Annotated in this window: 53 protein-coding genes, 3 tRNA genes and 1 riboswitch (2 of these 57 running past the window's edge); of the genes, 37 read left to right on the top strand and 19 right to left on the bottom strand. The window is 71.1% G+C overall.

Features of this window, described 5'->3' with window-relative positions; all coding sequences use genetic code 11:
• From nuoL to recQ, 4 genes are all read left to right on the top strand, one after another.
• Window positions 1–1,226 carry the 3' portion of an NADH-quinone oxidoreductase subunit L gene (nuoL, locus tag AB0L75_RS22210; RefSeq protein ID WP_365183364.1) on the top strand. 670 nt of this gene lie to the left of the window's left edge, so only the last 1,226 of its 1,896 coding nucleotides appear in the window; its start codon lies off the left edge, out of view; it ends in the stop codon at window positions 1,224–1,226.
• Window positions 1,227–1,231: 5 nt separating this feature from the next.
• Entirely contained in the window at window positions 1,232–2,803 is a 1,572-nt protein-coding gene (locus tag AB0L75_RS22205) for an NADH-quinone oxidoreductase subunit M (protein WP_365183361.1), read from the top strand.
• A complete protein-coding gene (gene nuoN / locus AB0L75_RS22200; RefSeq protein WP_365183360.1) occupies window positions 2,800–4,449 on the top strand; it encodes an NADH-quinone oxidoreductase subunit NuoN in 1,650 nt (549 codons plus the stop codon). The genes AB0L75_RS22205 and nuoN overlap by 4 nt, the downstream gene beginning before the upstream one ends.
• 227 nt (window positions 4,450–4,676) lie before the next feature.
• The gene (gene recQ / locus AB0L75_RS22195) at window positions 4,677–6,659 is read left to right on the top strand and encodes a DNA helicase RecQ (RefSeq protein ID WP_365183357.1); all 1,983 of its coding nucleotides are present in this window, start codon (window positions 4,677–4,679) and stop codon (window positions 6,657–6,659) included.
• A gap of 171 nt (window positions 6,660–6,830) precedes the next feature.
• Here recQ and AB0L75_RS22190 read toward each other — a convergent pair whose 3' ends face one another.
• The 4 genes from AB0L75_RS22190 to fahA form a co-directional block, all read right to left on the bottom strand.
• A complete protein-coding gene (locus AB0L75_RS22190; RefSeq protein ID WP_365183355.1) occupies window positions 6,831–7,769 on the bottom strand; it encodes a M56 family metallopeptidase in 939 nt (312 codons plus the stop codon).
• A 204-nt stretch (window positions 7,770–7,973) separates the two neighbouring features.
• Window positions 7,974–8,360 carry a GntR family transcriptional regulator gene (locus AB0L75_RS22185; RefSeq protein WP_365183352.1) on the bottom strand — a complete coding sequence of 129 codons (387 nt, stop codon included), beginning with the start codon at window positions 8,358–8,360 and terminating at the stop codon, window positions 7,974–7,976.
• The gene (locus AB0L75_RS22180) at window positions 8,357–9,136 is read right to left on the bottom strand and encodes a hypothetical protein (protein WP_365183350.1); all 780 of its coding nucleotides are present in this window, start codon (window positions 9,134–9,136) and stop codon (window positions 8,357–8,359) included. Before AB0L75_RS22180 ends, AB0L75_RS22185 begins: the two co-directional genes overlap by 4 nt.
• A gap of 138 nt (window positions 9,137–9,274) precedes the next feature.
• Window positions 9,275–10,492, bottom strand: a complete 1,218-nt coding sequence (fahA, locus tag AB0L75_RS22175) for a fumarylacetoacetase (RefSeq protein WP_365183347.1) — start codon at window positions 10,490–10,492, stop codon at window positions 9,275–9,277.
• A 284-nt stretch (window positions 10,493–10,776) separates the two neighbouring features.
• Between fahA and AB0L75_RS22170 the strand changes: the two genes are divergently transcribed.
• The 4 genes from AB0L75_RS22170 (at window position 10,777) to AB0L75_RS22155 (ending at window position 14,781) form a co-directional block, all read left to right on the top strand.
• Window positions 10,777–12,039, top strand: a complete 1,263-nt coding sequence (locus AB0L75_RS22170) for an ATP-grasp domain-containing protein (protein ID WP_365183344.1) — start codon at window positions 10,777–10,779, stop codon at window positions 12,037–12,039.
• 46 nt (window positions 12,040–12,085) lie between these two features.
• On the top strand, window positions 12,086–13,288 hold the full coding sequence (locus tag AB0L75_RS22165; protein ID WP_365183342.1) for an FAD-dependent oxidoreductase: 1,203 nt from the start codon (window positions 12,086–12,088) through the stop codon (window positions 13,286–13,288).
• A gap of 153 nt (window positions 13,289–13,441) precedes the next feature.
• Complete coding sequence (locus AB0L75_RS22160) at window positions 13,442–13,903, top strand: carboxymuconolactone decarboxylase family protein (protein WP_365183339.1); 462 nt, start codon at window positions 13,442–13,444, stop codon at window positions 13,901–13,903.
• A 65-nt stretch (window positions 13,904–13,968) separates the two neighbouring features.
• A complete protein-coding gene (locus AB0L75_RS22155) occupies window positions 13,969–14,781 on the top strand; it encodes an HAD family hydrolase (RefSeq protein WP_365183337.1) in 813 nt (270 codons plus the stop codon).
• A 169-nt stretch (window positions 14,782–14,950) separates the two neighbouring features.
• On the opposite strand, the gene AB0L75_RS22150 is transcribed toward AB0L75_RS22155, so the two are convergent.
• Entirely contained in the window at window positions 14,951–15,442 is a 492-nt protein-coding gene (locus tag AB0L75_RS22150; RefSeq protein ID WP_365183334.1) for a transglycosylase SLT domain-containing protein, read from the bottom strand.
• A gap of 4 nt (window positions 15,443–15,446) precedes the next feature.
• A riboswitch (cyclic di-AMP (ydaO/yuaA leader) is annotated at window positions 15,447–15,626 on the bottom strand.
• A 552-nt stretch (window positions 15,627–16,178) separates the two neighbouring features.
• Between AB0L75_RS22150 and AB0L75_RS22145 the strand changes: the two genes are divergently transcribed.
• From AB0L75_RS22145 to AB0L75_RS22130, 4 genes are all read left to right on the top strand, one after another.
• Window positions 16,179–17,189 carry a polyprenyl synthetase family protein gene (locus AB0L75_RS22145; RefSeq protein WP_365183331.1) on the top strand — a complete coding sequence of 337 codons (1,011 nt, stop codon included), beginning with the start codon at window positions 16,179–16,181 and terminating at the stop codon, window positions 17,187–17,189.
• A gap of 481 nt (window positions 17,190–17,670) precedes the next feature.
• Complete coding sequence (locus tag AB0L75_RS22140) at window positions 17,671–18,882, top strand: DUF2092 domain-containing protein (protein WP_365183329.1); 1,212 nt, start codon at window positions 17,671–17,673, stop codon at window positions 18,880–18,882.
• Between the two features lie 134 nt (window positions 18,883–19,016).
• Complete coding sequence (locus AB0L75_RS22135) at window positions 19,017–20,084, top strand: ABC transporter ATP-binding protein (RefSeq protein WP_365183326.1); 1,068 nt, start codon at window positions 19,017–19,019, stop codon at window positions 20,082–20,084.
• On the top strand, window positions 20,071–21,024 hold the full coding sequence (locus tag AB0L75_RS22130) for an ABC transporter permease (protein WP_365183324.1): 954 nt from the start codon (window positions 20,071–20,073) through the stop codon (window positions 21,022–21,024). Before AB0L75_RS22135 ends, AB0L75_RS22130 begins: the two co-directional genes overlap by 14 nt.
• A gap of 77 nt (window positions 21,025–21,101) precedes the next feature.
• Here the strand turns inward: AB0L75_RS22130 and AB0L75_RS22125 are convergent, their stop codons facing one another.
• Entirely contained in the window at window positions 21,102–21,689 is a 588-nt protein-coding gene (locus AB0L75_RS22125; protein WP_365183321.1) for an NAD(P)H-dependent oxidoreductase, read from the bottom strand.
• Between the two features lie 197 nt (window positions 21,690–21,886).
• Between AB0L75_RS22125 and AB0L75_RS22120 the strand changes: the two genes are divergently transcribed.
• Complete coding sequence (locus AB0L75_RS22120) at window positions 21,887–23,107, top strand: hypothetical protein (RefSeq protein WP_365183319.1); 1,221 nt, start codon at window positions 21,887–21,889, stop codon at window positions 23,105–23,107.
• Between the two features lie 87 nt (window positions 23,108–23,194).
• Here AB0L75_RS22120 and AB0L75_RS22115 read toward each other — a convergent pair whose 3' ends face one another.
• From AB0L75_RS22115 to AB0L75_RS22105, 3 genes are all read right to left on the bottom strand, one after another.
• Window positions 23,195–23,674, bottom strand: coding sequence for a VOC family protein (locus tag AB0L75_RS22115; protein WP_365183315.1), 480 nt, complete (start codon window positions 23,672–23,674; stop codon window positions 23,195–23,197).
• 78 nt (window positions 23,675–23,752) lie between these two features.
• A complete protein-coding gene (gene rarD, locus AB0L75_RS22110; protein WP_365183312.1) occupies window positions 23,753–24,802 on the bottom strand; it encodes an EamA family transporter RarD in 1,050 nt (349 codons plus the stop codon).
• Window positions 24,803–24,933: 131 nt separating this feature from the next.
• On the bottom strand, window positions 24,934–25,788 hold the full coding sequence (locus tag AB0L75_RS22105) for an SDR family oxidoreductase (protein WP_365183309.1): 855 nt from the start codon (window positions 25,786–25,788) through the stop codon (window positions 24,934–24,936).
• A gap of 107 nt (window positions 25,789–25,895) precedes the next feature.
• Here AB0L75_RS22105 and AB0L75_RS22100 point away from each other — a divergent pair, with 107 nt between their 5' ends.
• Complete coding sequence (locus tag AB0L75_RS22100; protein WP_365183306.1) at window positions 25,896–26,330, top strand: helix-turn-helix domain-containing protein; 435 nt, start codon at window positions 25,896–25,898, stop codon at window positions 26,328–26,330.
• Window positions 26,331–26,359: 29 nt separating this feature from the next.
• Here the strand turns inward: AB0L75_RS22100 and AB0L75_RS22095 are convergent, their stop codons facing one another.
• From AB0L75_RS22095 to AB0L75_RS22075, 5 genes are all read right to left on the bottom strand, one after another.
• Window positions 26,360–27,421: a 2-oxoacid:ferredoxin oxidoreductase subunit beta gene (locus AB0L75_RS22095; RefSeq protein ID WP_365183303.1), complete on the bottom strand. Its 1,062-nt coding sequence runs from the start codon at window positions 27,419–27,421 to the stop codon at window positions 26,360–26,362.
• Window positions 27,414–29,342, bottom strand: a complete 1,929-nt coding sequence (locus AB0L75_RS22090; protein ID WP_365183300.1) for a 2-oxoacid:acceptor oxidoreductase subunit alpha — start codon at window positions 29,340–29,342, stop codon at window positions 27,414–27,416. Before AB0L75_RS22090 ends, AB0L75_RS22095 begins: the two co-directional genes overlap by 8 nt.
• Before the next feature lie 443 nt (window positions 29,343–29,785).
• Window positions 29,786–30,445 (bottom strand): response regulator transcription factor, encoded by a 660-nt coding sequence (locus AB0L75_RS22085; protein ID WP_365183721.1) that lies wholly within the window; start codon window positions 30,443–30,445, stop codon window positions 29,786–29,788.
• Window positions 30,446–30,726: 281 nt separating this feature from the next.
• Window positions 30,727–32,070, bottom strand: coding sequence for a sensor domain-containing protein (locus AB0L75_RS22080; protein ID WP_365183297.1), 1,344 nt, complete (start codon window positions 32,068–32,070; stop codon window positions 30,727–30,729).
• Window positions 32,071–32,341: 271 nt separating this feature from the next.
• Window positions 32,342–33,526, bottom strand: a complete 1,185-nt coding sequence (locus AB0L75_RS22075) for a sensor domain-containing protein (protein WP_365183294.1) — start codon at window positions 33,524–33,526, stop codon at window positions 32,342–32,344.
• 239 nt (window positions 33,527–33,765) lie between these two features.
• Between AB0L75_RS22075 and AB0L75_RS22070 the strand changes: the two genes are divergently transcribed.
• The 12 genes from AB0L75_RS22070 (at window position 33,766) to AB0L75_RS22015 (ending at window position 45,266) form a co-directional block, all read left to right on the top strand.
• Window positions 33,766–34,185 carry an NADH-quinone oxidoreductase subunit A gene (locus tag AB0L75_RS22070; protein WP_365183291.1) on the top strand — a complete coding sequence of 140 codons (420 nt, stop codon included), beginning with the start codon at window positions 33,766–33,768 and terminating at the stop codon, window positions 34,183–34,185.
• Window positions 34,176–34,796 (top strand): NADH-quinone oxidoreductase subunit B family protein, encoded by a 621-nt coding sequence (locus tag AB0L75_RS22065; RefSeq protein ID WP_365183288.1) that lies wholly within the window; start codon window positions 34,176–34,178, stop codon window positions 34,794–34,796. Before AB0L75_RS22070 ends, AB0L75_RS22065 begins: the two co-directional genes overlap by 10 nt.
• Window positions 34,793–36,157, top strand: coding sequence for an NADH-quinone oxidoreductase subunit C (locus AB0L75_RS22060; RefSeq protein ID WP_365183285.1), 1,365 nt, complete (start codon window positions 34,793–34,795; stop codon window positions 36,155–36,157). Before AB0L75_RS22065 ends, AB0L75_RS22060 begins: the two co-directional genes overlap by 4 nt.
• Window positions 36,154–37,122 carry a complex I subunit 1 family protein gene (locus AB0L75_RS22055; protein ID WP_365183283.1) on the top strand — a complete coding sequence of 323 codons (969 nt, stop codon included), beginning with the start codon at window positions 36,154–36,156 and terminating at the stop codon, window positions 37,120–37,122. Before AB0L75_RS22060 ends, AB0L75_RS22055 begins: the two co-directional genes overlap by 4 nt.
• Window positions 37,122–37,673, top strand: a complete 552-nt coding sequence (locus AB0L75_RS22050; RefSeq protein WP_365183281.1) for an NADH-quinone oxidoreductase subunit I — start codon at window positions 37,122–37,124, stop codon at window positions 37,671–37,673. Before AB0L75_RS22055 ends, AB0L75_RS22050 begins: the two co-directional genes overlap by 1 nt.
• Window positions 37,670–38,308: an NADH-quinone oxidoreductase subunit J gene (locus tag AB0L75_RS22045; RefSeq protein ID WP_365183278.1), complete on the top strand. Its 639-nt coding sequence runs from the start codon at window positions 37,670–37,672 to the stop codon at window positions 38,306–38,308. The genes AB0L75_RS22050 and AB0L75_RS22045 overlap by 4 nt, the downstream gene beginning before the upstream one ends.
• A complete protein-coding gene (gene nuoK / locus AB0L75_RS22040) occupies window positions 38,308–38,682 on the top strand; it encodes an NADH-quinone oxidoreductase subunit NuoK (protein WP_365183276.1) in 375 nt (124 codons plus the stop codon). The genes AB0L75_RS22045 and nuoK overlap by 1 nt, the downstream gene beginning before the upstream one ends.
• Window positions 38,679–40,694, top strand: coding sequence for an NADH-quinone oxidoreductase subunit L (locus AB0L75_RS22035; RefSeq protein WP_365183273.1), 2,016 nt, complete (start codon window positions 38,679–38,681; stop codon window positions 40,692–40,694). Before nuoK ends, AB0L75_RS22035 begins: the two co-directional genes overlap by 4 nt.
• Before the next feature lie 6 nt (window positions 40,695–40,700).
• Window positions 40,701–42,275, top strand: a complete 1,575-nt coding sequence (locus AB0L75_RS22030; protein ID WP_365183270.1) for an NADH-quinone oxidoreductase subunit M — start codon at window positions 40,701–40,703, stop codon at window positions 42,273–42,275.
• Window positions 42,272–43,789 carry an NADH-quinone oxidoreductase subunit N gene (locus tag AB0L75_RS22025; protein ID WP_365183269.1) on the top strand — a complete coding sequence of 506 codons (1,518 nt, stop codon included), beginning with the start codon at window positions 42,272–42,274 and terminating at the stop codon, window positions 43,787–43,789. Before AB0L75_RS22030 ends, AB0L75_RS22025 begins: the two co-directional genes overlap by 4 nt.
• A 224-nt stretch (window positions 43,790–44,013) precedes the next feature.
• The gene (gene htpX / locus AB0L75_RS22020; protein ID WP_365183267.1) at window positions 44,014–44,877 is read left to right on the top strand and encodes a zinc metalloprotease HtpX; all 864 of its coding nucleotides are present in this window, start codon (window positions 44,014–44,016) and stop codon (window positions 44,875–44,877) included.
• Window positions 44,874–45,266 (top strand): YccF domain-containing protein, encoded by a 393-nt coding sequence (locus tag AB0L75_RS22015; RefSeq protein WP_365183264.1) that lies wholly within the window; start codon window positions 44,874–44,876, stop codon window positions 45,264–45,266. Before htpX ends, AB0L75_RS22015 begins: the two co-directional genes overlap by 4 nt.
• A 60-nt stretch (window positions 45,267–45,326) precedes the next feature.
• On the opposite strand, the gene AB0L75_RS22010 is transcribed toward AB0L75_RS22015, so the two are convergent.
• Window positions 45,327–46,577 carry an APC family permease gene (locus AB0L75_RS22010; RefSeq protein ID WP_365183261.1) on the bottom strand — a complete coding sequence of 417 codons (1,251 nt, stop codon included), beginning with the start codon at window positions 46,575–46,577 and terminating at the stop codon, window positions 45,327–45,329.
• 154 nt (window positions 46,578–46,731) lie between these two features.
• Here AB0L75_RS22010 and AB0L75_RS22005 point away from each other — a divergent pair, with 154 nt between their 5' ends.
• A complete protein-coding gene (locus AB0L75_RS22005; RefSeq protein WP_365183259.1) occupies window positions 46,732–46,998 on the top strand; it encodes a GlsB/YeaQ/YmgE family stress response membrane protein in 267 nt (88 codons plus the stop codon).
• Window positions 46,999–47,081: 83 nt separating this feature from the next.
• On the opposite strand, the gene AB0L75_RS22000 is transcribed toward AB0L75_RS22005, so the two are convergent.
• The gene (locus tag AB0L75_RS22000) at window positions 47,082–47,570 is read right to left on the bottom strand and encodes a YajQ family cyclic di-GMP-binding protein (protein ID WP_030174428.1); all 489 of its coding nucleotides are present in this window, start codon (window positions 47,568–47,570) and stop codon (window positions 47,082–47,084) included.
• Window positions 47,571–47,795: 225 nt separating this feature from the next.
• Here AB0L75_RS22000 and AB0L75_RS21995 point away from each other — a divergent pair.
• A tRNA-Tyr gene (locus tag AB0L75_RS21995) sits at window positions 47,796–47,877 on the top strand.
• Window positions 47,878–47,987: 110 nt separating this feature from the next.
• Here AB0L75_RS21995 and AB0L75_RS21990 read toward each other — a convergent pair.
• A complete protein-coding gene (locus tag AB0L75_RS21990; RefSeq protein ID WP_365183256.1) occupies window positions 47,988–48,470 on the bottom strand; it encodes a carboxymuconolactone decarboxylase family protein in 483 nt (160 codons plus the stop codon).
• Between the two features lie 235 nt (window positions 48,471–48,705).
• Here AB0L75_RS21990 and AB0L75_RS21985 point away from each other — a divergent pair, with 235 nt between their 5' ends.
• Both AB0L75_RS21985 and AB0L75_RS21980 read left to right on the top strand, forming a co-directional pair.
• The gene (locus AB0L75_RS21985; protein ID WP_031167006.1) at window positions 48,706–48,930 is read left to right on the top strand and encodes a hypothetical protein; all 225 of its coding nucleotides are present in this window, start codon (window positions 48,706–48,708) and stop codon (window positions 48,928–48,930) included.
• Window positions 48,931–48,972: 42 nt separating this feature from the next.
• Window positions 48,973–49,185: a hypothetical protein gene (locus AB0L75_RS21980; protein WP_365183253.1), complete on the top strand. Its 213-nt coding sequence runs from the start codon at window positions 48,973–48,975 to the stop codon at window positions 49,183–49,185.
• Window positions 49,186–49,302: 117 nt separating this feature from the next.
• Here AB0L75_RS21980 and AB0L75_RS21975 read toward each other — a convergent pair whose 3' ends face one another.
• Window positions 49,303–49,959 (bottom strand): SDR family oxidoreductase, encoded by a 657-nt coding sequence (locus tag AB0L75_RS21975; RefSeq protein ID WP_365183251.1) that lies wholly within the window; start codon window positions 49,957–49,959, stop codon window positions 49,303–49,305.
• Between the two features lie 507 nt (window positions 49,960–50,466).
• On the bottom strand, window positions 50,467–51,744 hold the full coding sequence (locus AB0L75_RS21970; protein ID WP_365183248.1) for an amidohydrolase family protein: 1,278 nt from the start codon (window positions 51,742–51,744) through the stop codon (window positions 50,467–50,469).
• Window positions 51,745–52,366: 622 nt separating this feature from the next.
• Between AB0L75_RS21970 and AB0L75_RS21965 the strand changes: the two genes are divergently transcribed.
• From AB0L75_RS21965 to AB0L75_RS21935, 7 genes are all read left to right on the top strand, one after another.
• Window positions 52,367–52,439, top strand: a tRNA-Thr gene (locus AB0L75_RS21965).
• A 46-nt stretch (window positions 52,440–52,485) separates the two neighbouring features.
• Window positions 52,486–52,558, top strand: a tRNA-Met gene (locus tag AB0L75_RS21960).
• Between the two features lie 90 nt (window positions 52,559–52,648).
• A complete protein-coding gene (rpmG, locus tag AB0L75_RS21955; protein WP_003948671.1) occupies window positions 52,649–52,813 on the top strand; it encodes a 50S ribosomal protein L33 in 165 nt (54 codons plus the stop codon).
• Window positions 52,814–53,015: 202 nt separating this feature from the next.
• Window positions 53,016–53,468 (top strand): MaoC family dehydratase N-terminal domain-containing protein, encoded by a 453-nt coding sequence (locus AB0L75_RS21950; RefSeq protein WP_365183247.1) that lies wholly within the window; start codon window positions 53,016–53,018, stop codon window positions 53,466–53,468.
• A 4-nt stretch (window positions 53,469–53,472) separates the two neighbouring features.
• Window positions 53,473–53,904, top strand: coding sequence for a MaoC family dehydratase (locus AB0L75_RS21945; protein WP_365183245.1), 432 nt, complete (start codon window positions 53,473–53,475; stop codon window positions 53,902–53,904).
• A 184-nt stretch (window positions 53,905–54,088) separates the two neighbouring features.
• Complete coding sequence (locus AB0L75_RS21940; RefSeq protein ID WP_365183242.1) at window positions 54,089–54,658, top strand: helix-turn-helix domain-containing protein; 570 nt, start codon at window positions 54,089–54,091, stop codon at window positions 54,656–54,658.
• An 84-nt stretch (window positions 54,659–54,742) separates the two neighbouring features.
• Window positions 54,743–55,777 carry the 5' portion of an MFS transporter gene (locus tag AB0L75_RS21935; protein WP_365183240.1) on the top strand. Its footprint extends 549 nt past the window's final position, so 1,035 of the gene's 1,584 nt are visible here — the first part of the coding sequence; it begins with the start codon at window positions 54,743–54,745; the stop codon falls past the right edge of the window.

Below are 55,777 nucleotides of genomic sequence, written 5' to 3'. Positions count from 1 at the left end.
CCGCCTGCGGCAAGTCCGCCCAGGTGCCGCTGCAGTCCTGGCTCGGCGACGCCATGGAGGGCCCGACTCCGGTCTCGGCCCTGATCCACGCGGCGACCATGGTGACCGCGGGCGTGTACCTCATTGTCCGCTCCGGAGCGGTCTTCAACGCGGCCCCGGACGCCCAGCTCGCCGTCACGGTCGTCGGCGCGGTCACGCTCCTCTTCGGTGCGATCGTCGGTTGCGCCAAGGACGACATCAAGAAGGCGCTGGCCGGGTCGACCATGTCGCAGATCGGCTACATGGTGCTGGCCGCGGGCCTCGGCCCCATCGGCTACGTCTTCGCGATCATGCACCTGGTGACGCACGGCTTCTTCAAGGCCGGCCTGTTCCTCGGCGCCGGATCCGTCATGCACGGCATGAACGACGAGGTCGACATGCGCAAGTACGGCGGCCTGCGCACGTACATGCCGGTCACCTTCGTCACCTTCGGCCTCGGCTACCTCGCCATCATCGGCTTCCCGGGCCTGTCCGGCTTCTTCTCCAAGGACAAGATCATCGAGGCGGCCTTCGCCAAGGGCGGCACCGAGGGCTGGATCCTCGGCGGCGCGGCCCTGCTGGGCGCGGCCATCACCGCCTTCTACATGACGCGCGTGATGCTGATGACGTTCTTCGGCGAGAAGCGCTGGCAGCCCGACGAGAACGGCAATGAGCCGCACCCGCACGAGTCCCCGAGGGTCATGACGATCCCGATGATCGTGCTGGCCGTCGGATCGGTCCTCGCCGGTGGCTTCTTCAGCATCGGCGACCGCTTCCTGCACTGGCTGGAGCCGGTCACCGGACACAGCGAGGGCCACTCCCCGGTCAGCGCCTGGACGGTCACCGGCGCGACCATGGTGTGCCTGCTCATCGGTGTCGGCATCGCCTGGGCCCAGTACGGCCGCAAGGCGGTCCCCGTTGTCGCCCCGCGCGGCTCGCTGCTCACCCGCGCGGCCCGCCGCGACCTGCTCCAGGACGACTTCAATCATGTCGTCCTGGTGCGCGGCGGCGAACACCTGACGCGCTCCCTGGTGTACGTCGACCACACTCTGGTCGACGGTGTCGTCAACGGCACGGCGGCCGGCTTCGGCGGCCTGTCCGGGCGGCTCCGCCGGCTCCAGAACGGCTTCGCCCGCTCCTACGCGGTCTCGATGTTCGGCGGCGCGGCACTCCTGGTCGCCGCGACCCTGCTGATGAGGGCGGTCTGATACCGATGTCCTTTCCTCTGCTGACAGCGACAGCGGCGCTCCCGGCCGCAGGGGCCGTCGTCACGGCCGCCGTACCGGCCGCGCAGCGCACCGCCGCCAAGTGGCTGGCGCTGCTCGTCTCGCTCGCCACGCTCGCCCTGGCGATCACGATCCTGGTCCGCTTCACCCCGAACGGCGCCCGCTACCAGCTCACCGAATCCCACGCCTGGATCAAGGACTTCGGGGTGCGGTACGAGTTGGGTGTCGACGGCATCGCGGTGGCCCTGATCGCGCTGACCGCCGTACTGATCCCGTTCATCATCCTCGCCGGCTGGCATGACGCCGACCCGCTGGAGACCGGCAGCCGGCGCTGGCGGCCCACCCAGGGCTTCTTCGCGCTGATCCTGGCCGTCGAGGCGATGGTCCTGATCTCCTTCGAGGCCACCGACGTCTTCCTCTTCTACATCTTCTTCGAAGCCATGCTCATCCCGATGTACTTCCTCATCGGCGGCTTCGGAGACCGCGCCCACGCGCAGGGCGAGAAGGCGGCATCGACACAGCGGTCGTACGCGGCGGTGAAGTTCCTGCTCTACAACCTGGTCGGCGGCCTGATCATGCTGGCCGCCGTGATCGGCGTCTACGTAGTGGCTGGGAACTTCAGCCTCCAGGAGATCGCACAGGCCCGCGCCAACGGCTCGCTGCACATGGCGACGAGCACCGAACGCTGGCTGTTCCTCGGCTTCTTCTTCGCTTTCGCGGTGAAGGCGCCGCTGTGGCCGCTGCACACCTGGCTGCCCAACGCAATGCAGGAGTCCACCGCCCCGGTCGCCGTCCTCATCACCGCGGTCGTCGACAAGGTGGGCACCTTCGCGATGCTCCGCTTCTGCCTCCAGCTGTTCCCTCAGGCCAGCAAGTGGGCGACGCCCGTCATCCTCGTACTGGCGCTGATCAGCATTGTCTACGGCGCGCTGCTCGCCGTCGGCCAGCGGGACATCAAGCGCCTGGTGGCGTACGCGTCGATCTCCCACTTCGGCTTCATCGTCATGGGCATCTTCGCGATGACCAGCCAGGGCCAGTCCGGCGCGACGCTCTACATGGTCAACCACGGCATCTCCACGGCCGCGCTGATGCTGGTCGCCGGATTCCTGATCTCCCGGCGCGGCTCGCGGCTGATCGCCGACTACGGAGGCGTGCAGAAAGTCGCCCCGGTGCTCGCCGGCACCTTCCTGATCGGCGGCCTCGCCACCCTGTCCCTGCCCGGACTCGCCCCGTTCGTGAGCGAGTTCCTCGTCCTGGTCGGCACGTTCACGCGCTATCCGGTGATCGGCGTCATCGCCACCTTCGGCATCGTCCTCGCCGCGCTCTACACCCTCGTCCTGTACCAGCGGACGATGACGGGCCCGGTGAAGCCCGAGGTCTCGGCGATGCCCGACCTCCGCGCGCGTGAACTCGTGGTCGTCGCCCCGCTGATCGTGCTGCTGATCTTCCTGGGCGTCTACCCGAAGCCCGTCACGGACATCGTCAACCCGGCGGTCAAGCAGACGATGTCCGACGTACACAAGACCGATCCCAAGCCCTCGGTGGAGGCGGCCAAGTGAGCACAACAGCCGTCCACAGCCTGTGGACAACCGCGGCCGACCCGATCTCGAAGATCCCGGCACCGAAGATCGAATACGGGCAATTGTCGCCGACGCTGATCGTCGCCGGTGCCGCGCTGATCGGGGTGCTGATCGAGGCGTTCCTCCCGCGCAAGGCCCGTTACTACGCCCAGGTGTTCGTGTCCGTCGTCGCGTTGTGCGCCGCGTTCGCCGCGGTCGTCGCGCTCGCGTCCGACGGCTACGGCACCACGAAGGCGCACATCGCGGCGATGGGCGCGATCGCGGTCGACGGGCCGTCCTTGTTCCTCCAGGGCACGATCCTGCTGGCCGGTCTGGTCGGCCTGTTCACCTTCGCCGAGCGGCGCCTGGACCCGGCCGCGCACGGCAACCGCGTCGACTCCTTCGCCGCGCAGGCCGCCTCCGTACCGGGCAGCGACAGCGAGAAAGCGGCGGTCAAGGCCGGTTTCACCACGACAGAGGTCTTCCCCCTCCTCCTCTTCGCGATCGCCGGCATGCTGGTGTTTCCCTCGGCCAACGACCTGCTGACGCTGTTCGTGGCCCTGGAGGTCTTCTCCCTGCCGCTGTACCTGATGTGCGCGCTGGCCCGCCGCAAGCGGCTGATGTCGCAGGAAGCCGCGGTCAAGTACTTCCTGCTCGGCGCGTTCGCCTTGGCCTTCACACTGTTCGGCATCGCCCTGCTGTACGGCTACGCGGGCTCGGTGTCGTACGCGCGCATCGCCGAGGTCGTCGACGGCACGGTCACCAATGTCGACCCGGCGCTGGCCAACACCATGGGCAACGACGCACTGCTGCTGCTCGGCAGCGCCCTGATCGTGATGGGCCTGCTGTTCAAGGTGGGTGCGGTGCCGTTCCACATGTGGACGCCGGATGTCTACCAGGGCGCGCCGACACCCGTGACCGGCTTCATGGCGGCGGCGACGAAGGTGGCCGCGTTCGGCGCGCTGCTGCGCCTGCTGTACGTCGTCCTGCCCGGGATGCGCTGGGACTGGCGGCCGGTCATGTGGGCGGTGGCGATCATCACCATGCTCGGCGGTGCGATCGTCGCGATCACGCAGACCGACATCAAGCGGCTGCTGGCGTACTCGTCCATCGCGCACGCCGGATTCATCCTCGCGGGTGTCATCGCCACGTCGAAGGACGGCGTCTCGTCGGTCCTCTTCTACCTGGCCGGCTACTCCTTCGTGACGATCGGCGCCTTCGCGGTGGTCACGCTGGTGCGCGACGCGGGTGGCGAGGCGACCCACCTGTCGAAGTGGGCGGGTCTCGGCCGCCGCTCCCCACTGGTGGCCGCGGTCTTCGCCGTATTCCTCCTGGCCTTCGCGGGCATCCCCCTCACCTCAGGATTCGCGGGGAAGTTCGCCGTGTTCAAGGCGGCGGCGGACGGCGGTGCGGCCCCGCTGGTCGTGGTCGGTGTGATCTCCTCGGCGATCGCCGCGTTCTTCTACATCCGCGTGATCGTGCTGATGTTCTTCAGCGAGCCGAGCCCGGAGGGCCCGACCGTGGCCGTGCCGTCCCCGCTGACCATGGCGGCGATCGCCGTGGGCGTCGCGGTGACCCTGGTGCTCGGCGTGGCCCCGCAGTACTTCCTGAACCTGGCGAGCCAGGCGGGAGTCTTCGTGCGCTGACACCCCCTAGCGCATGCCGCTGCCCGGCACCCTCGGTCAGAAGACGGGTGCCGGGCAGCGGCATGTGCGGCCAAGCCGCGCCCCCCGGTCGGTTCCTTCAGGTAAGTGTCCGGTCACGCAGGAGAACGGGCCGGCCCATGGATAACTCCGTGGCTGTCGGTCCGTACCCCTATCGTGGATGCAGCGGTCGAGAGACGACACACGGGGGACCGACGGGGGACAGGACGATGGGTGCGACGGGCGGGATCAGTGAGATGCCACAGGTGACCGAGGGGCCGGGAGCGGCCGACAGCGAGGCGCTGGCCACGCTGCACCGGGTCTTCGGATACGACGTTTTCCGGGGCGAGCAGGAAGCGATCATCGAGCATGTGGTGACGGGCGGAGACGCCGTCGTCCTCATGCCGACCGGCGGCGGCAAGTCGCTGTGCTACCAGATCCCGGCCCTGGTCAGAGCCGGTACGGGCGTGGTGATCTCCCCGCTGATCGCCCTGATGCAGGACCAGGTGGACGCCCTGCGCGCCCTGGGCGTGCGGGCCGGTTTCATCAACTCCACGCAGGACTTCGACGAGCGGCGCATGGTCGAGGCCGAATTCCTGGCCGGCGAGCTGGACCTGTTGTACCTGGCACCCGAGCGGCTGCGCCTGGACACCACGCTCGACCTGCTCTCGCGCGGCAAGATCTCCGTCTTCGCGATCGACGAGGCGCACTGCGTGTCCCAGTGGGGCCACGATTTCCGCCCCGACTATCTCGCCCTGTCCCTCCTGGGCGAGCGCTGGCCCGATGTCCCGCGGATCGCCCTCACCGCCACGGCCACTGACGCCACGCACCAGGAGATCATCCAGCGGCTGAACCTGCCGGCGGCGCGCCACTTCGTCGCCAGCTTCGACCGGCCCAACATCCAGTACCGGATCGTTCCCAAGGCCGACCCCAAGAAGCAGCTGCTCGCCTTCCTCAGGGACGAGCACGCGGGTGACGCCGGCATCGTCTACTGCCTGTCGCGCAACTCGGTGGAGCGGACGGCGGAGTTCCTGACCGCCAACGGCATCGAGGCGGTGCCGTACCACGCGGGCCTGGACGGGGGCATGCGTGCCGCGCACCAGTCCCGGTTCCTGCGCGAGGAGGGCCTGGTCGTGGTGGCGACGATCGCCTTCGGCATGGGCATCGACAAGCCGGACGTGCGCTTCGTCGCCCACCTGGACCTGCCCAAGTCCATCGAGGGCTACTACCAGGAGACCGGCCGCGCGGGCCGCGACGGACTGCCGTCCACGGCCTGGATGGCGTACGGCCTGAACGACGTCATACAACAGCGCAAGCTGATCCAGTCCGGCGAGGGCGACGAGGCGTTCCGCCGCCGCGCCGCCGCCCACCTCGACGCCATGCTCGCGCTGTGCGAGACGGCCCAGTGCCGCCGCGGCCAGCTGCTCGCCTACTTCGGCCAGGACCCCGATGCCACGGGCTGCGGCAACTGCGACACCTGCCTCAACCCGCCGGAGACGTGGGACGGCACGGTCGCCGCGCAGAAGGTCCTGTCGACGGTGGTACGGCTGCAGCGGGAGCGCGGGCAGAAGTTCGGCGCCGTGCAGATCGTCGACATCCTGCTCGGCAAGCGCACCGGCAAGGTCATCCAGTTCGACCACGACCAGCTGTCCGTCTTCGGTATCGGAACGGACCTCGCCGAGGCCGAGTGGCGGGGCGTCGTCCGGCAGCTGCTGGCGCAGGGACTGCTCGCGGTGGAGGGGGAGTACGGCACCCTGGTGCTCACCGAGGCGAGCGGCTCCGTACTGCGGCGCGAGCGGGAGGTGCCGCTGCGCAAGGAGCCGAAGAAGCCGGCCGCCTCCCGGTCGCGCTCGACCGGCGCCTCCGGCGGGGACCGCAAGGCCAAGGCCGCCGTGACCGAGCTGCCCGAGGAACTGCTGCCCGCCTTCGAGGCACTGCGCGCCTGGCGTGCCGAGCAGGCCCGCGAGCAGGGCGTGCCCGCGTACGTCATCTTCCATGACGCCACCCTGCGGGAGATCGTCAGCCGTCGTCCCGGTTCGGTGCGCGAGCTGGGCACGGTGAGCGGTGTCGGCGAGAAGAAGCTGGTGACGTACGGGGAGGGCGTGCTCGCCGTGCTGGCCTCCCTGGACGGGCCCGCCCCGGCCGCCGGTGATGTGCAGGACAGCGACTGGCCGGAGCCGGACGTGGAGCCGGAGCCCGACGACTGGATATAGACGGCCGGCCATAGCGGTCCGGTCCGGGGCGATGCGGGGGATCGTCACAGTCCTGGAGACCGCGCCGCGTAGGCCCTGACGTCCGGGTCGGAGTCCGCCGCGGCGGCGACGGTGGTCGCGGCACCCTGACCGGTGTGGTCGTGGCGGGAAGGTCTGTCACCGGCGGGCCGGTCAGGACAGTGCCGTCAGCCCCGGAGCGAACGTGATCAGGAGCGGCAGCAGCGGCACCAGGGCGGCCACCGTCGTCGTCAGGGCCCGGTGCCGGCGCAGCAGCCGCGGTGGCGGCTCCAGCAGGCGGTCCACGCGTTCGCCGAGGAGGCGTCGGCTGGAGGCGCAGGACAGGACGCCCCGGTGCTGGTTCAGCTCGATCAGCGCGAGGGCCGTGGTGAGGTGTCCGCAGCGCCGGGACGCCGTGTCGTCCGCGGCCAGCTCGACCAGGCGGTGTGTCTGGTCGCAGAAGTGCGCGAACAGCGGCACGCGCGGGAAGCCCGTGGCGAGCGCGGTGGACAGATGCAGCAGCCAGTCGTGGTGGGCGCGCGCGTGCCCGCGCTCGTGGGTGAGGACGGCGTCCAGCTGGTGGTCGGTGAGGCGGTGCAGCGCCCCCGTCGTGACGACCAGCTGCGGCGGGTGTCCGGGCATCCACCAGGCGTCCGGGTATTCGTCCTCCAGCACCAGCATGGGGCCGCGCGCCGCCGGCAGCCCGGCCGGCAGGTCGGGAGCGCGCTCGCGCAGCTGCGCGCGGGCCTGGCCGCGGCTGCGGCGGGCCTCGACGATTTCCCGGGCCAGCATCGCCGTCGTCCAGGCCGCCCCGCAGGCCAGCAGCACCGTGAGGGTGGCGGCCCACATCGGTGTGGAGGTGAGGTCGTAGGCGGCGGTGACGGAGGGCGGCGCGGGGGCGAACACGCGGTCGCGGACGGTGTGGAAGACAGCCGCCGTGCCCAGGATCAGTGCGGCCAGGCAGCACAGCAGGACGGTGGCGACCAGGCACTGCCACACCCACAGCGCGACCACCGGTTCCCGCTCGGTCCAGGCGGCACGGGTCAGTGCACGCGGTGCCGGCAGGGCGGCTGTCAGGGCGACGACGCTCAGCAGGAGCAGGCAGACGGTCATGCCGGGGCTCCGGTTCCTGGTCGGAGAGTTGCGCGGGTGGCGGGTGGTGCGGGGCGATGCGCCGAGGGCGCGTCGCGTGGTGCGTGTCCGCCCAGTATGACGGTGCGGGGCGTCATGAGTCAGGTCTCGGCGCTGATCCGTTCCGCGGTTCCGCCGCCTCGCTCCGCGCCAGGCCCGGCTTGCCCGCCCCCGGGAGCGGAAGCCTCAGGCCTCCCGCTCCCGCAGGGCTTGCCGTACGGCCTCCAGGATGTGGTCCTCGCCGAACCCCAGGGCCACCGCCCAGGCCACGAAGTCCCTGGTTCCGTCCGCGAGTTCCGCGGCCTCGCGGCGGTGGGCGCCCGGTGGCGGGGGAGCCACCCGGGTGCCCGCGCCGCGCCGGGTCCGGATCAGGGACGCCGCCTCCAGTTCGCGGTAGGCACGGGCCACGGTGCCCGCCGCCAGGCCCAGGTCCGCGGCCAGCTGCCGTACGGTCGGCAGCCTCTCGCCCTCGGCCAGCCGTCCGCTGCTGATCAGGGCGGCGAGCTGGGCGCGGATCTGCTCGTAGGGCGGGACGGGACTGGTCGTGTCGACCCGGACGGCGGCGCCGCTCACCGGCGCACCCCTCGGTCCGCCCGCAAGGGCCGTCCTGCTCGGGGCGAGCAGAGGGTGAAGAGCAGCCATGGGGCGGTCACCAGTGAGACCAGGGCCAACGGCACCAGGAACGCATTCGCCACGGTCCCCGCTGCCCCGTCGCAGGTCACGCTGAACAGCGAGGCCGAGGCCGTCGCGGCGGCGCCCAGCAGCGAGGTGGAGACGACGATCCCCCAGGCGGCCACGATCGCCAGCGAGCGGTCGCGGCGGGACTGCTCGTCGCCGGGCCGGGTGGCGATCCGCCGCAGGGACCAGCCGCACGCGCCCGTGGCGACGGCGAGGGAGGTCAGCATCGGCAGGCCGTAGTACAGGCCGGGCCAGGGACCGTGTGCCTGGGTCATCCCGTCGCAGGTCAGGGTGAGTTGACGGCCCGCCCGCCCCAGGTCGTCCGGCGAGGCCACCGCGCCCGCCGTCGCCAGCAGCGCCACCAGGGCGGCCGCGAGGACCGCCAGCAGCAGGGTCATCCGGGGCGGTACGTAGTCGCGGACCCGGCGCGGTGCGAGCCCGGCCGTGCGGACGGCTCCCCGGGCCGGTGCGGTCAGCGCGTCGCCGGCCAGGACGCCGGCGACCGCGCTCAGGCCGAATGCCGGGACGGCGTACAGCGCGCCGTCGCCGTGGTCGAGCGCGGACAGCCAGCAGGCCGCCAGGGCGCCCGTGGCGACCCCCGTCCAGCGGGCGTAGCGGTCGACCGGCCCCCGGGAGGCGGTCGATGGGGCGGTCATGTCGAGATCGGTCATGGAGGTCCCCCGTGGAAGCACGACTTGTACTCACCACTTGTATCAAGCGGTGAGTACAAGGTGCTCGCCAAGGCGGACTTGTGTCAACTCCTTGTTACAAGGTGGGGCTCGCTCCGAGAGCGTTCGGTCCGATACCGCTCACTTCGTCACGACTCGTCCGCTGACCTCTCCCAGCCCGACACGGCGGCCGTCCGCCCCGGGAGCCCAGGCCGACAGGGTCACCACGTCGCCGTCCTCCAGGAAGGCCCGCTTGCCGTCGGGGAGTTCGAGGGGGTCGCGGCCGTTCCAGGTCAGCTCCAGCAGAGAGCCGCGCTGCCGCTCCTCGGGGCCGCTGACCGTGCCCGAGCCGTACAGGTCGCCGGTGCGCAGCGACGCGCCGTTGACGGTCATGTGGGCGAGCTGCTGGGCGGCGGTCCAGTACATGGTCGAAAAGGGCGGCTCGGAGACGACATGGCCGTTGATCGCGACGGAGATGCGCAGGTCGTAGCCGCCGGGCTCGATGCCGGGCGCGGCGTCGTCCAGATAGGGCAGCAGCGGGTGCGTGCGCTCCGGAGGCGCCACGCGCGCGTGCTCCAGCGCTTCCAGCGGGGTGATCCACGCCGACACCGAGGTGGCGAAGGACTTCCCGAGGAAGGGGCCGAGCGGGACGTACTCCCAGGCCTGGATGTCCCGCGCGGACCAGTCGTTCAGGAGGCAGAGGCCGAACACGTGGTCGCGGAAGCCGGCCAGCGCGACCGGGCTGCCCAGTTCGGACGGGACGCCCACGACGAAGCCGACCTCGGCCTCGATGTCCAGCCGGACCGACGGGCCGAAGACGGGTGCCGGGTCGGTGGGGGCCTTGCGCTGCCCGGACGGCCGTGCGACGTCGGTGCCGGAGACGACCACCGTGCCGGAGCGGCCGTGGTAGCCGATCGGCAGGTGCTTCCAGTTCGGGGTGAGGGAGTCCTCGGCGTCCGGGCGGAAGATCTGGCCGACGTTTCGCGCGTGGTTCTCCGAGGCGTAGAAGTCGACGTAGTCCGCCACCTCGAAGGGCAGGTGCAGGGTCACCTCGGACAGGTGACGGAACAACGGCTCGATCGCCTCGTGGTGCGCGGGGTCCGTGATCCAGGAGGTGATCGCGCGCCGCACGTCCGACCAGACCGGGCGGCCGGCGGCGAGCAGCGAGTTGAGGGTGGGCCGCGCGAGCAGCGAGTGGTACGGCGAGCCGAGGGAGGCGGCCGCGGCGCCCGCGTCGAGGACGTGGTCCCCGAACCGGACACCGACCCTCCGTTCCGTGCTGCCGGACGGCGAGAACACGCCATAGGGAAGGTTGTGCGGTCCGAAGGGGTCGCCCTCGGGGACGTCGAAGGGGGGCATGGGGTGCTGCCTCACTCTCATCCGGGCCGTGCACGGCGCTGTATTGCATGTGGTCGCGCCACACGTTACGGCCGGGATGCGTGTCTTGGGCAGTGCACCGAGAGGCGTCTCCAGGGGTGTCCGAAAGGCGTGCGTAGAAGAGGCTTCGAAAGGTTGCTCGCACCCTGTCTAAAGAGTTCGCAATGTCCGAATAGGCCTTGTCGGAGGCGGCAATTCCGGCTTAGCGTCCTTTGGGGACACGGACGGGGTGGGTCCGTTCCAATGGGGGACACGTGGGGGGACCCGTGGCCGAAAGTGGCGTCAGTGTGCCGTTCGAGGCGGACCGTGACGTGCCGGGACTGATCGTCAAGTTCGGCGATTATCCGCTGCACCACGGTGGCGTCGGAGCGATCCGCAGCCTGGGCCGGCTCGGCGTGCCCATGTACGCCATCACCGAGGACGCGTACACGCCCGCGGCCTCCTCGCGCTATCTGAAGAAGGCCTTCGTGTGGCCGACGTCCGGTGCGGAGGACCCCGGCCGTCTGGTCGAGGGACTGCTGCGTATCGGCCACCGCATCGGCCGTCCCGCCGTGCTCGTCCCGACCGACGAGGAAGCGGCCGTACTGATCGCCGAGCACCAGGACGATCTGGCCGGATCCTTTCTCTTCCCGCGGGTCGATCCCGCGCTGCCGCGCCGCCTGGCCAGCAAGCAGGGACTGCACGAACTGTGTGTGGAGCACGGCATCGCGAGCCCCGCGTCGGCGTTCCCGGAGTCGTACGAGGACATCGTCGCCTTCGCCGAAACGGCCTGCTTCCCGGTGGTGGCCAAGAACCGCGAGGCGTTCGTCCGGCGTGAACGGCCCGCGGTGGGCGGCACCACCAGGATCGCCACGCGCGAGGGCCTGCTCACCCTCGCCCGCGACTGGGGAGCGCGGCCGGGCGTCATCCTCCAGGAGTACCTGCCGCGCGAGGAGGCCGAGGACTGGATCGTGCACGCCAGCTTCGACCAGGACTCCAGCCCCCTGGCACTCTTCACCGGCGTCAAGGTCCGCTCGTGGCCGCCGCACGCCGGCATGACGGCGAACGCGTACGTCGTCGACAACCCGGAACTCGCCGACCTCGCCGCACGTTTCATCAAGCAGATCGGCTACAGCGGCATCATCGACCTCGACCTGCGCTTCGACCGGCGCGACGGACAGTACAAGCTCCTGGACTTCAACCCGCGCATGGGCGCCCAGTTCCGGCTCTTCGAGAACGAGTCGGGCGTGGACGTCGTACGCGCGATGCATCTGAACCTGACCGGCCGCCCCGTTCCGGAGGGGGAACAGCGCGCCGGCCACCGCTACATCGTGGAGAACATCGACCTGCCCGCCCTCCTCGCCTACCGTCGCAGCGGCTATACGACGCCGCACGCGCCGGCCAGGGCGAGCGGCACGGAGCTGGCCTGGTTCGCGGGTGACGACCCGCTGCCGTTCGTCACGATGCTCGCCCGCTTCGTGCGCCCGGGCGCGAAGCACCTGTATCAGCTGTGGCGGACCAACCGCCGCGGCAGCACCACCACGAAGTAGGCAAGGCCACCAAGAGGTGGCGCACCGTGTCCTGGGGAGGGACTTCGTGACTCGACCGGTTGCAGTCATCGGGGCCGGGCCGTTCGGCCTGTCCACCGCCGCCCATCTGAGGGCGCGTGGCATGCCCGTCCGCGTCTTCGGCGCCCCCATGGTCAGCTGGCGCGACCACATGCCCGACGGCATGCTCCTGAAGTCGACACCCGCTGCCTCGAACTTCGACTGCCCGCAGCCCGGCCACACCCTCGCCGACTACTGCGACGCGGCCGGCATCCGCCGCCTGGTGAGCGACGAGGACATCATCCCGGCGGAGACGTTCATCGCCTACGGCGAGTGGTTCCAGCACAAGCTGGTCCCCGAGCTGGAGCGGGTGCGGGTCGTCGCCGTGGACCGCGACAAGAGCGGCGGCTTCGAACTGAAGCTGGACTCGGGCGAGATGTTCACCGCGCGCGCGGTCGTCGTCGCCACCGGACTGTCGGGCCTCGCGCACCTGCCGGCGGAGCTGGCGGGAGCCGCGGCCGACGGACCGGCGCCCTCGGGCCCGGTCTCGCACAGCTCCCAGCACCACGACCTGAGCCGGTTCGCGGGCAAGGAGCTGATCGTGGTCGGCGCCGGCCAGTCCGCGCTGGAGACGGCGGCGCTCGCCGCCGAAGCGGGGGCACGCGTGCGTGTGGTCGCGCGCGGCCGCGGCCGGGTCGCCTTCGGCGCCCCGCCCTGGGACCAGCCGAAGCTGCGCCCCGAGTCCCCCTTCGGCAACGCCTGGTCGCTGTGGGCGCTCAGCTACTACCCGCACCCCTACCGCTACCTACCCGAGGCCACCCGTCACTACCTGGTCCGCCGTGTCCTTGGACCGCTCGGCGCCTGGTGGCTGCGCGAGCGCTTCGAGAGCGCCGTACAGGTGCAGGACGTCGAGCGGGTCGCGGCCGCCGAGGCGCCGGACGGCAGCCCCGTCCTCACCGTGCGCACGCACGGCGGCACCACCGAGCGGATCGCCGCCGACCATGTCATCGCCGCCACCGGCTACCGCGTCGACATCGCGGCGATGGACTTCCTCGGCCACGAACTGCGCACCCGCCTCGCGGTGAGCCGCGGCACGCCCAGGCTCGGCTCCGGCTTTGTCTCCTCCGTGCCCGGTCTGTACTTCACCGGCCTGCCGGCCGCGTCGTCTTACGGCCCGGTGATGCGCTTCGTCTGCGGCACGGAGTTCGCCTCCCCACGGCTGACGAAACACCTGGCGGCGGCCCATGGCTGAACACCAGGCGGCGGACCATGGCGATCACCGGGCGGCGGACCACGGCTGAGGCCTTCGGGCGGACCCGTCCGGGGCCGTCACATCAGCCGCCTGCGCTCCGTCAGTGCAGTGCAAGCGATCGACGCACATCACTGACACCCAGGAGACAGCATCATGCAGGCACGGATGACCAACGCGGCCTACCTTCTCCCGACCGCCCTGAAGGGCATCGGAACGCTTCTGCAGGGGATCGGGGAAGGCGGGCTGCCGCCGGAGCTGGGGGAGATCGTCGGACTGCGGGCCAGCCAGATCAACGGTTGCAGCGCGTGCGCGCACGCCCATGCGGCGAACCTGCGCAAGGCCGGCGCGAGCGAGGAGCGGATCGCCGCCGTCGCCGCCTGGCGCGAGGCGCCGTTCTTCACCGACGCCGAGCGCGCCGCGCTGCAGCTGGCCGAGCGGATGACCCGGCTCGCCGACCGCTCCGAGGAGCCGGTTCCGGACACACTGTGGGACGAAGTGGCCGACCACTACGAAGAGAAGCAGCTGTCCGCGCTGATCCTCACCATCTCGCTCACCAACATGTTCAACCGCATCAACACCACCATCAAGGAGCCTGCGGGCACCACTTGGGGCTGACCAGTACGTAAGTACGCAGGACGACAAGATGAGTCGGCGGGGCGAGGTATCCGTATTCTCTGATCATGGCAGCCTCCCCCGCGTATGCACTGATCGCCACCGACCTCGACGGAACGCTGCTGCGCGGCGACGACAGCGTCTCCGACCGGTCGCTCGCCGCGCTCGCGCGGGTGGTCCGGGCCGGCGCCCGCCACCTGGTGGTGACGGGCCGCCCGGCCCCGCGGGTACGGCCCCTCCTCGCGCGCCTCGGCTGCACGGGGCTCGCGGTGTGCGGGCAGGGCGCACAGGTCTACGACGCCGGATCCGGCCGCCTGTTGTGGTCGGTCCGGTTGGACCGGGAGCTGGCCGAGACCGCGCTCGGCAAGATCGAGGCGGAGGTGGGGCAGGTGTACGCGGCCGTCGACCAGGACGGCGTCGACGGGCTCACGCTCATCGAGCCCGGCTATCGGATGCCGCACCCGACCCTGCCCGCGGTGCGGGTCGGCCGGCGCGACGACCTGTGGTGCGCGCCCATCAGCAAGGTGCTGCTGCGCCATGCGGCCCTGTCCGACGACGAGTTGGCGGCCATCGCGCGCGCGGTGGTGGGCTCGTTGGCGACCGTCACCATGTCGGGGCCGGGGACCGTGGAGCTGCAGCCGTCCGGGGTGACCAAGGCGACCGGTCTCGCGCTGGCCGCCGAGCGGCTCGGCATCGCCGCGCGGCAGGCCGTGGCGTTCGGTGACATGCCCAACGACATCCCGATGCTCGACTGGGCCGGACACGGGGTCGCGATGGCCAACGCGCATCCCGAACTCAAGGCGGTGGCCGATGAGATCACCCTGTCGAACGAGGACGACGGCATCGCCGCCGTCCTCGAAAGACTGTTTCCGACCGACTGACCGGCACATCAGTACGCGGCCGTCCGTGGCGGGCCCGGTGGACGCACGGCGGCCGCCCGGCACGCCCCCGTCCGTCAGGTGCGGGTACGTGCCGGGCGGCCGATGTCGTGCCGGTTCACCGACGTGCGTCGGTCTGTCGGCCGGTGTTCTGCCTCGCGGCCGGGGACCGTCAGTACGCGCTGTAGACGTTGTCGATCGAGCCGTAGCGCGCGGCGGCGTAGTTGCAGGCCGCGGTGATGTTGGCGACCGGGTCGTAGGGGGAGAACGCCGTGCCGGCCACGTGGTAGGCGTTGAAGGTCGGGTCGATCACCTGCAGCAGACCCTTGGAGGGGGTGCCCGCGGCGGCGTTGGAGTCCCAGAGGTTGATGGCCAGCGGGTTGCCGGAGGACTCCCGGATGACGTTGCGGTAAATGCCGTTGTAGCTGCCCGGGATGCCCTTCTGAGCCATGATCGCGAGCGACTCGCGGATCCAGCCGTCGAGGTTGTTCGGGTACCCGGAGACCGTGGTGGCGGTGGTGGAGGCCGTCGTGCCGGTGGCCGCGGAGGCGCCGGTGGCGCCGAAGAGCGGCAGGGCGAGGACGGCGGCACCGGTGCCGGCGACGGCGAGGGCGCGGAAGAGGCGGTTGGTGCGGGTACGGCGGGGCTGAGCGGAAGCACGCATGGGGAAGTCCTCTCCGACGCCTGCGAGGTGAGCTGTCGGGTTCGGGCGGGGAGGTGCCCGGCCGTGCCTCGGGAAAGGCACGGCTTCACCCCTAGCCGTTCCGGTGCGACGTGTGCCGTCCGGTCCGGCGACTTACCTGGGTCCCCCGCTCCTGCCGTACGAATGAGTTCGTCGATGGGTTACGCGGGCGGCGGCAGGATTCGGCGTCCGCCCGACGGCCCGGAACGTATGCGAGAGCACATGTCGGGAACAAGTACTGGATTCACACAAAGCACTATTTGACCTTGATCTGTGCCCTATGGGGTACTTGATCCTTTGCGGTTGCCAACCCTCAACTCGCCGACGGGGCAAGGAGGGAAGGGGTGGTCGGGTGGTGGGGGCGCCGATGGCCGCCCGTGACCCAACTCACGAAGTAGCAAATTAAAGCAAATCGGACATGAGGGATTCGGGTGATCGCGCAGGCGGGGAGTGGAGGGGTGCGCGGGCGGAGGTGTACTTGTTACTCCGCTCGCCTCTTGGTTCGCGACAAACCGTGCGAAGTCCTGTTAAGTCGATAAATGTCCGTTCTTACCACTTGATCAAAACCATACCGGTCATGATCCGGTACCGCCCGGGCTGGACCGGTGGGCGCTATCGGTGATCGAAAGAGGACCGGATACGCTGACTTGAGTGATGGCAGCGACCTATCGACAAACCGTGTAATCGCCAGCAGACACCTGCAGACAGGAGACCCCTCGTGACCGTCGTCGGGCCGTTCGGGCTGAGCGTGCGGGACCAGGCTCTGGAAGCCGATGTCCAGGTCGGATTGGCGGCTGTCGAGGAAGGCTTGCTCGAGGCCACCAAGAGCGAGGTCCCGTTCATCACGGAGGCCGCGCAGCACCTCGTGCGAGCCGGCGGGAAGCGGTTCCGGCCGCTGCTCGTGATGCTCGCGGCCCAGTTCGGCGACCCCTACGCACCGGGCATCGTGCCCTCGGCCGTGGTCGTGGAGCTGACCCACCTGGCCACGCTGTACCACGACGACGTCATGGACGAGGCGGCCGTGCGGCGCGGCGTGGACAGCGCCAACACCCGCTGGGGCAATTCCGTCGCGGTCCTCACCGGCGACTTCCTCTTCGCGCGTGCCTCCCAGATCCTCGCCGACCTCGGCCCCGAGGCGGTCCGGGTGCAGGCCCTCGCGTTCGAGCGGCTGGTCACGGGCCAGATCCTGGAGACCGCCGGCCCCTCGGACGGCCGTGACCCGGTCGAGCACTACCTGGACGTGCTCGGCGGCAAGACGGGCTCGCTGGTGGCGGTCTCGTGCCGGTTCGGCGCGATGATGTCGGGCGCCGACGAGACGGTCGTCGACGTGCTCACCCAGTACGGCGAGCGGCTCGGCGTCGCCTTCCAGCTCGCCGACGACGTCCTGGACATCGCCTCCGACTCGCACGAGTCCGGCAAGACCCCCGGCACCGACCTGCGCGAGGGCATCCCGACGCTGCCCGTGCTCCGGCTGCGCGAGCGGGCCGCCCGCCTCGGCCTGCCCGAGGACCTCGCGCTGTGCGAGCTGCTCGACTCCGACCTCACCGACGACGCCCGGCACGCCGAGGCGCTGGCCGCGCTGCGCGCGCACCCCGCGCTGGAGCAGGCCCGCCGGGACACCGTCCGGTACGCGGAGGAGGCCCGCGCCGCGCTGGCGCCGCTCAGGGAGTGCGACGCCAAGGCGGCCCTGCTGGAGCTGTGCGACGCGGTGGTCCACCGCGCGGGCTGAGGCCTGGCTGATCGCGCGGGCTGCCCTCCGGCTGACCGCGCGCCGACCGACGCCCGGCCGATCGCACCGGCGGCGGGTGCGGGCCGAGGGCGTGGGATGACGCCCGGCCGACGCACCGGCTGACGCCCGGCCGAGCGTGTCGATCCGTGCCCGGTCGACCGGAGGCCGCATGACACTCCGGTCGGTCGGCTTCCGCGGGACGCGGTTTCCCGGCAGCACCAGCCTTACGGTCCAGTCCTGTGCGCCCCCTTACGGCTCACTCCGCTCCGGTGAGACCCTTACGGGTCGGGGGAGTCGCTGCCCCTACGTGTCATACCGCAGGCGTACACGGAGTTGGCTCCGAGGTCTGACGCTTCCTCAAGGCCGATTTGGTGAGATGGAAACCACGGACATCACCACTCCTCACCGATTCGGGTGAGAATGGCGGCTCAGGTGCACCAGCGTGAGGACAGCCGCCGCCGACGACGGAGGTAAGGCACACATGGCACCGTACGAATCCGACGACGCAGTGGACGCGCGAGGGGACGCCGCGCGGGACGAAGCCCCGCACGCCGGGCGCCGCAAGGCCGCGCGCTACGCGGTCCCGGTCGCGGTGGTGGGGGTGGCGGCGGCCACGATCGGGCTGGTCCCGGCGCTCGCCGCCTCCGGCGACCCCGACCTGCCCAAGATCACCGCACAGCAGCTCATCGAGAAGATCGCCAAGTCGGACGTGCAGCAGCTGTCCGGCACCATGCGGATCAGCACCGACCTCGGCCTGCCCAACCTCGGCGGCCTGGAGAACAGCCTGGCCTCCGGCGCCGCCAAGGGCTCCGGCAAGGGCTCCTCCGCGGACCCGCAGTCCCAGCTCACCTCGTTGGTCTCCGGCACGCACACGCTGCGCGTCGCATCCGACGGCCCCCAGAAGCAGAAGCTGTCCTTGCTGGAGAGCGGCTCCGAGTACAGCCTCATCCACAACGGCAAGGACGTGTGGGGCTACGACAGCAAGACCAACGACGTCTACCACGGCACCTCGGCCGACGCCGGCAAGGACCACAAGGCCGAACCGCCGGCCACGCCGAAGGACTTCGCCGACCAGGCGCTGAAGTCGGTGGACGACACCACGTCCGTCACCGTCGACGGCACCGAGCAGGTCGCCGGCCGCGACGCCTACAAGCTGCTGATCAAGCCCCGGCAGTCCGGTACCACGGTCGGTGCGATCAGTATCGCCGTCGACGCGAAGACGGGCATGCCGCTGAAGTTCACGCTGACCCCGAAGAGCGGCGGCGCCGCCGTCCTCGACGCGGGCTTCACCCAGGTCTCCTTCGGGAAGCCGGCCGCTTCCACGTTCGACTTCACCCCGCCCAAGGGCGCGAAGGTGACGGAGCAGAAGCGGGACTCCGCGGACCGGAAGCACGGGCGCGAGTCCGGCGAGGGCTTCGCCGAGGGCATGGACGGCGCCACCGTCCTCGGCAAGGGCTGGACGTCCGTCGCGACCTTCGACACCGGAGCCAAGGGCGGCCTGCCGAGCGGCTCGAAGGGTGGTGACCTCGGCGGCTTCCTGGGCTCCATCGGCGAGAAGGTCTCCGGCAAGTTCGGCAAGGGCACGGTCTTCTCCACCCGCCTGGTCAACGCCCTGATCACCGACGACGGCAAGGTGTACGCCGGCGCGGTGACCAAGGACGCCCTGGTGAAGGCGGCCGACGCGAGGAAGTGACGCCCTCCGGGCACGACGGGCCGTGATCGTACGTTGACCCTACGGGGGCAGGACGAATCGAGGGGATCGACGGGATCGAGTGGGTCCAGAGGATCCAGAGGATCCAGAGGATCCAGAGGGACGAGGGGGAGCCGATGGACGAACCGTCCGCCACGGAACGGGACGCCGCGGGGGATGCGGGGGACGCAGCGGAGGCAGGGAAGGCAGGGGACACCCAGCAGCCTGCCTCTGCTCCGGGGCGGACGGAGGAGAGCGCCGTCGCCACCGCTTCGGACAGCGTCATCGTCACCCGCGGTCTCACCAAGCGCTACCGCGGCGGACAGCTCGCTGTCGACGGCCTCGACCTGACCGTCCCGGCGGGCAGTGTCTTCGGCTTCCTCGGTCCGAACGGCTCGGGCAAGACCACCACCATCCGCATGCTGATGGGCCTGATCGAGCCGACGGCAGGCACGGCCCGCGTGCTGGGTCGCCCGATGCCCCGGGCGGCCCGTGCCGTCCTCCCGCAGGTCGGCGCGCTCATCGAGGGCCCGGCCCTGTACGGCTTCCTCTCCGGCCGGGACAACCTGCTGCGCTACGACGCCGCCGACCCGACCGCCGACCCCCGCACCCGGCGTGTCCGCGTGGCCGCCGCCCTGGACCGGGTGGGCCTCGCGGCCGCGGCGGGCAAGAAGGCGAAGGCGTACTCACTCGGCATGAAACAGCGGCTGGGCCTGGCCGCCGCGCTGCTCCAGCCGCGCCGGCTGCTCGTCCTGGACGAGCCCACCAACGGCCTCGACCCGCAGGGCATGCGCGAGATCCGCACCCTGATCCGGGAGCTGGCCGCCGACGGCACCACCGTCTTCCTCTCCTCCCATCTCCTCGACGAGATCGAGCAAGTGTGCACGCATGCGGCGGTCATGGCGCGGGGCCGGCTCGTCACCCAGGGCGCGGTGGCCGACCTGGCGACCGGGGCGCGCGGCCGGCTGGTGGTGACCACCCCGGATCCGGCCGAGGCGGCCCGGGTGCTGAAGGAGGAGGGCGTCGCCGACGTCACCGCCGACGGCGACCGCGTCACCGGTGAACCGCCCGCGCGGGACCTCGCCGAGGTGAACGCCGCCCTGGTCGCGGCGGGAGTGCGGGTCCGGGGTTTCACGGTCGAACGGGCCTCGCTGGAGGACGCGTTCGTGGCGCTGACGGGGGAGGGCTTCGATGTCGCGGGCTGAGACGGGTCAGGGAGCCGAGAGGGTTCCCGTGTCCGAGACGGTCGCCGGTTCACAGACGGTCCCCGGACTCCGGACGCCCGCCGGATCCGCCGTACGCGGGCCGAGTCCGCTGTGGACGTTCGGGCTGCTGCGCAGCGAGTTGGTCACGACCGTCCGCCGCTGGCGCACGCTCGCGCTGCTCGGGGTGCTGGCCGCGGTGCCGGTGCTGGTCGGGATCGCGGTGAAGATCGAGACACGGGGCGGCGGGGACGCGGGCCATGGCGGACAGGGCCCGGCATTCATCTCGCAGATCACCAACAACGGTCTGTTCCTGGTGTTCACGGCGCTGGCCGCGACCCTGCCGTTCTTCCTGCCGATGGCCGTCGGAGTCGTCGCGGGCGACGCGATCGCGGGCGAGGCGGGCGCGGGCACCCTGCGCTATCTGCTGGTCGCCCCGGCCGGCCGCACCCGGCTGCTGCTCGCCAAGTACACGACGGTGATGGTCTTCTGCCTGCTGGCCACCCTGGTCGTCGCCGTCTCAGCGATGATCGTCGGCGCGCTGCTCTTCCCGCTGGGCGACCTCACGACCATCTCCGGCACCCGGATCAGCTTCACCGAGGGCCTCGGCCGGGCCCTGCTGATCGCCCTGGTGGTCGCCGCCTCGCTGGTCGGTGTGGCGGCGCTCGGCCTGTTCGTGTCGACCCTCACGGGCAGCGGCATCGCGGCGATGGCGACCACCGTCGGCCTGGTCATCACCGTGCAGATCCTCGACCAGATACCCCAGTCGCACGCGCTCCAGCCGTACCTGTTCCCGCACTACTGGCTGTCCTTCGCCGACCTGATGCGCGACCCCGTGTACTGGGATGACCTGGTGCGGAACCTCGGCCTCCAGGCGCTGTATGCGGCCGTGTTCGGCTCGGCCGCCTGGGCGCGGTTCACGACGAAGGACATCAGCGCATAGCCGACGCAGGACATCAGCGGACAGCGACGAAGGACATCAGCGGACAGTCGGCGACGGACATCAGCGCACAGACGTCGTCAGGCGTGCTGGTACGGGAACTGGGCGAGGGGCGCGTCCTGCGCGAAGAACGTCTTCGCGCGCGCCAGCGCGTCGGCGTCCTTCAGCACGTCGCCGCGGTCGCTGCCGTTGCCCAGCAGCACCCCGCCGAAGCGCATCCCCATGTAGGCGGCCGAGTTGTTGAGGGTGCCGACGTAGGGGTCGGCGACCGACGGCTCGCTGTCGGCGAGCGCGGCGATGCCCCAGAGCGTGCGGCCGGCCAGGGTCGCCTTGAAGTCGACGCCCGGCGTGCGCAGCCAGCCCGACCAGTAGTCCAGATAGCGCTTGGTGAGGCCGGACACCGAGTACCAGTACAGCGGCGAGGCGATCACGATGTCCGTGGCCGCGAGCGTGGCGTCCAGCAGCAGACCGGTCGCGCTGTCCGCCGCCGGCCCCGCGTGGTCGCTGTCGTGCCGCAGGTCCGCGAAGTCGGGCAGCGGGTGGTCGGCCAGATGGATCCAGCGCTGTTCGACGTCACCGGGCAGCTGCTCGGCCGCCACGCGGGCCAGCAGTTCGGTGTTGCCCTCGGCGCGGGAGCTGCCCAGGACGAAGAGGAAACGGCGGCTCATGGGTCCCCCAGATGAATGTTGGCGCACGACGAATAAATACGTGTGCATTTTATGCACATGCAAGCAACCTTGGCCAGGGTGCGGCTGGTGCGAGGCTGTGACGCTGCGGTGACGCGGAAACCGGAGGGAGCCGACACACTGGTGGGCAGGACGCGTACGACCGGATCGCGCGGCGCCGGGGGAGTGAGGGAAAACCGATGTCTCGACTCAGCTTCGAGAAGAAGCGGGCGCAGCAGCCCGCGGCGCATCCGGCCGTGGTTCCGGTCCGGGTGTTCGGCGCGGGAAGCGCGTCGGTGGGCGGGACGTCGGTGGTGGCGGCGCCGGGCGAGGAGATCCACCAGGCCGTCCTCAACCACCTCCAGCGCCTGGCCATCAGCCTCGGCGCCCCGATACGCGTCACGATCCACGACGACCGAGAGGGCTGCGTGGTTCCCCTGGAGGTCTCGGCGGACGGCTCCAGCCGGGTGACGGGAGAGCCGGTACGGGTGGCGTCGTCGGCGGGCGTGCGGGCGGGCGTGCCTGCGGCGCCTTCGCGTGCGAGCGCGCCGGCCCTGCCCTCGGTGGGGGAACCGGAACCCGTGCCGGCCGGATCGGTGCAGGCGCCGACCGGACAGTTCGGCCCCGCGCCGGTCATGCCGGCCAGGCAGGCGCCGACGGCGGGCATGGATGCCCCGCGGCCCCTGCCGACACACACAGCCCCTGCCTATGCCTCTGTCCCCGCCCCTGCCCCTGTTCCGGTGTCCGTACCCGTCCCGGAGCCCATCCCCGTCCCCGTCCCGGAGCCCGTGCCGGCCACCGTCACCCCTGCCCGCGCCCCTCGATCCGTGCCCGAACTCGCGCTCTCCGTCCCGGTCGCCGTGCCCGACCCCGCCCCCACCCACACCCCCGCCCGCGGCTTCGACGCCGTCGCCGAGGAGGTGCTCGGGGACGGGCCGGTCACCGAGACCGCGGAGGGCGCCGAGTTCCTCACCGGGCCGATGACGCGGATCAACGAGGCCGTGCGGGCCGGCCGTATCGAGGCGGCGGCGGAACTCGCCGACCGTACGGTCACCGAGGCGACCACCGTGCTCGGCCCCGGCCATGCCGAGGTGCTGCACCTGCGCGAACTGTCCGCCTACATCGCCTACTTGGGAGACGAGCCGGTCCGCGCCTTCCGGCTGTCCCTGGACCTCGCCCGGCTGCGCCGCCAGGCGCGGGACGTGGAGGCCGCCTACGGCAACGTGCAGAGCGCGGCGACGGCGTGGCGTGCGGTGCGTGACCCCGAGGAGGGCCTGCGGCTCGGCCGCGACCTGATCGAGCTGTGGACGGACCTCACCGCCGAGCCGGGCCCCGCGGCCGATGATCCGCGTCCGCTGGAGTCCGTCCGTGCCCGCATGGTCCGCCTCACCGACCGGGCCGCCCGCGCCGCACAGGCCTGACCGCCGACGCCGTACGACCCACCGCACGACCCGCCGCCGTACGACCGACCGCCGTACGAACGTCGTACGGCCAAGGCGGCGGCCCGGCTAGTGCACGCAGAACTCGTTGCCCTCCGGGTCGGCCATCACCACCCATGTGCCCGAGGGTTCCTTCATCTCGTTCAGCACCTGTGCGCCCAGCGCCTGAAGCCGTGTCACCTCGTCGGCGCGTCGGCCCTCGCCGGGGTGCAGGTCGAGGTGGAGCCGGTTCTTCACGGTCTTCGTCTCCGGTACGCGCTGGAACAGCAGTCGCCGCCCGAGCCCGGTGCCGGTCGCCGGGTCGTACGGGTCGTCGGGATGCCGTACGGCGATCAGGTCACGGAAGGCGGGGCGGCCGTGGTACTCGACCGTGGCCGCGGCGGGCAGTGCGCCGAGGGACAGCAGCCGTTCGATCAGGGCGCTGTTGTCCTCGGCCGTGTAGTGCAGGGCGGCGGCCCAGAAGTCGGCCTGGGTGTGCGGATCGCCCGCGTCGACGACGAGCTTCCAGTGCAGGGGGGCGGGCGTGGGTCCGGGTGGCTGGGTGGTCATGGTGACCACTTATAGCCGTGGCCTGCGCCGGACGCGCTGATTCCGCGGCACTGCTCACGCGCTGTCGGGCACCGCTGGTCACGTCCTCGCGGTCTCGGGGTCCGCCTCCGGTCCGGAGGGCACGTTCTCCGGCAGGTTCTCCGCGTTCCGTGCGGCCCTGATCGTGCCGGTGGTCGCGGTGGTCGCGGTGGTCGCGGTGGTGCCGGGGGCGCCGGTGGCGTCGGCGAGCGTGCGGGCGGTCCGGCGGGCGGATCGCAGCGCGTCGCCGGCGAGCAGCAGCAGCGCCAGCCAGACCAGCGCGAACCCGGCCCAGCGCTCGGGCGGCATGGCCTCGTGGAAGTAGAGGATGCCGAGCAGGAACTGAAAGACGGGCGCCAGGTACTGGAGCAGGCCCAGCGTGGACAGCGGTACGCGGATCGCCGCCGCGCCGAAGCAGACCAGCGGCAGTGCGGTGACGACTCCGGTGGAGGCGAGCAGGGCCGCGTGCCCGGAGCCGTCGTTCAGGAAGCTCGTCCTGCCGTGCGCGCCGAGCCACAGCAGATAGCCGAGCGCGGGCAGGAACTGGATCGCGGTCTCGGCAGCCAGCGACTCGACGCCGCCGAGGCCGACCTTCTTCTTGACCAGGCCGTAGGTGGCGAAGGAGAGGGCGAGGACGAGCGAGATCCAGGGGGGCCGGCCGTAGCCGACGGTCAGGACGATCACGGCGGCGAGGCCGGTCGCGACCGCCGCCCACTGCACGGGCCGCAGCCGCTCCTTCAGCAGCAGCACGCCCATCGCGATGGTCACCAGCGGGTTGATGAAGTACCCGAGGGAGGACTCGACGACATGGCCGGAGTTCACGGCCCAGATGTAGACGCCCCAGTTCACGGTGATGACGGAGGCGGCCACGGCGACCAGCGCGAGCCGGCGCGGCTGGCGCAACAGCTGTCCGGCCCAGGCCCAGCGCCGTACGAAGAGCAGGGCGAAGGCGACGACGACGAGGGACCACACCATGCGGTGGGCGAGGATCTCCAGCGCCCCGGCGGGCTTCAGCAGGGGCCAGAACAGCGGCACCAGGCCCCACATGCCGTACGCCGCGAAGCCGTTGAGCAGGCCTATTCGATGCTCACTCCTGGACGTCCCGGCCACGGCTCCTCCTTCTCGCTTACGCACGCGCTCGCTTACGCACGCGAGAACGAAGGTAGCGCCGAGCGCCCCCGCCTGTCATGTGTGTTCCGGCATACGGTCATGACAGGCGGGGGCGCCGGACGGATCGGCCGTCAGCTCTTGAGTGCGGCAGTGATCGCCTGCGCCAGCGGTGTGGTCGGGCGGCCGGTCAGCCGCGACAGGTCCCCGGACGGGACCACCAGCTCGCCCTTCTCGATCGAGGCGTCCACGCCGGCCAGGATCGCGGCCAGCGGCCCGGGCAGCCCGGCGCCGGCCAGGATGCCGCTGAAGGCCTCGACGGAGACCGGGGTGTAGGCGATCTCCTTGCCGGTCTGCCGGCTCAGCTCGGCCGCGTACTCGGCGAAGCCCCACGTCTCGTCGCCGCCCAGCTCGTACGTCTTGTTCTCGTGGCCCTCGCCGGTCAGCACCGCGACCGCGGCGGCGGCGTAGTCGGCGCGGGACGCCGAGGAGATCCGGCCGTCGCCGGCGGCCTGGACGACCGCGTGGTGCTCCAGCACGGGGGCCAGGTTCTCGGTGTAGTTCTCGTGGTACCAGCCGTTGCGCAGCAGGGTGTACGGCAGGCCGGAGGCGAGCAGGGCCTGCTCCGTCGCCCGGTGGTCGTCCGCGAGCGCGGCCGTGAGGCTGCCCGGCGCGCTGGTGTACGCGAGCAGCGCCACGCCGGCCGCCTTCGCGGCGTCGATGACGACCCGGTGCTGGCCGACCCGGCCCTTGTCGAACTCGTTGCCGGAGATCAGCAGGACCTTGTCACCGGCGGTGAACAGGCTGTCGAAGGTCTCGGGCGCGTTGTAGTCGGCGACGGCCAGCTTGACCCCGCGGGCCGCGAAGCCGGCGGCCCGCTGCTCGTCCCGCACGACAGCGGTGATCTGCTCCGCCGGAACCTTCTCCAGCAGCTGCTCCACTACGTGCCGGCCGAGGTGTCCGGTGGCTCCGGTGACGACGATGCTCATGGTTCAGAACTCCTTGTGGGTGCCGTATTGCCGTATTGCCGTATGGCACTCACCCTAGGAGTGGCACTAACCAAGCGAAAGTACCCACTTTGAAGTAAGGTACTGACATGGCAGTAAGCGAGAGGCAGGCCGCGGACGCCGAGTCGCTGTGCCCGTACCGGCTCGTCCTGGAGCACGTCACCAGCCGCTGGGGTGTCCTCGTCCTGGTCGGGCTGCTGGAGCGGCCGTACCGGTTCAGCGAGCTGCGCCGGGCGATCAACGTCGTCGGCGGGCGCGGCGTCAGCGAGAAGATGCTCACCCAGACCCTGCAGACCCTGGAGCGCGACGGCCTGGTCCACCGGGACGCCAAGCCGGTCATCCCGCCCCGCGTCGACTACTCGCTCACCCCCCTCGGCCGCGAGGCGGCGGAGCAGGTGCGCTCCCTGGCCCAGTGGACACACGACCGCATGGCCCAGGTGGAGCAGGCCCGCCACGCCTACGACGAGAACCGCCGGGCATACGACGAGGCCCGGGAGTCGCCGCAGCGGTCCCGGGCCTCGTAGCCGAGCGAAGAGAAGAGAAGCGAGCGGACTCAGCCGACGACCGTCCAGGTGTCCCCGCCGGCCAGCAGCGCGGCCAGGTCGCCCTTGCCCTTCTGCTCGATCGCGGTGTCCAGCTGCTCGGCCATGGCCGTGTCGTACACCGGCCGCTCGACGTTGCGGAAGACGCCGATCGGGGTGTGGTGCAGGGTGTCGGGGTCGGCGAGCCGGGAGAGCGCGAACGCGGTGGTCGGGGACGTGGCGTGCGCGTCGTGGACCAGGATGTCCGCCTCGTTCTCCGCGGTCACCGTGACCACCTCCAGATCACCGGTGGCCCGGTTGCGTACGACGCCCCGCGCACCGTCGGCCCCGAAGCGGATCGGCTGCCCGTGCTCCAGACGGATCAGCGTCTCCTCGGTCTGCTGCTTGTCCTTCAGGGCGTCGAAGGCGCCGTCGTTGAAGATGTTGCAGTTCTGATAGATCTCGATCAGGGCCGTGCCCGGGTGGTCGGCGGCCGCGCGCAGCACCTCCGTCAGATGCTTGCGGTCGGAGTCGATGGTGCGGGCCACGAAGGACGCCTCCGCGCCGATCGCCAGCGACACCGGGTTGAACGGCGCGTCCAGCGAGCCCATCGGCGTCGACTTGGTGATCTTGCCGAGTTCGGAGGTCGGCGAGTACTGGCCCTTGGTCAGGCCGTAGATCCGGTTGTTGAAGAGCAGGATCTTCAGGTTGACGTTGCGGCGCAGCGCGTGAATCAGATGGTTGCCGCCGATGGACAGCGCGTCGCCGTCACCGGTGACCACCCACACCGACAGATCGCGCCTGCTGGTGGCGAGGCCGGTGGCGATGGCGGGGGCGCGGCCGTGGATGGAGTGCATCCCGTAGGTGTTCATGTAGTACGGGAAGCGGGAGGAGCAGCCGATGCCGGAGACGAAGACGATGTTCTCCTTGGCCAGCCCCAGCTCCGGCATGAAGCCCTGGACGGCGGCGAGGATCGCGTAGTCACCGCAGCCGGGGCACCAGCGCACCTCCTGGTCCGACTTGAAGTCCTTCATCGACTGCTTGGCCTCGGCCTTGGGGACCAGCTGCAGCAGTCCGTTGCCGGTGTCAGTCATCGATGGCCTCCTTCAGAGCCTTGGCGAGCTGTTCCGCCTTGAACGGCATGCCGTTGACCTGGTTGTAGGAGTGGGCGTCGACCAGGTACTTCGCCCGGATCAGGGTGGCGAGCTGCCCGAGGTTCATCTCGGGGACGACCACCTTGTCGTAACTCCTCAGCACGCTTGCGAGATTGCGCGGGAAGGGGTTGAGGTGGCGCAGATGCGCCTGCGCGATCGACTCGCCGGCCGCGCGCAGCCGCCGTACCGCGGCCGTGATCGGTCCGTACGTCGAGCCCCAGCCCAGGACGAGGGTCCTCGCGCCGTGCGGGTCGTCGACCTCCAGGTCCGGGACCTCGATCCCGTCGACCTTGGCCTGGCGGGTGCGGACCATGAAGTCGTGGTTGGCCGGGTCGTAGGAGATGTTGCCCGTGCCGTCCTGCTTCTCGATGCCGCCGATGCGGTGCTCCAGACCCGGCGTGCCCGGAACCGCCCACGGCCGGGCCAGGGTCTGCGGGTCCCGCTTGTACGGCCAGAAGACCTCGGTGCCGTCCTCAAGGGTGTGGTTCGGACCGGAGGCGAACTGGACCCTGAGGTCCGGCAGCTCGTCCAGGTCCGGGATCCGCCACGGCTCGGAGCCGTTGGCCAGATAGCCGTCGGAGAGCAGCATCACCGGTGTGCGGTACGTCAGCGCGATCCGGGTCGCCTCCAGAGCGGCCTCGAAGCAGTCCGCGGGGGTCTTCGGCGCGACGATCGGCACCGGCGCCTCGCCGTTGCGCCCGAACATCGCCTGCAGCAGATCCGCCTGCTCGGTCTTGGTCGGCAGACCCGTGGACGGGCCGCCGCGCTGGATGTCGACGACGAGCAGTGGCAGCTCCAGGGAGACCGCGAGGCCGATCGTCTCGCTCTTGAGGGCGACACCGGGACCGGACGTCGTCGTCACCGCGAGCGAGCCGCCGAACGCCGCGCCCAGCGCCGCGCCGATGCCCGCGATCTCGTCCTCCGCCTGGAAGGTCCGCACGCCGAAGTTCTTGTGCTTGCTCAGCTCGTGCAGGATGTCCGAGGCCGGCGTGATCGGGTACGAGCCCAGGAACAGCGGCAGGTCCGCCTGCTGGGAGGCGGCGACCAGGCCGTAGGCCAGGGCGAGGTTGCCGGAGATGTTGCGGTAGGTGCCCACGGGGAAGGCCTTGGCGGCCGGGGCGACCTCGTAGGAGACCGCGAAGTCCTCCGTCGTCTCGCCGAAGTTCCACCCCGCGCGGAACGCGGCGATGTTCGCCGCCATGATCTCCGGCTTCTTCGCGAACTTCGACTTCAGGAACTTCTCGGTGCCCTCGGTCGGCCGGTGGTACATCCAGCTCAGCAGGCCCAGCGCGAACATGTTCTTGCTGCGCTCGGCCTCCTTGCGGGTCAGGTCGAACTCCTTCAGCGCCTCCACCGTGAGGGTGGTCAGGGGCACCGGGTGGAGGTTGTAGCCGTCCAGCGAGCCGTCCTCCAGCGGGGAGGCGCCGTAGCCGACCTTCTGCAGGGCACGCTTGGTGAACTCGTCCGTGTTGACGATGATCTCGGCGCCGCGCGGCAGATCGCCGATGTTCGCCTTCAGTGCGGCCGGGTTCATGGCCACGAGCACGTTCGGCGCGTCGCCCGGCGTGAGGATGTCGTGGTCGGCGAAGTGGAGCTGGAAGCTGGAGACGCCGGGCAGGGTGCCGGCGGGGGCACGGATCTCGGCGGGGAAGTTCGGCAGGGTGGAGAGGTCGTTGCCGAAGGAAGCGGTCTCCGAGGTGAACCGGTCACCGGTGAGCTGCATGCCGTCACCCGAGTCCCCCGCGAACCGGATGATCACCCGGTCCAGGCGCCGCACGTCCTTCGCGCCGCCCGGATTGCGCTGCTCTCCCACGACGGTACCGTCAGTCTGCTCCGCTGGGCTGCTGACCTGGCTGGTCACTGAACTGGACCTCCTTCGAGGCGGCTGTCCGGGCGTGGTCGTACCACGGACCATCCCAGGATCAACCCTACGTCGGTTAGGGTCGCCTTCCCGAGGCCATCCGAATGATGGACGGCTTTCTGAGACGGCCTTTCGTGTGTGCGAGGCGGTCTTGCGCGTGTCCGAATCGATCCTTCACGCTGACCGCGCTGACCGCTCGTGCCTTCGTGCCGGCTTCTAGTGCCTTTGCACCGGCTTTCCGCGCCTTCACGCCGGCTGCTCGTGCCGTCGCGTCGGCCCTTCACGCCTTCGCGCTGACTTCTCATGGTTCGCCGCCCCCCTGCGGCTGACGTCGAAGACTCCGCCGCGCGTCTCTGGGTCCCTCTGCGCCGTTCTCCCGCCTGGGTGTCCGGCCTCCACGGAAGCCGGACGGACTGACATCCTGCTGACTCAGTGTCAGTGCATCACGAGTTCAGGTAGGTCAGGACGGCCAGAACACGCCGGTGATCCCCGTCACTCGGGGTCAGGCCGAGCTTCAGGAAGATGTTGCTGACGTGCTTCTCCACGGCCCCGTCGCTGACCACCATCTGCCGGGCGATCGCCGAGTTCGTCCGCCCCTCGGCCATCAGCCCGAGCACCTCGCGTTCACGCGGGGTCAGCCCCGCCAGCACGTCCTGCTTGCGGCTGCGGCCGAGCAGCTGCGCGACCACCTCGGGGTCCAGCGCCGTACCGCCCCCGGCCACCCGCACCACCGCGTCCACGAACTCGCGCACCTCGGCGACCCGGTCCTTGAGCAGATAGCCCACGCCCCGGCTGGAACCGGCCAGCAGCTCGGTGGCGTAGCGCTCCTCCACGTACTGCGACAGCACCAGCACCCCGAGCCCCGGATGCGCCTTCCGCAGCCGTACGGCCGCTCGTACGCCCTCGTCGGTGTGTGTCGGCGGCATCCGTACGTCCGCCACCACCACGTCCGGCAGTGCGCCCTGCGCCTGCAGGTCGGCGACGGTCTTCACCAGCGCCTCCGCGTCCCCCACACCGGCCACGACATCGTGCCCACGGTCGGTCAGCAGCCGGGTCAGGCCCTCCCTGAGCAGCACTGAGTCCTCGGCGATGACCACCCGCACCCTGTCCTCCACGACCTTTGGCCCCCCAAGCCCGATTCCACTCTCCGGCGACCTTCGCCGCTACGGAGGTCCAGCATTCCAGCATTCGGTCCGCGCCGCCGCAGCACCAGCGCAATCCCCCCGCCGGGGGAGGGGGCCGAGGGACCCGGGGGGACAGGAGGGCCGGGGGACCGGGGGGAGGGGCGAGGAAGGGGCGGTGAGGGGTCCTCTCGGGGCCTTGGGTCCCTGTCCCCGAAGTCCTGGGGACAGGACAGGCCCCCCAGTTTCTGCAGGCCGGGGGGTCAGGCTCGCCAGGGCAGTTCGGCGATCACCCGGGTGGGGCCGCCCGCGGGGGAGTCCACCACGAGGACGCCGTCCACCGCGTCCAGGCGTCCGGCGAGGCCGGCCAGGCCCGAGCCGCGGGAGACGTCCGCGCCGCCCACACCGTCGTCGATCACCTGCAGCATCAGCCGGTCCTCGGCGCGCCACACGTCCACCGACGCGGACCGGGCCCGGCTGTGCTTGCTGATGTTCTGCAGCAGCTCGGAGACGGTGAAGTAGGCGATGCCCTCGATGGCCGGTGCCGGGCGGGCCGGCAGGTCGACCTCGACCCGGACCGGGACCGTGCAGCGTGAGGCGACCGAGGACAGGGCCGCGTCCAGACCGCGGTCGGTCAGCACGGCCGGATGGATGCCGCGGGCGAGGTCGCGCAGCTCCTGCAGCGCCGTCTTCACCTCGCCGTGCGCCTCCTCCACCATCCGCGCCGCCGCCCGCGGATCCTCCTGGAGCTTCTCCTTCGCCAGCCCCAGGTCCATGGCCAGGCTGACCAGCCGGGCCTGTGCCCCGTCGTGCAGGTCCCGCTCGATGCGCCGCAGGTCGGCGGCGGCCGTGTCGACCACGACCCCGCGGTCCGACTCCAGCTCCACCACCCGCGCCGACAGCGGCGACGGCCCCAGCAGCCCCCGTACCAGCAGCCCGTCCACCGTCGTCAGGGCCCGTACGATCCACGGCGTGGCCAGCGTGAACAGCAGTCCGACCAGCGCGGTCACGGTGATCTCGAACGGGTTGTCGAGATAGACGCTGTGGTGCTCGTCGCCGTACAGCTGCAGCCCGCCCTGGCCGGCGTAGGCCGGGAAGACCCAGAACCACAGCGGGTACGTCAGCAGCGTCCAGCCCGTGGTCCACAGGGTGACCGCCACCGTGAACGAGAACACCGCCCAGGGGAACTGCAGCAGCGCGTACAGCAGGTTCCGCCAGGAGGCGCCGCTCTTGAGCACCGCGCCGATCCAGGCCGGCGCGCCCGGCCCGCGCGTGCGCAGCGGCTCCGGCTCGGCCACGTCCAGCCGCAGCAGTGAGCGCGCCCGCGCCCGCTCCAGCGCGCCGAAGCCCCGGCAGCCGGCGAGCGCCGCCGCGAGCACCGGGACGCCGATGAAGGTCACCAGCAGGCCGGCACCGAGCGACACCATGGTCACCGCCCAGGTGAACAGCACGATGGAGAGCGGCAGGCTCAGCAGCACATAGCCGAACTCGCGCCAGCTGCGCGCCTCGAACGGCGCCCGCAGCGCGGCGGGCAGCCGATGGCTGGCTTCGGCGGGCCTGCCGTCCTCCTGCCCGTACCCGTACCCGTGTCCGTACTCCGTGGCCATCGATCTCGTCCCGTTCTTCTCGTTCGAGCGGCGGTTCAGCCGTGCTTCCAGATTCGTGCGCCGCGGGCTGCCGGGCCATGGAGTCCGTCGGCGTCTTGGAGCGGGGGTTTTCCCCACCCCTTGCCTCCGGCGGATCGGCCGCTGCCTCCGGCGGATCGGCCGCTGCCTCCGGCGGATCGGCCGCGTCGTCGTCCGGTGCGGTCGGCTCTTCGGCGCCGTCGGTAGCACCCCTGGGGAGTCGCAGTCGCCGCACCCGCCTGGGCGCCGCCCGCTACTCCGCCCGGTTCCGCCACGGCAGTTCGGCCGTGACCACTGTCGGGCCGCCGGTCGGTGAGTCGAGTACGAACAGGCCGTCCACCGCGCCGAGCCGGTCCGCCAGGCCCCGCATACCGGTGCCGGCGTCCAGCCGGGCGCCGCCCTGGCCGTCGTCCCGGACCTGGATGAGCAGCCGTTCCTCCGTGCGCCACACGTCCACCGACGCGGACCGGGCCCGGCTGTGCTTGCTGATGTTCTGCAGCAGTTCGGAGACGGTGAAGTAGGCGATGCCCTCGATGGCCGGTGCCGGGCGGTCCTGCAGGTCCACGGTGACCTTCACCGGGACCGTGCAGCGCGAGGCGACCGAGGACAGGGCCGCGTCCAGGCCCCGGTCCGTGAGCACTGCCGGATGGATGCCGCGGGCGAGGTCGCGCAGCTCCTGCAGGGCCAGTTTCACCTCGCCGTGCGCCTCCGCCACCATCGAGGCCGCCGAGTCCGGGTCCTCCAGCAGCTTCTCCTTGGCCAGACCGAGCCCCATGGCCAGGTTGACCAGCCGGGCCTGTGCCCCGTCGTGCAGGTCCCGCTCGATGCGCCGCAGGTCCGCGGCGGCCGTGTCGACCACGACCCCGCGGTCCGACTCCAGTTCGGCGATACGGCGTTCCAGCTCGTCCGAGGGCGACAGCAGCCCGCGCACCATGAAGCGGTCCACGTTGGCGAAGCCCCGGGCCAGGTAGGGCAGCACCGGCCACAGCACGAACAGCGAGGTCAGCACCGTGCAGAAGGTGAGGACGCCCCAGGGCAGCCGGATGGCGTCGTACAGCAGCGTCCGCCAGCCCACCGGGTCCTTCAGCGCCATCCACAACCGCTGCAGCAGCCCGCCGGTCTTCGCGAGGGGCAGCGGTGTCGGCTCCTCCACCCGCACCCCGAGCAGCCACCGGGCGCGGGCCCGCTCCAGCTTCCCCAGCTGCCGCGCGCCCAGCAGACTGACCGCGAGCAGCGGAAGACCGATGACCGTGAGCGTCAAGGACCCGCCGACGGACAGCACGGTGATCGCGTAGACGAAGCCGAACACCGCGACCGGCAGGTTCAGCAGGAGATAAAGGATCTCCTTCCACGTGTGCACGTCGTACGCCGGCCGGATCGGCGGCAGCCGGTCGGTACCGTCGGCCCGGTCCGGGGCGGAGCTGCTGGTAGCGGTCATACCGGTCAGCCTGCCGTGCCCGGCGCCCTCCGCGCCATGCGGTACGCCGCCCTCCGCCGACGGGGGAAAACCCCACCCCCGGGCTCATCACCTGTCTCACGCCGTGACGGGCTGCTTACCGGTTCTTTATCAGGGCCTAGACTCCCGTGCGTACAGATCGTCGAATCACGTTGCATCACGCCATTACGTTGCATCCCGAGGTTCACTGGGGTCACGAAGTCAGGGAGCGAGGTCGGACGGTGCGGGAGACGTTGGGGGACTCGACTGCCACCACGGCGCATGTCATCGCGGCCGGCTACTTCCGGTCGTACTCGGTGGTGGGCCTGCTCGCCCTCATCGGCGTGCTGTTCGTGGCGGTCGCCTTCGGAGCCGGCCGCCTGCTGCGCCCGATCGTGCCGACCCCCGAGAAACTGCTGACCTACGAGTGCGGTGTCGACCCCGTCGGCGAGGGCTGGGCGCACACCCAGGTCCGCTACTACGTCTACGCCTTCCTGTACGTGATCTTCGCGGTCGACTCGATCTTCCTGTTCCCCTGGGCGACGGTCTTCGCCGCCCCCGGCTACGGCGCGACGACCCTCGTGGAGATGTTCATCTTCCTGGGCTTCCTCGCCGTGGGCCTGCTGTACGCATACAAGAAGGGCGTCCTGACATGGACGTGACCCGCACTCCTGTGCCGCTCCCCGAGCCCGGGGGCACCCCCGCCGAAGGCAGCGGGAGGCTGGGCGCGCTCGCCCGCCTGGCCCCCGAGCCGATGAAGGTGGTCCTGAACTGGGGCCGCCGCTACTCGCTCTGGGTCTTCAACTTCGGCCTCGCCTGCTGCGCGATCGAGTTCATCGCCGCGTCGATGGCCCGCCACGACTTCATCCGCCTCGGCGTGATCCCGTTCGCGCCCGGGCCCCGCCAGGCCGACCTGATGGTGGTGTCGGGCACGGTCACCGACAAGATGGCCCCGGCCGTGAAGCGCCTGTACGAGCAGATGCCCGAGCCGAAGTACGTCATCTCCTTCGGCGCCTGCTCCAACTGCGGCGGCCCCTACTGGGACTCGTACTCCGTCACCAAGGGCGTCGACCAGATCATCCCGGTGGACGTGTACGTCCCCGGCTGCCCGCCGCGCCCCGAGGCGCTGCTCCAGGGCATTCTCAAGCTCCAGGAGAAGATCGCCCGAGAGTCGCTGGAGGAGCGGTACGGACATTCCCGGCCGTCCGTCGCCGCCCTGACCAGCGACCTGGTGAAGCCTCCGGCGCCCGCTGCCGAGGGGGACGCCCGATGAGCACGGTCGGCTGGCTCCCCGCCCCGGTCGAGGAGGTCTTCGGCGCGGACGCCACGGCCGAGGAGTCGTACGACCTCCTGACCGTGGACGTACCGCCGTCCGCCTGGCTCACCGCCCTGGAGACGGCCCGTACGACCCTGGGCTGCACCTATTTCGACTGGCTGAGCGCGGTCGACGAACCGGGCACGGGCTTCCGCGTCTCGGCCCACGTCGTCGCCCTGCACCCGGTCCGCCGTCTCCTCGTCCGTACGACCGTCCCGCACGAGGCGCCGGCGCTGCCCTCGGCCGTCGGCGTCTACGCGGGCGCCGCCTGGCACGAGCGCGAGACCCACGAGATGTTCGGCGTTCGCTTCGAGGGCCACCCGTCGCTGGAGCACCTCCTCCTCCCCGAGAACTTCGAGGGCCACCCCCTCCGCAAGGACTTCGTCCTCGCCGCCCGCGTCGCCAAGGCCTGGCCCGGCGCGAAGGAGCCAGGCGAATCCGAACACGGTGGCCCGAAGCGCCGCCAGATGCTGCCCCCGGGCGTCCCCGACCCCAACGAGTGGGGCCCTCTCAAGGGCCAGCTCCCGCCCGCCCCGGCCCGCCCGGCGCGCGGGGCGGCGCCCCGCGCGGGTGCGGCCGGGGAGCGTCCGGTACGACGCGCCCGCACGGCGGCGGAGGGCTCCGCGAGCCAGCCACCGCAGACCGAAGAGACCGCCGCGGTGGCTCCGCGCGCAGACGCTGCCACTGGTGCTGCTGCGGGTGCGGGTGCCGTTGCAGGTCCCGCCAGCGGCGCCCGTCCGCGCCGGATGAGGAGCGCGAGCCAGGGCTCGGCGAGCCAGACGGCGGCGGCAGGGCCTGCGGCCGACAACGAGGCCGACCGGACCGCGGACGGCACGGCCGCTGCCGAGGCCGCGCCGCCATCGCCGTCGGCCCCGACGCCTGCCCCGGAATCGGCCCACCCGCGCCGCTCGCGCAGCACCTCGGAGGGCTCGGCCTCGCAACGGCCCGAGGCCGAGGCCCAGCCGCCGACGCAGATGCCGGCGCAGGAGGAGGGGCAGGCGCCGACCGCACCGCAGGGCGCGGCCCGCCGGAGCACGCCCCCGCGCAGCTCGGACGCCCCATGGCACCACGCCCGCCCGGCCTTCGACGAGCCGAAGCCCGAGCCGAAGCCCGAGCCGACGCCGGCGCCAGAGCCGCAGCGCGAGCAGCCGGGGCCGGAGCCTGAGCCGCAGCTCGGGCAACCGGAGCCGGAGGCTGAGCCGCGGCGTGAGCAGCCGCAGCCGGAACCTCAGGGCGAGCAAGCCGAGCCACGGAGTGGACGAGCCGGACCGCCCAACCCCGAAACCCCCGACGACGACTCCACAGGAGGCCCGCAGTGAACGACGCGCTGGACGTCGCCCTGCGACTCCTCGTCGTGTTCGTCGTCTTCCTCACCTTCCCGCTGATCGTCGGGCAGACCGAGCACAAGGTGATGGCCCATATGCAGGGCCGCCTCGGTCCGATGTACGCGGGCGGCTTCCACGGCTGGGCCCAGCTCATCGCCGACGGTGTGAAGTTCGCGCAGAAGGAGGACGTGGTCCCGGCCGGTGCCGACCGCCGTGTCTTCCAGCTCGCGCCCGCCGTCGCCCTGCTGCCCTACCTCCTCGTCCTGCTCGCCGTCCCGATCGGCCCGAGCGAGGGTGCCGTCGGCCAGGTCCTCGACGCGGGCGTGTTCTTCGTGCTCGCGGTGATGGGCGTCGGCGTGCTCGGCTCGCTGATGGCCGGCTGGGCCAGCGCGAACAAGTTCTCCCTGCTGGGCGGCCTGCGCACGGCCGCCCAGCTGCTCGCCTACGAACTCCCGATGCTGCTCGCCGCGGCCTCGGTCGCCATGGCCGCGGGAACGGTCTCCCTGCCCGGCATCCTGCACGCCTTCCACTGGTGGTGGGTGCCCTGGCAGATCATCGGAGCGGTCGTCTTCTTCGTCGCCGGACTCGCCGAACTGCAGCGCCCGCCGTTCGACATGCCCGTCGCCGACTCGGAGATCATCTTCGGCGCGTACACCGAGTACACCGGTCTGCGTTTCGCACTCTTCCTCCTGGCTGAGTACGCCGGAATCGTCGTCCTGTGCGGTCTGACCACCGTCCTCTTCCTGGGCGGCTGGCACGGCCCCTGGGGCACCGACGGCCTGGGCTGGCTGTGGACCCTGCTGAAGGCCGCGATCCTCGCCTTCGTCGTCATCTGGCTCCGCGTCACCTACCCCCGCCTGCGCGAGGACCAGCTCCAGAAGCTCTCCTGGACCCTCCTCGTCCCCCTCTCCCTCGCCCAGATCGCCCTCACCGGCATCGTGAAGGTGGTGATCTCGTAGTGGCCCCCATCCCTGGCAGCGGCCTCGCCAAGGGCCTGGCTGTCACCCTGCGCACGATGACCAGGAAGTCGGTCACCGAGCAGTACCCGGAAGCCCAGCCCGAACTGCCGCCCCGCACCCGTGGTGTGATCGGCCTGTTCGAGGAGAACTGCACGGTCTGCATGCTCTGCGCCCGTGAGTGCCCGGACTGGTGCATCTACATCGACTCCCACAAGGAGACGGTCCCGCCGGCCGCCCCCGGCGGCCGCGAGCGCAGCCGCAACGTCCTCGACCGGTTCGCCATCGACTTCTCCCTGTGCATGTACTGCGGTATCTGCATCGAGGTCTGTCCTTTCGACGCGCTGTTCTGGTCCCCGGAGTTCGAGTACGCCGAGACCGACATCCGTGACCTCACCCACGAGCGGGACAAGCTCCGCGAGTGGATGTGGACCGTCCCGGCCCCGCCGGCCCTGGACCCCGCCGCGGAGGAGCCGAAGGAGATCGGCGCCGCCCGCAAGACCGCCGAGAAGCTGGCGGCCGCGCAGAACGAGCCGGGGGAGGCTGAGTCGTGACCCTCGCTCAAACGCCGCACGGCTTCCTGTCCCCGACCGGCGTCGAGATCGCCTTCCTCCTCGTCGGCCTGGTCACCTTCGGCGCCGCACTCGTCACCGTCACCACCCGCCAGCTGGTGCACGCCGCCCTGTGGCTGGTGGTCGCGCTCGGTGGTCTCGCCGTGGAGTACCTGCTGCTCACGGCCGAGTTCATCGCCTGGGTGCAGGTCCTGATCTACGTCGGTTCCGTCGTCGTCCTCCTCCTGTTCGGTCTCATGCTCACCAAGGCGCCCATCGGCCGCTCCCCGGACGCCGACTCCGGCAACCGCTGGGCCGCCCTGACCGTCGCCCTCGCCGCCGCCGTCGCTCTGGTGTGGGTGGTCGTCGACGCCTTCCGCACCACCTGGATCGACCTGAACGGCCCCGCTGCCGGCACCACTCGCGTCACCGGCGAGAGCCTGTTCCGCAGCTGGGTGCTGCCCTTCGAGGCGCTCTCCGTCCTTCTCCTCGCGGCCCTGGTCGGCGCGATCGTCCTGTCCCGCAAGGCGAAGGCGGAGTCGAGTCCTCCCCCTGTGAACTCCCAAGCCATCACCGAGAGTTCCCCTTCCATCACGGATTCCGGAATTCACCCGGCCGAGCAGGAAGGCGCCCGCTGATGCACCTCGCCTATCCGGCCGTACTCTCCGCCCTCCTCTTCTGCACCGGCCTGTACGGCGTCCTCGCCCGCCGCAATGCGATCCTGGTCCTGATGTCGGTCGAGCTGATGCTCAACGCCGTCAACCTCAACCTGGTCGCCTTCGACGTCTGGCTCAGCCGGGCCGCGAAGGAGACCCTGCACTCCGGCCAGGCGCTGACCCTGTTCACCATCGCCATCGCCGCCGCCGAGATCGGCATCGGCCTGGCGATCGTGCTCGCCGTCTACCGCAACCGCGGCACCTCCGACATCGACAAGCTCCGCGACACCGCCGAGGGCCCCGGCACCGGTGGCCCCGACTCCTCCGCGGCCGAGAAGGCTGAGGCCACCGCGTGACCACGACCCACCTCGCCGTCCTCGTCCCCCTTCTGCCGTTCCTGGGCGCCGCGGCCGGACTGCTGCTCGGCCGCACCGCGCCCGGGTTCGTCCGCCCGCTCGCCGTGCTGCCGCCGCTGGCCTCGCTCGTCCTGGCCGCGCTGGTCGCCGTACGCCAGGGCGGCGACCAGGCCGTCGACGCCCACACCGAGCTGACGCCCACCGGGTCGGTCCCGATCGAGCTGGCGCTGCACATCGACGGCTTCGCCGCGCTCGTCGCGATCCTGGTCGCGTTCGTCGCGGCCTGCGTGCAGATCTACTCGACGGGCTATCTGCGTGACGACCCGCGCTACCCCTCGTACGCCGCCCTCGTCTCGCTGTTCACCTCCGCGATGCTCCTGGTCGTCTACTCCGGCGACCTGATCGTGCTGCTGGTCGGCTGGGAGGTCATGGGTATCTGCTCCTACTTCCTGGTCGGCCACTACTGGGAGACCCCGGAGGCCCGCGCCGCCTCCCTGAAGGCCTTCCTGGTCACCAAGCTCGGCGACGTGCCGTTCCTCATCGGCCTCTTCGCGCTGGCCACCGACGCCGGGTCCTTCCGCATCACCCGCGTCCTCGGCGCCGTCGCGAGCGGCGGCCTGCACCACCCGACGCTGGTCGCCCTGCTGCTCCTCGCGGGCGTCGCGGGCAAGTCGGCGCAGTTCCCGCTGCACACCTGGCTCCCGGACGCGATGGCGGGCCCGACCCCGGTCTCGGCGCTGATCCACGCCGCGACGATGGTCGCCGCCGGTGTCTACTTCATCGCCCGTCTCCTCCCGGTGTTCGAGGCCTCCAAGGCCGCGATGATCGTCCTCGCCGTCATGGCCGCCGTCACGATGGCCGGCTCGGCGCTCGCCGCGCTCGCCCAGGACGACATCAAGCGCGTCCTCGCCTACTCGACGATCGGCCAGCTCGGCTACATGACCGGCGCCCTCGCCGTCGGCGACCGCGGCGCCGCCGTCTTCCACCTCCTGTCGCACGGCGCCTTCAAGGCGCTGCTGTTCCTCGCGGCCGGCGTGATCATCCACGCCGCCGGCACCAACTCACTGGCCGCCATGTCCCGCATGCACGGCCTGCGCGACCGCGTCCCGGACGCCTACTGGACGATGACCGTGGCGCTCCTCGCGCTCGCCGCGATCCCGCCGTTCAGCGGCTTCTTCTCCAAGGAGTCCGTCCTCGGCGCCGCCGAGCACGTCGCCACCGGGAGCACCGGCCACGCGCCCGGCGCCGCCGGCTGGATCGTCCTCGTGGCCGGCCTGCTCACCGCACTGCTCACCGCCGCCTACGCGGCCCGGCTGTGGCTGCTGGCCTTCCGCGGCCGGGGCGCCGAGGCCCCCGACCACGGCCGCCAGCCGCTGACGATGACCGTGGTGCTCTGGGTCCTCGCCGTGCCGTCCCTGGCCTTCGGCGGGCTCGCCTACCGCTCGCTGCCCGGCTGGTTCGACGGCCGCGACCTGACCCCGACCCTGCTCACCTCCATCCTGAGCACCGGCCTCGCCGTGGTCGGCGGACTGGTCACCTTTGGCGCCTGGCAGCGCACCAGCGCGCTCGCCGCCCGCGTCCCGGCGGCGCCCGCGCCCTCCTTCGAGTGGGAGCACCTCCAGGGCGAGGCCGCCGCGCACCCGGAGGGCGACGCGAGCCTGGTCGAGGCCCATGCCCTCGCCGACCACGGGCCGGCCGACCTCGCCCACGCGCCCGACCCCGGCCGGCTGCTCCTCGGCCCGCTCCATCGGCATGCGGCCGCAGGCTTCCACCTGGACGCCGTGTACACGGCGCTGTTCGTCCGCCCGGTCCAGGCCGGAGCGAGCCTCGTCCGCTTCCTCGACCGCGAGGTCGTCGACACCTACGTACGCGGCGCGGCCGCCCTGCCCCGGTTGCTCGGGGCCGCCGTACGGCGGGCGCAGACCGGCAATGTGCAGACCTATGTGAGCGCGCTGCTCGCCGGCACCGTCGTCCTGGCGGTCGCCGTCGTCCTTGTCGCCGCGGGAGCGTGAGCAGGCGTGATCGATATCAACGAGTCCGTGATGCAGTTCCTTCTGGCATTCGTCGTCGTCGGCCCGCTCCTCGGCGCCGTCGCCGCTCTGCTGCCCGCCCCGCCGGGGCTGAAGGGGAAGTCGCCCGAGCACGCCGTGCTGCGGCACGGCGTCACCGTCACCGGTGCCATCCTCATCGCCGCGCTCGCCCTCGCGCTGGGCTTCGACCACGACCATCCGTCGAAGATGCAGGCCACGACCGACATCAGCTGGATCCCCGCACTCGACGTGCGGATCCACCTCGGCATCGACGGCATCTCCCTCCCCCTTCTGGTCCTGACCGCGCTGCTGACCTTCCTCTGCGCGCTGTACTCCTACTTCAAGCCGCCCGCGGGCGGCTCCCCGAAGGGGTTCGTCGCGCTGCTGCTCCTGCTCGAGTCCGGCACCCTCGCGACCTTCGCCGTCCTCGACCTGCTGCTGTTCTTCCTCGCGTTCGAGATGGTGCTCATCCCGATGTACTTCCTCATCGCCCGCTGGGGCGGTGCGGGCCGGACCCGGGCCGCGTGGAAGTTCATCCTGTTCACGCTGCTCGGCTCCGTCGTCATGCTGCTCGGCCTGCTCCTGATCGGAATCAAGGCGGGCACGTTCGACATGGTGGCACTCGCCACTGACAACGGCCGGTCGCTGACCGCGTCCGTGCAGGTCATCGCCGTTCTGGCGATCGGGATCGGGCTCGCGGTGAAGACGCCCATGTGGCCGCTGCACAGCTGGCTGCCGGACGCCCACACCGCCGCCCCGACGGTCGGCTCGGTCCTGCTGGCCGGTGTCCTGCTCAAGATGGGTACGTACGGGTTCGTTCGGATCCTGCTGCCGATCGCGCCGCACGGCTTCCACACCTTCGCGCCGTACCTCGCCGCGTTCGCCGTGGTGGGGATCATCTACGGATCCCTGGCCTGCCTGGCCCTGGCCAAGCGGGGCGCGAAGGGCGACCTCAAGCGGCTGATCGCCTACTCCTCCGTCGGTCACATGGGCTTCGTCCTGCTGGGCATCGCCACCATGACCCCGACCGGCGTCAACGGCGCCCTGTTCGCCAACATCGCCCACGGCCTCATCACCGGCCTCCTCTTCTTCCTGGTCGGCGCGCTGAAGGACCGTACGGGCACGACCGACCTCGACACCCTCGCCGAAGAGACCGGCGCCGCGCTGTACGGCAGGGCCCCGCGGCTCGGCGGGCTGCTCGCCTTCGGAGCCGTCGCCTCGCTCGGACTGCCGGGCCTCGCCGGGTTCTGGGGGGAGATGCTGGCCCTGTTCGGCGCGTTCAAGCCCGCCGCCGACCTCAGCCGGCCCGCGTTCCTGACCTTCATGGCGATCGGCGCGTTCGGCACCCTGCTGACAGCCGCGTACATGCTGATCGTGGTCCGCCGCGTCTGCATGGGGGGCGTGGAGCGGGAGGTCCCGACGCTCGCCGACGTCCACGGCTACGAGTTCGCCGCCTGGACCCCGCTCGTCGCCCTCACCGTCGTCGCCGGACTGTGGCCGAGGGCGCTGCTCGGCCTGACCGACCCGGCCGTGCACCAGCTCCTCGCAGGAGGCACCCGATGAGCGCCCAGCCCCTTGCCGAGTCGCTGGTCCAGTCCGTCGACTGGCTCGCCGTCGCCCCGCCGACCATCGCCGCCGCGGTGGGCCTCGCCGTCCTGGTCGCCGACCTGTTCCTGCCCGAGGCCCGCAAGGCCGTCCTGGGCTGGATCTCGGTCGCCGGACTGGCCGTGGCCGCGCTGATGCTCCTGCCCCTCCTGGACGGCGACCGCAGCACCTTCTGCGTACGCGGCGCCACGCGCGCGTGCAGCTACACCGCCGACCACTTCACGCTCGTCATCCAGTTCCTGGTCCTCGGCGGGGCGCTGCTCGCCGCCCTGCTGTCCGTCACGAACCTCAAGGACGACGAGCGGCGCGTCCCGCCGGGCGAGTTCTGGTTCCTGCTGCTGTCCTCCGCCGCCGGCGCCGCCCTGCTGCCCGCCTCCCGCGACCTGGCCACCCTGATCGTCGCCCTGGAGGTCGCCTCGCTGCCTGCCTTCGCTCTTGTCGGCATCCGGCACGGCGACAAGCGGTCCTCCGAGGCCGCCCTGAAGTTCTTCCTGTCCTCGGTGACCGCCACCGCGGTCAGCCTGATGGGCATCAGCTTCGTCTACGCCTCCACCGGCACCCTCTACCTCACCCAGGTCGCCCAGCGCCTGGCGCACGTCGAAGGCCAGCTGCACACGCTCGCCCAGACGGGCGTCGTCCTCACCCTGATCGGCTTCGCCTTCAAGACGGCCGCGGTTCCCTTCCACTTCTGGGTGCCCGACACCTACGTGGGCGCGCCGCTGCCCGTCGCCGCCTACTTGTCGGTCGTCGGCAAGGCCGTCGGCTTCTCCGGGTTGATCCTCGTCACCGTCGTGGCGTTCCCGTCGTACGCCGACGTCTGGGGGCCCGCGCTCGCCGCGCTGGCCGCGCTCACCATGACCGTCGGCAACGTCGGCGCCCTGCGTCAGCAGGCCACGCGCGCGTACAGCGCCGTACAGCTGCTTGCCTGGTCCTCCGTCGGGCAGGCCGGCTATCTGCTGGTGCCGATCGCCGCCGCCGGCTACGCCAGGGACCCGCAGAAGGCGATCGGCTCCACGGTGGCCTACGCGCTGATGTACGCCGCGGTGAACCTCGGCGCGTTCGCGGTGGCCGCCCTGGTGGGCCGCAGCCGGGCCCTGAACCGGATCAGCGACTACCGGGGCCTGTACGCCGCCAACCCGCTCACCGCGCTCCTGCTGGCGTTCTTCCTGCTGTGCCTGGCCGGGCTGCCGCCGGGTGTCATCGGACTGTTCGCCAAGGTCACCGTGTTCTCGGCGGCGGTCGACGCGGGCCTCGGCTGGCTTGCCGTCGTCATGGCCGTCAACGTGGTGATCGCCCTCTTCTACTACCTGCAGTGGACGGCCCTGCTGTTCCGCGCCCCCGAGGGCGAAGCCGCCCGGCACCACGTCCCGGCCCCTCTCACGGCCGCGCTCGCCCTCACCGGTGTACTCGGCGTGGCCCTGTCCGGAGCACCCCAGCTGGTCCTCCGTTTCGCGGCCACCGGACTGTTCTGAGCCTGCTCCGAGAAGGCCACCGGACCGCCGCGAGAAGCCGCCTCGCGCGCGTGGCGCATCCGCGCCACCACGCGCGCGTGAGCGCGAACGCGCACGTCACCCGTACGGCCGACCGGCGTCCGCGCCGCTGACAGGGAACTCGTGGCCGTCGCCTGGCGTTGTCACAAGCGGGAGGGTCCACTGGACCAAAGTGTTCCCCAGCTGCACGATTTGGAGGGCGCACAGTGCACCGCCGGCACAACGGGCTCAGGACCGCGGTACTCCTCGGGGGCCTGTCCGCACTCATCATCGTCATCGGCAGCTTCTTCGGCCGTATGGGACTGATCGTCGCGGTCCTGGTGGCCCTCGGTACGAACGCGTACGCGTACTGGAACAGCGACAAGCTGGCGCTTCGCGCGATGCGCGCCCGCCCGGTCAGCGAATTCGAGGCCCCGGCGCTGTACCGCATGGTCCGTGAGCTGTCCACGCAGGCCCGCCAGCCCATGCCCCGGCTGTACATCTCGCCCACGGAGGCCCCCAACGCCTTCGCCACGGGCCGTAACCCGCGCAACGCCGCAGTGTGTTGCACGGAAGGCATCCTGCGCCTGCTGGACGAGCGTGAGCTGCGCGGCGTCATCGGCCATGAGCTGAGCCACGTCTACAACCGGGACATCCTGATCTCCTCGGTCGCCGGCGCGCTCGCCTCGGTGATCATGTTCCTGGTGAACTTCGCCTGGCTGATCCCGATCGGCCGCTCGGACGACGACGACGGCCCCGGCCTGCTCGGCATGCTCCTGATCATGATCCTCGGCCCGCTCGCCGCCACCCTCATCCAGCTGGCCGTCAGTCGCTCCCGGGAGTACGAGGCGGACGCCTCCGGGGCCCAGCTCACCGGCGATCCGCTGGCTCTCGCCGGCGCCCTGCGCAAGCTGGAGGCCGGCACCCAGCAGCTCCCGCTGCCGCCCGAGCCCCGGATCGAGACCGCCAGCCACATGATGATCGCGAACCCCTTCCGCGCCGGCCAGGGACTGACCAAGATGTTTTCCACGCACCCGCCTATGGCGGACCGCATCGCCCGGCTCGAGAAAATGGCAGGTCGCAACCAGTGAAGACGATCCTGAACGTCATCTGGCTCATCCTGAGCGGCTTCTGGCTGTTCCTGGGCTATCTGTTCGCCGGCGTCCTGCTGTGCATCACGGTCATCGGCATCCCCTTCGGAATCGCCGCCTTCCGTATCGGCGTCTACGCCCTGTGGCCCTTCGGGTACACGACGGTCGAACGCCGGGACGCGGGCGCGCCCTCCTGCATCGGCAACGTGCTGTGGCTGATCCTGGCCGGCTGGTGGCTGGCGATCGCGCACATCGTCACCGGTATCGCCCTGTGCCTCACGATCATCGGCATCCCGTTCGGCATCGCCAACTTCAAGCTGCTCCCGGTCTCCCTGCTGCCCCTGGGCCGCGAAATCGTCCGCACGGACCAGCCGTTCGCATCCCGCTGAGCGAGCCCGCGGACAGCAGTCACCACGCGCGCGTGCGGTCCCGAGTGTGCTGACGGCGCGTCACTCGCTCCGTCGCCGCACCCATCGCCGTACGGCGTAGGCCCCCGCACCCACCGCCAGCACGCCCGCGCCCGCGACCACCGACACGGCGGGCAGCGCGAACGCCAGCACGGCGCAGCCGAGCAGGCCCACCACGGGCACCACCCGAGCCGCCGGGGCCGGGTCCAGGGTCCACGCGGAAACGTTCGCGACGGCGTAGTAGGCGAGCACCCCGAAGGATGAGAAGCCGATCGCGCCGCGCACGTCCACCGTCGCGGCCATGACGGCGACCACCACGCCCACGGCCAGCTCTGCCCGGTTCGGCACCCGGAAGCGGGGGTGCACGGCCGCCAGCGCCCCCGGCAGATGCCCGTCCCGGGCCATGGCGAGCGTCGTACGGGACACTCCGAGGATCAGCGCGAGCAACGAGCCGGCGGCCGCCACCGCCGCCCCGGCCCGCACCACGGGCACGAGCCCCGGCACACCGGCCGCCCGTACCGCGTCGGCCAGCGGCGCCGCCGTGTGCCCGAGCCGGTCCGCGCCGAGGACACCGAGCACCGCGACGGCCACGCACGCGTACACCGCGAGTGCGATCCCCAGGGCCAGCGGGATCGCGCGCGGAATCGTGCGCGCCGGATCCCGCACTTCCTCGCCGAGGGTCGCGATCCGCGCGTACCCGGCGAACGCGAAGAACAGCAGACCCGCCGCCTGGAGCACCCCGCCCGTCCCTGACGACAGCCCCACGTCCAGCCGTCCGGCGGCGGCCCGCCCGGAGGCCAGGCACACGACCACGACAGCCGCGAGAACGGCCAGCACCACCGCCACGATCACCCGCGTCAGCCACGCGGACTTCTGGATACCGCCGTAGTTCACGGCCGTCAGCGCCACCACGGCCGCGACCGCCACCGCGTGCGCCTGCCCCGGCCAGACGTACGCCCCCACGGTGAGCGCCATGGCCGCACAGGACGCCGTCTTGCCGACCACGAACGCCCAGCCCGCGAGATACCCCCAGAAGGGGCCCAGCCGCTCCCGCCCGTACACGTACGTCCCCCCGGAGGCCGGGTAGCGGGCCGCGAGACGGGCCGATGACATCGCGTTGCAGTAGGCCACCACGGCCGCGAGCGCCAGCCCGGGCAGCAGGCCTGTTCCGGCCGCGCGCGCGGCGGGTCCCGGGGCCGAGAAGACGCCGGCCCCGACCATCGATCCGAGACCGACGACCACGGCGTCCCGCACGCCCAGGGTGCGGCGCAGTCCGGTACCGGAAGGTGTCATGCGCCGCACCCTACTGAGCGCCGCAACCGTGTGGTGGACCCGTGGCGTCCTCTTCATCGACACGGCACGAACACGCGCGCGTGGACAGCGATTCCTCACCGGATTCTCAGCAGCGGGACAGTGCGGACACAGCGCGGAAGGGCAGGTTCACGGCATGAGCATCATCGCTTGGATCATCCTGGGACTGCTGGCCGGAGCCATCGCCAAGCTCCTCCTGCCGGGCCGCGACCCCGGCGGCTTCATCGGTACGACCCTGATCGGCATCGCGGGCGCGTTCATCGGCGGCTGGATCTCGGCGCGTTGGCTGCACCACCCGGTCACCAAGAACTTCTACGACGGCACCACTTGGGCCGCGGCCATTGGCGGCTCCCTGGTGCTGCTGATCGTCTACCGCATCCTGTTCGGCAACTCACGGGACTGAGTGCGGCGTCGACAGCACGGAAGGGTGGGCACCGCTCGGGGGCGCCCACCCTTCCTGCCTCTTGCCGAAGTACTGCCGGTCTCTTACCGGTAGTTCACGAACTGCAGCGCGAAGTCGAAGTCCTTGCCCTTCAGCAGTGCGATCACGGCCTGCAGATCGTCACGGCTCTTGGAGGAGACCCGCAGCTCGTCACCCTGGACCTGGGCCTTCACACCCTTCGGGCCCTCGTCGCGGATGATCTTCGCCACCTTCTTCGCGTTCTCCTGGGAGATGCCCTCCTCGATCGACGCGAAGATCTTGTACTCCTTGCCGGACAGCTGCGGCTCGCCCGCGTCCAGCGCCTTCAGCGAGATACCGCGCTTGATCAGCTTGGACTGGAAGACGTCGAGGACAGCCTTCACCCGGTCCTCGGAGTTCGCCTCCATGAGGATCTTCTCACCGGACCACGAGATCGAGGCACCCACGCCCTTGAAGTCGTAGCGCTGCGAGATCTCCTTGGCGGCCTGGTTGAGGGCGTTGTCGACCTCCTGCCGCTCGACCTTCGAGACGATGTCGAAACTGGAGTCGGCCATGTCCTTTGGCTCCTTGTATCGGGGTGAATCGGGTGCGTGCCGGCGTGCGTGGCGGCGGCCGCCGGGCCCGGCATGACACCGGACCGCATCCGCACCAGCCTAGCCACCCCGCGAGCCAAGGGGTGGAGATCAACCGGGTGGCGAAGCACCCCCGTGTATCGGGTATTGTTTACGACGTCGCCAGGGACTGCCGCCGAAAAGCGGGGTCGAGCTGGTGGCCAACCCGGCGGTGTGCCCGAGCGGCCAAAGGGAGCAGACTGTAAATCTGCCGGCTCAGCCTTCCCAGGTTCGAATCCTGGCGCCGCCACACGGGAAACGAGAGCCCCGTGATCTGCGAAAGCAGGTCGCGGGGCTCTCGTCGTTGCGTGGCCGCCCCCGTACGGCCGGCCGAGCGTACCGGCCGTACGGGGCGGACCATCAGTGGAACTTGGCGACCATGCCGGCCTCGTAGTCTCCGGCGGGCTGCTGGGTGATGACGTTTCCGCGGTTGAAGGCGTTGATGACGGCGATCTGGGTCACCAGGTCGGCGAGCTGTTCCTCGTCGTAGTACTTGGCGGCGTTGGCCCAGACCTCGTCCGGGACGCCGCCGGCCGCGTCCGCGATCCGGGTGCCCTGCTCCGTCAGTTCCAACGCGGCGCGCTCGGCGTCGGTGAAGACCTTGGCCTCCCTCCAGGCGGCGACCAGGTGGAGCCGCACCGCGCTCTCCCCGGCCGCGGTGGCTTCCTTGGTGTGCATGTCGATGCATCCGGCACAGCCGTTGATCTGGCTGGCGCGGAGCATCATCAGCTCGCGCGTCGAGGCCGGAACGGTGGATTCCGAGAGGGCCTTGCCCGCCGCGATGATGTGCTTGAAGGCCTTGGCGGCGACCGGGCTGGCCATGACGTTCAGACGAGCTTCCACGGTGTGCTCCTGCGTCGTTGTTCGATGGCTACGCCTCTTAGACCGAACAGCCCCGCACTTTGTGACAGCGGTGAATGTGAGCCGCGTCTCAAGGAAGGACGGCAGGGTCAGATTCGAGCACTAGAATCGAATGCATGAACGATTATCGCCCGCTGGCGCGTCTCGACACCGCACTGGGGATTCTGGAATGACCGGTCCGGGTGCGGGCCCGGGGGGTCCGGACGATGCTGGAGCCATGGCCGGGAAGCGACCCATCATCGTGCACCTGCCGTCCCCGACGGGCGGCCGCCGGGTCCGGGTGGACGGGGAGATCCTCGGTCTGGCGCACAGTGTGCGGGACCTGGTGGAGTTCCTGCGGCGCGCGGGGCTGGAGATCGAACCCGAGCAGGTGGCCGACTCGCCGCTGATCGACTGGCGCGGGGTGGGCCCCGACCGCTGGGAAGCGGAGACCCGCACCTGACGACGGTGTCGCCGCCGCCTCGAATGCGGGCACACTGGCGGCATGTCCTCCCGCCGCAGAACCTGCCCCGTGTGCCGCCGTGACATCGCCGTCGTCGCGGGCCGCTTCGCGCGACACGACCCGCCCGGGGCGCGGGAGATCGGCGAACTGGTCTCCTGTGCCGGGTCACGGCAACAGGCGCAACTCGGCGCTGTCCAGCCGGCGTTGGACGGATACGCCGTACCGGAGTTTCCCGGGCAGCTGCCCCTGTTCTGAGGCGCGGATGAGGTGCGGAGGTGCGGGAATCGGAACTACGGGATCTGATGGGATGTCAACGGGCGGTGCTGGAAGCCTAGGTGGCGGGCCTGACCGTTCAACGGCCGATGGTCCTCCTCAGTTCCCGGCCACCGACTTCACCGCGACCGACACCGGAGTCGATCCGCTGATCAGCTCCAGCGTCAGGCCGGTCGTGGCCGGAGTGTCCACCAACTCCGCCAGGACGGCCGCAACATCGTCGCGCGGGACCCCGCCGCGCCCCGTGTGCGCCTCCAGCCGGACCAGACCGGTGCCCGCGTCGTCCATGAGCGTGCCGGGGCGCAGGATCGTCCAGTCCAGGGCCTCCTGGCGGGTGATGTGCGCGTCCGCCTCCCCCTTGGCGCGCAGATAGGCGTCGAAGACCCCGTCGCCCTGGTGCGCGGGGTCGGCGCCCATCGAGGACACGACGACGAAACGGCGTACCTTCGCGCGGACGGCCGCGTCCGCGAACAGCACCGCCGCGCCCCTGTCCACCGTCGCCTTGCGGTCCGCGCCGCTGCCCGGGCCCGCACCGGCCGCGAAGACCGCCGCGTCGGCGCCCTGAAGGTGCGCCGCGACCTCCTCCACCGAGGCGGACTCCAGGTCGAGCAGGACCGGTTCGGCACCGGCCGCCCGTAGATCGTCGCCCTGCTCGGGCTTGCGGATGATCCCCGCGACCTCTTCCCCGCGCGCGGAGAGCAGGCGCTCGAGCCGCAGCGCGATCTGACCATGACCACCAGCGATGACAATGCGCATGAAACCGACCGTACGCCGGAAGGGGCACATCCGCCGCACGAGTTAACCGGCATGGCCGGAGCGCGCCGGGCTCGCCCGGACCGACACGCGCCCGGCGTGCACAGGCACACGCGGGGCGCGTGCTCAGGGGTACGCGCTCGGTGTGCTCCGGTGAGCATGCGCCGCGCGTGCACCGCCAGTCACCGGCCCCGCGTGCACCGCCAGTCACCCGCCCGGCGTGCATCGACCGATCGAGCGCTCGGCGTGTTGCGACCGCTTCTGCGCCCGGCGCGCACGCCGAATCACGCCCCCGCGCCCACCCACCCAGCTCCACCACCCAGCTCCACCACCCAGCTCCACCGGCGCGTCCCCCGACGCACACGCCCCGCCGACCGCCGCCCCGCCTTGCCCCACCCCCAAGCCTCCCCATGACATCCCGAGCCCGAGCCGCGTCGTGACCGCCCTGGGCCGCGCCACGACAGCCCAGCCGTCACGTCAACTCGCCGCGCTCCACGACAGCCCGGCCCCTCACGACAACTCGCCCCGCCCCTGCCGGGGCAACCCGAGTTCCACCGCCACAGCCGAGTTGCAGTACTCCCGCACCGCGCTCGTACGCGCCACCACCCGGCCCCGGTGGACCACGATCCGGCTGTAGGCCAAGGACAGTGCGCCGGCCAGGCGGTCGCCGCGCACGGCGAGGAGTTCGGCGGGGAAGCCCGCCTCCACGCGGACCTCCGGCAGGCCCAGCACCGCGCGGGCCGAGGTGCTCACGGCCTCGTAGGCGTCCTCCGGGCGCAGGGCGTGGGCGGAGGCGAGAAGGTAGGCCGCCTCCAGGGGGTCACCGCGTCCGACGGGGTTGGAGGCGGCGTCGCGCAGGGCGCCGCTGCCGGCCGCCACGCGCACCCCTGCCGTGCGCAGCAGCCGTACCGGAGCGGCGCCCCGGCGGTCGGCGCCGCAGCAGCCGCCCTGGGGCAGGCACACGACCGTCACACCGGCCGCCGCGAGCTGGTCCGCGGCGCGTGACGCGGCCTCGGCGGGCAGGCGCGCGAGACCGGCGCACGGCCCGATCGTCACGCCGGGGCGCAAGCCGCCCGCCATGGCCGCGAGCCGGGACAACCGGGCCGGGTCCGAGGCGTCCGTGTGCAGGTCCACCGGGCAACCGTGTTCGGAGGCCACTTCCAGGACGGCCTCGACATAGCCCGCGGGATCGGGGTCCAGGTCGGGGCAGCCGCCCACCACGGAGGCGCCCATCTTGATCGCGTCGCGCAGCATCGCCAGCCCGTCGGCCCCTGCCGCGCCGGTCAGCAGCCGTGGCATCGCCACCGCCGTCAGCTCCGCGAGCCCCCGCAGCGAGCGCCGGGCGTGCAGGACGGCGCCCAGCGCGCCGAGCCCCTGGACGTCGCCCACGCGCACGTGCGCGCGTACCGCCGTCGCCCCGTGCCCGAGCTGCAGCAGAGCGGCCTCCGTGACCCGGCGCTGGACGTCGTCCGGGGCGTACGACACCGGGCCGGGGCGCTCGGCGGACAACGCGGTGTCACCGTGGGCGTGCGGTTCGGCGGGGGCCGGCAGGAGCAGGTAGCCGTTCAGGTCCACGCGGGTGGCGCCCGTGCGGGCGGGGCCCGGAGCCAGACTGCCGGCCGTGCCCACCGCCTCGATGCGTCCGCCTCCCAGCCGTACGTCCACGGTCCGGCCGTCGGTGAGTCGCGCTCCGCACAGCAGCAGGGCGGCCGGGTCGGACTGTCCCGAGGATCCCGAGGAGTTCGACGAGTTCGACGGTGGGTGGGGCTGCGGCTGGCTGTCGGGCATCGCGCTCCAGGGTCGGTGCCGGGGCTCGGGCGGGCCCGCGTGAGGAACCGGGCTGCGAAAGCCCCAAGATCACGCAGAGTGAGTCGAGCCTAGGCCGGTGAGCCGCGCCGGGCGCGCAGGAGCGCAATAGTCGTACCGGTGTGGTCCGCCCTTGGCGGTACCTGTGTCGCCCACCCGCGTGGCGGCCTGCCCTCTCGGCGACGTCCACCCGCCTGGTCCGCGCCCGTCCCGGCTACGTCCACCCGGCTGGCTCGCGCCCGTCCTGGCGATGCCCGTCCACGTGGTGCGCGCCCGTCCCGGCGGCGTCTGTCCGTGTGGCGGCCCGCTCCCGGCCCGGCGACCTCCGCCGACGCGGCGCCCGGTCCGCCCGACGGCGTCCATGCGCGTGCCGCGCGTCTCCCCGACGACACCGACCGACGCCGAACCGACCGACGCCGACGACACGGATGACACCCACGCACGCGTGCCGGAACTGACCGCCCCGGCTCCCTTCTCCCCGGCCGCCGACCACCCGCCGCTGCGTCTCATGAGGCCGCTGCGAGGGCCGGGATGGAGGGTGCGGAGGGCGGCCGGATACGGATTTGGGTGAACGGCGGCGGACCGTGTAATGTCTTCATCGCTCGCCCCAATAGCTCAGTCGGCAGAGCGTCTCCATGGTAAGGAGAAGGTCAACGGTTCGATTCCGTTTTGGGGCTCTGGTGTGAGAGGTTCCCGTCGAAAGGCGGGATCCGATCGCATCACAGCGGTGTAGCTCAGTCGGTAGAGCAAGCGGCTCATAATCGCTGTGTCACCGGTTCAAGTCCGGTCACCGCTACTGACAGTAGCCGATTGCGGGGTCGGTCCTTCGATCGGCTACTCTTTCTTGCGTTGAATCAGTCCATCCGTTCGTCTTAGGAGCACTCACGTGGCTGCCACCGACGTCCGCCCGAAGATCACGCTGGCCTGCGTGGAGTGCAAGGAGCGGAACTACATCACCAAGAAGAACCGGCGTAACAACCCGGACCGTCTTGAGATGAAGAAGCACTGCCCGCGTTGCAACGCGCACACCGCGCACCGCGAAACGCGATAAACAGGCTCGTTCGCGAGGCCGTCCCCTTCCGAGGGGGCGGCCTCGCGTCGTTTCACCGGCTCACCCGCTGGCCGGTGAACGGCTCACCCGCCGGCCGGTAGCCGGTTCACCCGCTGGACGGCCCGGCCGTCCCGCGCGTAATTCCCGGCTCGGTTCCGGCTAATTTGGGGCCATCACAGCAGACATCAGGAGGTGCCGGGCCATGGCGCTCGACCAGTCCTTCGTTGGACGGACCTATCCGCCCACCGCCCCCTATGAGGTGGGCCGGGAGAAGATCCGCGAGTTCGCCGAGGCGGTGGGCGAGACCAACCCGGTGTACACGGACCCCGAGGCCGCCAAGGCGTTCGGGCATCCGGATGTGATCGCCCCGCCGACCTTCGTGTTCTCCATCACCTTCCGGGCCGCGGGACAGGTCATCGAGGACCCGCAACTCGGCCTCGACTACAGCCGCGTGGTGCACGGCGACCAGAAGTTCGCCTACAGCCGCCCGGTGCGCGCCGGCGACCGGCTCACGGTCACCTCCACCATCGAGGCGATCAAGTCCCTCGCGGGCAACGACATCCTGGACATCCGCGGTGAGGTGCACGACGAGGCGGGCGAGCACGTCGTGACCGCCTGGACCAAGCTCGTGGCCCGCGCGGCCGAGGAGGCGTGAGGACGTGACGACGGCGAAGATCGCGTACGACGACGTCGAGGTCGGCACCGAACTGCCGGCGCAGACCTTCCCCGTGACCCGTGCCACGCTCGTGCGCTACGCGGGTGCCTCCGGGGACTTCAACCCGATCCACTGGAACGAGAAGTTCGCCAAGGAGGTGGGCCTGCCGGACGTCATCGCGCACGGCATGTTCACCATGGCCGAGGCGATCCGCGTGGTCACCGACTGGACCGGGGACCCGGGCGCGGTCGTCGAGTACGGCGTCCGCTTCACCAAGCCCGTCGTCGTGCCGAACGACGACAACGGCGCCCTGATCGAGGTCAGCGGCAAGGTCGCGGCCAAGCTGGACGACAACGCCGTGCGCGTGGACCTGACGGCGACCAGCGGCGGCCAGAAGGTCCTGGGCATGTCCCGAGCGGTCGTACGGCTGGCCTGACGGCCCGCGCGCGTGCTTGCGGCGTGCCTAGGTGACACGAAGTGCTGAAGTAAGGGGCGTCCTCCCTGGTGGGGCGCCCCTTACGTCTGTGCGGGACATGCGTTTACGTCTGCCGGACATCCGTTGCGCGCGCCTGTGACCAGCGGGCTTGCCAAGTTAGTGATTGAGCACTAACTTACTGCCCATGGTCAGGATGAGCGCAGAAGAGCGGCGCGAGAGCGTCATTCGCGCGGCGATCACGGAGTTCGCACAGAGGGGCTTCTACGGCACCTCCACGGAAGCGATCGCGACCCGTGTGGGTGTGTCGCAGCCGTACCTCTTCCGGCTCTTCGCGGGCAAGAAGGCGATCTTCGCCGCCGCGTCGCTGCGGTGCGTGGAGGACACGTGCCGGGTCTTCAGGGAGGCGGCGGAGGGGCTGGAGGGCGAGGAAGCCCTGCACGCCATGGCGAACGCCTATGTGCGGCTGATCACGGAGCAGCCCGAGAAGCTCCAGATGCAGATGCAGACCTACATCGCGGTCGCGGCGGCCGAGGCCGAGGGTGATCACGAGTTCGGCGAGGCCGTACGGGCCGCCTGGATGAAGCTCTGGGAGACCGTTCATCTGCCGTTGGGGGCGGACGACGGCGAGACCACGACCTTCCTGGCGTACGGCATGCTCATCAACACCCTCGCCGCCATGGGGTTTCCGCCCGAACACCGGGTCTGGCAGGGGATGTACCCGTCGGCCCGGGTCACGGGGCGGTTGGAGAAGTAGCACGTCGAGGCGGTGGCCCCGCCTCTTTCGTACCTCAAAAAGTTAGTCATCGATAACTAACTAGAGATGCTCTCTGGGGGAGAGATGTCGGATCAGACCGCGCGGGGCAGCGCACGGCGTGGAAGCGCCGCCTGGGCCCTCGTCATCACCAGCGTCGCCGGATTCATGGCGGCCCTCGACAACCTCGTCGTCACCACCGCCCTGCCCTCCATCCGCAAGGACCTCGGTGGCGCGCTGGACGACCTCGAATGGACCGTGAGCGCCTACACGCTCACCTTCGCCGTCCTGCTGATGTTCGGCGCCGCGCTCGGCGACCGCTTCGGGCGCCGCCGGCTCTTCATCGCCGGACTCACCGTCTTCACCGGCGCCTCCGCCGCGGCGGCCATGGCACCCGGCATCGGCTCCCTGATCGCCGCCCGCGCGGTCCAGGGCGTCGGCGCGGCCGTGATGATGCCGCTCACGCTGACCCTGCTGACCGCGGCCGTGCCCGCCGCCAAGCGCGGGACCATGTACGGCATCTGGGGCGCCGTCAACGGCCTCGCCGTCGCCTCCGGACCACTCATCGGCGGCAGCCTCACCGAGCACGTCTCCTGGCACTGGATCTTCTGGCTGAACGTACCGCTCGGCCTGGCCGTGCTGCCGCTCGCCCGGCTGCGGCTCGCGGAGTCCTACGGCGCCGGAGCCCCGCTCGACATCCCCGGCACGCTGCTCGCCAGCGGCGGGCTCTTCGGGATCGTCTACGGCCTGGTCCGCGGGCCCGCCGACGGCTGGACCGACACCGTGGTCCTCACCGCGCTGTTCGCCGGCGCCGCCCTGCTGGCCGGCTTCGTCCACCACGGCATCCGCGGCAAGAACCCCATGCTGCCGATGCGGCTGTTCCGCTCCCGCGCCTTCTCCGGGATCAACGGGGCCAGCCTGCTGATGTTCGTCGGCATGTTCGGCTCGATCTTCCTGCTCAGCCAGTACATGCAGGGCGTGCTCGGCTACTCGCCCACCGAGGCGGGCCTGAGGATGCTGCCGTGGACCGGCATGCCGATGCTCGTCGCGCCGATAGCCGGGATCCTCTCCGACCGCATCGGCGGCCGCCCGGTCGTCGCCGCGGGCCTGCTGCTGCAGGCC

The organism is Streptomyces sp. NPDC052101 (assembly GCF_040680235.1).
Lineage (GTDB): Bacteria > Actinomycetota > Actinomycetes > Streptomycetales > Streptomycetaceae > Streptomyces.
Note: the sequence above shows the minus strand (reverse complement) of the source record. Positions and strands in the feature narration are given on the sequence as shown.

Excerpts from the sequence above, each read along its gene's own strand:
- AB0L75_RS21980 (WP_365183253.1), top strand. The coding sequence starts at position 48,973 with ATGTCCTCCCGCCGCAGAACCTGCCCCGTGTGCCGCCGTGACATCGCC.
- AB0L75_RS22010 (WP_365183261.1), bottom strand. The coding sequence starts at position 46,577 with ATGACACCTTCCGGTACCGGACTGCGCCGCACCCTGGGCGTGCGGGAC.
- AB0L75_RS22115 (WP_365183315.1), bottom strand. The coding sequence starts at position 23,674 with ATGACCACCCAGCCACCCGGACCCACGCCCGCCCCCCTGCACTGGAAG.
- AB0L75_RS22000 (WP_030174428.1), bottom strand. The coding sequence starts at position 47,570 with ATGGCCGACTCCAGTTTCGACATCGTCTCGAAGGTCGAGCGGCAGGAG.
- AB0L75_RS22100 (WP_365183306.1), top strand. The coding sequence starts at position 25,896 with ATGGCAGTAAGCGAGAGGCAGGCCGCGGACGCCGAGTCGCTGTGCCCG.
- AB0L75_RS22155 (WP_365183337.1), top strand. The coding sequence starts at position 13,969 with ATGGCAGCCTCCCCCGCGTATGCACTGATCGCCACCGACCTCGACGGA.
- AB0L75_RS22135 (WP_365183326.1), top strand. The coding sequence starts at position 19,017 with ATGGACGAACCGTCCGCCACGGAACGGGACGCCGCGGGGGATGCGGGG.
- AB0L75_RS22095 (WP_365183303.1), bottom strand. The coding sequence starts at position 27,421 with ATGACTGACACCGGCAACGGACTGCTGCAGCTGGTCCCCAAGGCCGAG.
- AB0L75_RS22120 (WP_365183319.1), top strand. The coding sequence starts at position 21,887 with ATGTCTCGACTCAGCTTCGAGAAGAAGCGGGCGCAGCAGCCCGCGGCG.
- AB0L75_RS21985 (WP_031167006.1), top strand. The coding sequence starts at position 48,706 with ATGGCCGGGAAGCGACCCATCATCGTGCACCTGCCGTCCCCGACGGGC.
- AB0L75_RS21950 (WP_365183247.1), top strand. The coding sequence starts at position 53,016 with ATGGCGCTCGACCAGTCCTTCGTTGGACGGACCTATCCGCCCACCGCC.
- AB0L75_RS22060 (WP_365183285.1), top strand. The coding sequence starts at position 34,793 with ATGAGCACGGTCGGCTGGCTCCCCGCCCCGGTCGAGGAGGTCTTCGGC.
- AB0L75_RS22180 (WP_365183350.1), bottom strand. The coding sequence starts at position 9,136 with ATGACCGATCTCGACATGACCGCCCCATCGACCGCCTCCCGGGGGCCG.
- AB0L75_RS21970 (WP_365183248.1), bottom strand. The coding sequence starts at position 51,744 with ATGCCCGACAGCCAGCCGCAGCCCCACCCACCGTCGAACTCGTCGAAC.
- AB0L75_RS22080 (WP_365183297.1), bottom strand. The coding sequence starts at position 32,070 with ATGGCCACGGAGTACGGACACGGGTACGGGTACGGGCAGGAGGACGGC.
- AB0L75_RS22065 (WP_365183288.1), top strand. The coding sequence starts at position 34,176 with ATGGACGTGACCCGCACTCCTGTGCCGCTCCCCGAGCCCGGGGGCACC.
- AB0L75_RS22005 (WP_365183259.1), top strand. The coding sequence starts at position 46,732 with ATGAGCATCATCGCTTGGATCATCCTGGGACTGCTGGCCGGAGCCATC.
- AB0L75_RS22105 (WP_365183309.1), bottom strand. The coding sequence starts at position 25,788 with ATGAGCATCGTCGTCACCGGAGCCACCGGACACCTCGGCCGGCACGTA.
- AB0L75_RS22075 (WP_365183294.1), bottom strand. The coding sequence starts at position 33,526 with ATGACCGCTACCAGCAGCTCCGCCCCGGACCGGGCCGACGGTACCGAC.
- AB0L75_RS22125 (WP_365183321.1), bottom strand. The coding sequence starts at position 21,689 with ATGAGCCGCCGTTTCCTCTTCGTCCTGGGCAGCTCCCGCGCCGAGGGC.
- AB0L75_RS22190 (WP_365183355.1), bottom strand. The coding sequence starts at position 7,769 with ATGACCGTCTGCCTGCTCCTGCTGAGCGTCGTCGCCCTGACAGCCGCC.
- fahA (WP_365183347.1), bottom strand. The coding sequence starts at position 10,492 with ATGCCCCCCTTCGACGTCCCCGAGGGCGACCCCTTCGGACCGCACAAC.
- AB0L75_RS21975 (WP_365183251.1), bottom strand. The coding sequence starts at position 49,959 with ATGCGCATTGTCATCGCTGGTGGTCATGGTCAGATCGCGCTGCGGCTC.
- nuoK (WP_365183276.1), top strand. The coding sequence starts at position 38,308 with ATGCACCTCGCCTATCCGGCCGTACTCTCCGCCCTCCTCTTCTGCACC.
- AB0L75_RS22140 (WP_365183329.1), top strand. The coding sequence starts at position 17,671 with ATGGCACCGTACGAATCCGACGACGCAGTGGACGCGCGAGGGGACGCC.
- AB0L75_RS21940 (WP_365183242.1), top strand. The coding sequence starts at position 54,089 with ATGGTCAGGATGAGCGCAGAAGAGCGGCGCGAGAGCGTCATTCGCGCG.
- AB0L75_RS22205 (WP_365183361.1), top strand. The coding sequence starts at position 1,232 with ATGTCCTTTCCTCTGCTGACAGCGACAGCGGCGCTCCCGGCCGCAGGG.
- recQ (WP_365183357.1), top strand. The coding sequence starts at position 4,677 with ATGGGTGCGACGGGCGGGATCAGTGAGATGCCACAGGTGACCGAGGGG.
- AB0L75_RS22150 (WP_365183334.1), bottom strand. The coding sequence starts at position 15,442 with ATGCGTGCTTCCGCTCAGCCCCGCCGTACCCGCACCAACCGCCTCTTC.
- AB0L75_RS22130 (WP_365183324.1), top strand. The coding sequence starts at position 20,071 with ATGTCGCGGGCTGAGACGGGTCAGGGAGCCGAGAGGGTTCCCGTGTCC.
- AB0L75_RS22025 (WP_365183269.1), top strand. The coding sequence starts at position 42,272 with ATGAGCGCCCAGCCCCTTGCCGAGTCGCTGGTCCAGTCCGTCGACTGG.
- AB0L75_RS22160 (WP_365183339.1), top strand. The coding sequence starts at position 13,442 with ATGCAGGCACGGATGACCAACGCGGCCTACCTTCTCCCGACCGCCCTG.